48 protein-coding genes and 1 pseudogene (2 of these 49 running past the window's edge) are annotated in these 56,693 nt (G+C 75.4%); 22 read left to right on the forward strand and 27 right to left on the reverse strand.

What is annotated here, in order from left to right; genetic code table 11:
• A protein-coding gene (locus tag IEX99_RS13125) for a TRAP transporter large permease (protein ID WP_188900951.1) crosses the window boundary here: on the forward strand, window positions 1-713 show its 3' portion. Its footprint begins 562 nt before the window's first position; the window shows 713 of its 1,275 coding nt (coding positions 563-1,275); the start codon falls outside the window, past its left edge; it ends in the stop codon at window positions 711-713.
• A 252-nt stretch (window positions 714-965) separates the two neighbouring features.
• On the opposite strand, the gene IEX99_RS13130 is transcribed toward IEX99_RS13125, so the two are convergent.
• Genes IEX99_RS13130 through IEX99_RS13140 form a run of 3 tightly spaced genes read right to left on the reverse strand, consistent with a single transcriptional unit; the run spans window position 966 to window position 3,092 of the window.
• A complete protein-coding gene (locus IEX99_RS13130) occupies window positions 966-2,312 on the reverse strand; it encodes a sodium-dependent transporter (protein ID WP_188900953.1) in 1,347 nt (448 codons plus the stop codon).
• Between the two features lie 10 nt (window positions 2,313-2,322).
• Entirely contained in the window at window positions 2,323-2,907 is a 585-nt protein-coding gene (locus IEX99_RS13135; RefSeq protein ID WP_188900955.1) for a HupE/UreJ family protein, read from the reverse strand.
• A complete protein-coding gene (locus tag IEX99_RS13140) occupies window positions 2,907-3,092 on the reverse strand; it encodes a hypothetical protein (protein WP_188900957.1) in 186 nt (61 codons plus the stop codon). The genes IEX99_RS13135 and IEX99_RS13140 overlap by 1 nt, the downstream gene beginning before the upstream one ends.
• A 258-nt stretch (window positions 3,093-3,350) precedes the next feature.
• Here IEX99_RS13140 and IEX99_RS13145 point away from each other — a divergent pair, with 258 nt between their 5' ends.
• Window positions 3,351-3,752 carry a VOC family protein gene (locus tag IEX99_RS13145; RefSeq protein ID WP_188900959.1) on the forward strand — a complete coding sequence of 134 codons (402 nt, stop codon included), beginning with the start codon at window positions 3,351-3,353 and terminating at the stop codon, window positions 3,750-3,752.
• A 102-nt stretch (window positions 3,753-3,854) separates the two neighbouring features.
• Window positions 3,855-5,357, forward strand: a complete 1,503-nt coding sequence (locus IEX99_RS13150) for an ABC transporter substrate-binding protein (protein WP_188900961.1) — start codon at window positions 3,855-3,857, stop codon at window positions 5,355-5,357.
• 24 nt (window positions 5,358-5,381) lie between these two features.
• Here the strand turns inward: IEX99_RS13150 and IEX99_RS13155 are convergent, their stop codons facing one another.
• The 5 genes from IEX99_RS13155 to IEX99_RS13175 form a co-directional block, all read right to left on the reverse strand.
• On the reverse strand, window positions 5,382-6,245 hold the full coding sequence (locus IEX99_RS13155) for a TauD/TfdA dioxygenase family protein (RefSeq protein WP_188900963.1): 864 nt from the start codon (window positions 6,243-6,245) through the stop codon (window positions 5,382-5,384).
• 43 nt (window positions 6,246-6,288) lie between these two features.
• Window positions 6,289-8,049 carry an ABC transporter permease gene (locus IEX99_RS13160; RefSeq protein WP_188900965.1) on the reverse strand — a complete coding sequence of 587 codons (1,761 nt, stop codon included), beginning with the start codon at window positions 8,047-8,049 and terminating at the stop codon, window positions 6,289-6,291.
• 42 nt (window positions 8,050-8,091) lie between these two features.
• The gene (locus IEX99_RS13165; protein WP_188900967.1) at window positions 8,092-9,159 is read right to left on the reverse strand and encodes an ABC transporter substrate-binding protein; all 1,068 of its coding nucleotides are present in this window, start codon (window positions 9,157-9,159) and stop codon (window positions 8,092-8,094) included.
• 57 nt (window positions 9,160-9,216) lie between these two features.
• Window positions 9,217-10,512 carry an MFS transporter gene (locus tag IEX99_RS13170; protein WP_188900969.1) on the reverse strand — a complete coding sequence of 432 codons (1,296 nt, stop codon included), beginning with the start codon at window positions 10,510-10,512 and terminating at the stop codon, window positions 9,217-9,219.
• Window positions 10,513-11,519: 1,007 nt separating this feature from the next.
• Entirely contained in the window at window positions 11,520-12,440 is a 921-nt protein-coding gene (locus IEX99_RS13175) for a dienelactone hydrolase family protein (protein ID WP_229678007.1), read from the reverse strand.
• A 690-nt stretch (window positions 12,441-13,130) separates the two neighbouring features.
• Here IEX99_RS13175 and IEX99_RS13180 point away from each other — a divergent pair.
• A complete protein-coding gene (locus IEX99_RS13180) occupies window positions 13,131-14,375 on the forward strand; it encodes an ABC transporter substrate-binding protein (RefSeq protein ID WP_188900971.1) in 1,245 nt (414 codons plus the stop codon).
• Between the two features lie 91 nt (window positions 14,376-14,466).
• A complete protein-coding gene (locus tag IEX99_RS13185; RefSeq protein WP_188900974.1) occupies window positions 14,467-15,684 on the forward strand; it encodes a M20 aminoacylase family protein in 1,218 nt (405 codons plus the stop codon).
• Window positions 15,685-15,801: 117 nt separating this feature from the next.
• Here IEX99_RS13185 and IEX99_RS13190 read toward each other — a convergent pair whose 3' ends face one another.
• Window positions 15,802-16,569 carry a phosphocholine cytidylyltransferase family protein gene (locus tag IEX99_RS13190; protein WP_229678008.1) on the reverse strand — a complete coding sequence of 256 codons (768 nt, stop codon included), beginning with the start codon at window positions 16,567-16,569 and terminating at the stop codon, window positions 15,802-15,804.
• 103 nt (window positions 16,570-16,672) lie between these two features.
• Between IEX99_RS13190 and aepX the strand changes: the two genes are divergently transcribed.
• From aepX to IEX99_RS13210, 4 genes are read left to right on the forward strand one after another with little or no spacing between them, the layout of a single operon-like run.
• Complete coding sequence (gene aepX / locus IEX99_RS13195; protein ID WP_229678009.1) at window positions 16,673-18,337, forward strand: phosphoenolpyruvate mutase; 1,665 nt, start codon at window positions 16,673-16,675, stop codon at window positions 18,335-18,337.
• A 12-nt stretch (window positions 18,338-18,349) separates the two neighbouring features.
• A complete protein-coding gene (gene aepY, locus IEX99_RS13200) occupies window positions 18,350-19,531 on the forward strand; it encodes a phosphonopyruvate decarboxylase (RefSeq protein WP_188900980.1) in 1,182 nt (393 codons plus the stop codon).
• Complete coding sequence (locus IEX99_RS13205; protein ID WP_188900982.1) at window positions 19,528-20,547, forward strand: lysylphosphatidylglycerol synthase domain-containing protein; 1,020 nt, start codon at window positions 19,528-19,530, stop codon at window positions 20,545-20,547. Before aepY ends, IEX99_RS13205 begins: the two co-directional genes overlap by 4 nt.
• Window positions 20,544-21,647 (forward strand): 2-aminoethylphosphonate--pyruvate transaminase, encoded by a 1,104-nt coding sequence (locus tag IEX99_RS13210; protein ID WP_188900984.1) that lies wholly within the window; start codon window positions 20,544-20,546, stop codon window positions 21,645-21,647. The genes IEX99_RS13205 and IEX99_RS13210 overlap by 4 nt, the downstream gene beginning before the upstream one ends.
• Window positions 21,648-21,669: 22 nt before the next feature.
• Here the strand turns inward: IEX99_RS13210 and lon are convergent, their stop codons facing one another.
• Entirely contained in the window at window positions 21,670-24,069 is a 2,400-nt protein-coding gene (gene lon / locus IEX99_RS13215; RefSeq protein WP_229678010.1) for an endopeptidase La, read from the reverse strand.
• A gap of 15 nt (window positions 24,070-24,084) precedes the next feature.
• A complete protein-coding gene (locus IEX99_RS13220; RefSeq protein WP_188900988.1) occupies window positions 24,085-24,501 on the reverse strand; it encodes an Hsp20/alpha crystallin family protein in 417 nt (138 codons plus the stop codon).
• 955 nt (window positions 24,502-25,456) lie between these two features.
• Between IEX99_RS13220 and IEX99_RS13225 the strand changes: the two genes are divergently transcribed.
• Complete coding sequence (locus tag IEX99_RS13225; RefSeq protein WP_229678011.1) at window positions 25,457-26,782, forward strand: NAD(P)/FAD-dependent oxidoreductase; 1,326 nt, start codon at window positions 25,457-25,459, stop codon at window positions 26,780-26,782.
• Between the two features lie 206 nt (window positions 26,783-26,988).
• Here IEX99_RS13225 and IEX99_RS13230 read toward each other — a convergent pair whose 3' ends face one another.
• From IEX99_RS13230 to IEX99_RS13255, 6 genes are all read right to left on the reverse strand, one after another.
• Window positions 26,989-27,981 (reverse strand): branched-chain amino acid ABC transporter permease, encoded by a 993-nt coding sequence (locus IEX99_RS13230; RefSeq protein WP_229678012.1) that lies wholly within the window; start codon window positions 27,979-27,981, stop codon window positions 26,989-26,991.
• On the reverse strand, window positions 27,978-28,844 hold the full coding sequence (locus IEX99_RS13235; protein ID WP_188900990.1) for a branched-chain amino acid ABC transporter permease: 867 nt from the start codon (window positions 28,842-28,844) through the stop codon (window positions 27,978-27,980). Before IEX99_RS13235 ends, IEX99_RS13230 begins: the two co-directional genes overlap by 4 nt.
• Entirely contained in the window at window positions 28,841-29,575 is a 735-nt protein-coding gene (locus tag IEX99_RS13240) for an ABC transporter ATP-binding protein (RefSeq protein ID WP_188900992.1), read from the reverse strand. The genes IEX99_RS13235 and IEX99_RS13240 overlap by 4 nt, the downstream gene beginning before the upstream one ends.
• Entirely contained in the window at window positions 29,572-30,348 is a 777-nt protein-coding gene (locus IEX99_RS13245) for an ABC transporter ATP-binding protein (RefSeq protein ID WP_188900994.1), read from the reverse strand. Before IEX99_RS13245 ends, IEX99_RS13240 begins: the two co-directional genes overlap by 4 nt.
• Complete coding sequence (locus IEX99_RS13250; protein ID WP_188900996.1) at window positions 30,345-31,493, reverse strand: ABC transporter substrate-binding protein; 1,149 nt, start codon at window positions 31,491-31,493, stop codon at window positions 30,345-30,347. Before IEX99_RS13250 ends, IEX99_RS13245 begins: the two co-directional genes overlap by 4 nt.
• Window positions 31,494-31,593: 100 nt before the next feature.
• Window positions 31,594-32,676, reverse strand: coding sequence for an SDR family oxidoreductase (locus IEX99_RS13255; RefSeq protein ID WP_188900998.1), 1,083 nt, complete (start codon window positions 32,674-32,676; stop codon window positions 31,594-31,596).
• Between the two features lie 89 nt (window positions 32,677-32,765).
• Between IEX99_RS13255 and IEX99_RS13260 the strand changes: the two genes are divergently transcribed.
• From IEX99_RS13260 to mutL, 5 genes are all read left to right on the forward strand, one after another.
• On the forward strand, window positions 32,766-33,590 hold the full coding sequence (locus IEX99_RS13260; protein WP_188901000.1) for an amidohydrolase family protein: 825 nt from the start codon (window positions 32,766-32,768) through the stop codon (window positions 33,588-33,590).
• Between the two features lie 95 nt (window positions 33,591-33,685).
• Window positions 33,686-34,756, forward strand: coding sequence for an LLM class flavin-dependent oxidoreductase (locus IEX99_RS13265; RefSeq protein ID WP_188901002.1), 1,071 nt, complete (start codon window positions 33,686-33,688; stop codon window positions 34,754-34,756).
• A gap of 94 nt (window positions 34,757-34,850) precedes the next feature.
• Window positions 34,851-35,606 (forward strand): glucose 1-dehydrogenase, encoded by a 756-nt coding sequence (locus tag IEX99_RS13270; RefSeq protein WP_188901004.1) that lies wholly within the window; start codon window positions 34,851-34,853, stop codon window positions 35,604-35,606.
• 30 nt (window positions 35,607-35,636) lie between these two features.
• Window positions 35,637-36,155, forward strand: coding sequence for a flavodoxin family protein (locus IEX99_RS13275; protein ID WP_229678013.1), 519 nt, complete (start codon window positions 35,637-35,639; stop codon window positions 36,153-36,155).
• A gap of 68 nt (window positions 36,156-36,223) precedes the next feature.
• Window positions 36,224-38,059: a DNA mismatch repair endonuclease MutL gene (gene mutL, locus IEX99_RS13280; RefSeq protein ID WP_188901006.1), complete on the forward strand. Its 1,836-nt coding sequence runs from the start codon at window positions 36,224-36,226 to the stop codon at window positions 38,057-38,059.
• 121 nt (window positions 38,060-38,180) lie between these two features.
• Here the strand turns inward: mutL and rsmD are convergent, their stop codons facing one another.
• From rsmD to IEX99_RS13295, 3 genes are all read right to left on the reverse strand, one after another.
• Entirely contained in the window at window positions 38,181-38,744 is a 564-nt protein-coding gene (gene rsmD, locus IEX99_RS13285; RefSeq protein ID WP_188901008.1) for a 16S rRNA (guanine(966)-N(2))-methyltransferase RsmD, read from the reverse strand.
• Between the two features lie 113 nt (window positions 38,745-38,857).
• On the reverse strand, window positions 38,858-39,769 hold the full coding sequence (locus IEX99_RS13290) for a pseudouridine synthase (RefSeq protein ID WP_188901010.1): 912 nt from the start codon (window positions 39,767-39,769) through the stop codon (window positions 38,858-38,860).
• Window positions 39,766-40,485 (reverse strand): gamma-glutamyl-gamma-aminobutyrate hydrolase family protein, encoded by a 720-nt coding sequence (locus IEX99_RS13295; protein ID WP_188901012.1) that lies wholly within the window; start codon window positions 40,483-40,485, stop codon window positions 39,766-39,768. The genes IEX99_RS13290 and IEX99_RS13295 overlap by 4 nt, the downstream gene beginning before the upstream one ends.
• Before the next feature lie 47 nt (window positions 40,486-40,532).
• Here IEX99_RS13295 and IEX99_RS13300 point away from each other — a divergent pair, with 47 nt between their 5' ends.
• The 6 genes from IEX99_RS13300 to IEX99_RS13325 all read left to right on the forward strand — a co-directional run bounded on the left by IEX99_RS13300 (window position 40,533) and on the right by IEX99_RS13325 (window position 46,035).
• Entirely contained in the window at window positions 40,533-40,973 is a 441-nt protein-coding gene (locus IEX99_RS13300) for a nucleoside deaminase (protein ID WP_188901014.1), read from the forward strand.
• A gap of 66 nt (window positions 40,974-41,039) precedes the next feature.
• The gene (locus IEX99_RS13305; protein WP_188901016.1) at window positions 41,040-41,696 is read left to right on the forward strand and encodes a DUF4214 domain-containing protein; all 657 of its coding nucleotides are present in this window, start codon (window positions 41,040-41,042) and stop codon (window positions 41,694-41,696) included.
• Window positions 41,697-41,701: 5 nt separating this feature from the next.
• Entirely contained in the window at window positions 41,702-42,907 is a 1,206-nt protein-coding gene (locus IEX99_RS13310; protein ID WP_188901018.1) for a hypothetical protein, read from the forward strand.
• Window positions 42,908-42,945: 38 nt separating this feature from the next.
• The gene (locus IEX99_RS13315) at window positions 42,946-43,599 is read left to right on the forward strand and encodes a hypothetical protein (RefSeq protein WP_188901020.1); all 654 of its coding nucleotides are present in this window, start codon (window positions 42,946-42,948) and stop codon (window positions 43,597-43,599) included.
• A gap of 50 nt (window positions 43,600-43,649) precedes the next feature.
• A complete protein-coding gene (locus IEX99_RS13320) occupies window positions 43,650-44,924 on the forward strand; it encodes an alpha/beta fold hydrolase (RefSeq protein WP_229678014.1) in 1,275 nt (424 codons plus the stop codon).
• Window positions 44,925-44,931: 7 nt separating this feature from the next.
• Window positions 44,932-46,035 (forward strand): mandelate racemase/muconate lactonizing enzyme family protein, encoded by a 1,104-nt coding sequence (locus tag IEX99_RS13325; RefSeq protein WP_188901022.1) that lies wholly within the window; start codon window positions 44,932-44,934, stop codon window positions 46,033-46,035.
• 59 nt (window positions 46,036-46,094) lie between these two features.
• Here the strand turns inward: IEX99_RS13325 and IEX99_RS13330 are convergent.
• From IEX99_RS13330 to IEX99_RS13360, 7 genes and pseudogenes are all read right to left on the reverse strand, one after another.
• A pseudogene (locus tag IEX99_RS13330) lies at window positions 46,095-47,215 on the reverse strand (IS3 family transposase).
• A 357-nt stretch (window positions 47,216-47,572) separates the two neighbouring features.
• A complete protein-coding gene (locus IEX99_RS13335) occupies window positions 47,573-49,090 on the reverse strand; it encodes a DEAD/DEAH box helicase (protein ID WP_229678015.1) in 1,518 nt (505 codons plus the stop codon).
• 372 nt (window positions 49,091-49,462) lie between these two features.
• On the reverse strand, window positions 49,463-49,738 hold the full coding sequence (locus tag IEX99_RS13340; RefSeq protein ID WP_188901026.1) for an acylphosphatase: 276 nt from the start codon (window positions 49,736-49,738) through the stop codon (window positions 49,463-49,465).
• 55 nt (window positions 49,739-49,793) lie between these two features.
• Window positions 49,794-50,507: an ATP12 family chaperone protein gene (locus IEX99_RS13345; protein WP_188901028.1), complete on the reverse strand. Its 714-nt coding sequence runs from the start codon at window positions 50,505-50,507 to the stop codon at window positions 49,794-49,796.
• Between the two features lie 137 nt (window positions 50,508-50,644).
• Window positions 50,645-53,332: an AsmA family protein gene (locus IEX99_RS13350; RefSeq protein ID WP_188901030.1), complete on the reverse strand. Its 2,688-nt coding sequence runs from the start codon at window positions 53,330-53,332 to the stop codon at window positions 50,645-50,647.
• 79 nt (window positions 53,333-53,411) lie between these two features.
• The gene (locus tag IEX99_RS13355; RefSeq protein ID WP_373285198.1) at window positions 53,412-54,443 is read right to left on the reverse strand and encodes an RluA family pseudouridine synthase; all 1,032 of its coding nucleotides are present in this window, start codon (window positions 54,441-54,443) and stop codon (window positions 53,412-53,414) included.
• A gap of 810 nt (window positions 54,444-55,253) precedes the next feature.
• On the reverse strand, window positions 55,254-55,898 hold the full coding sequence (locus tag IEX99_RS13360; RefSeq protein WP_188901031.1) for a hypothetical protein: 645 nt from the start codon (window positions 55,896-55,898) through the stop codon (window positions 55,254-55,256).
• Between the two features lie 246 nt (window positions 55,899-56,144).
• Between IEX99_RS13360 and IEX99_RS13365 the strand changes: the two genes are divergently transcribed.
• Window positions 56,145-56,693, forward strand: the start of a protein-coding gene (locus IEX99_RS13365; protein WP_188901033.1) for a PAS domain S-box protein. Its footprint extends 2,412 nt past the window's final position; only the first 549 of its 2,961 coding nucleotides appear in the window; it begins with the start codon at window positions 56,145-56,147; the stop codon falls past the right edge of the window.

The following is a 56,693-nucleotide window of genomic DNA, read 5'->3' on the forward strand; positions in this document are numbered from 1 at the left end:
TGTTCTACGCCCGCCGCAAGGGCTACGGGCGGCAGGAAGGACTGCCGCTGGAGGAGAAGATCCGCCGCACCGTGCACGCGCTGCCGGCCCTCTCGGTGCCGGTGATCGTGCTCGGCGGCCTCTACGGCGGGCTGGTGACGGTGACCGAATCGGCGGCCCTCTCGGCCGTGGTGGCGATGCTGCTCTCGGTCTTCGTCTACCGCGGCGTCGCCGCGCGCGACTTCCTCGCCGTGCTCGCCGAGGCGATCCGCAATGCCGCGGCGATCATGATCATCATCGCGGTCGCGCTGGTGTTCGGCCACTGGGTGACCGAGACGGGCGTCGCGAGGCGGGCCGCCGAATTCGTCACCGAGCAGGGCATCACCTGGTGGCAGTTCCTCATCGTCGTCAACGTGGCGCTGCTGTTCCTCGGGATGTTCCTCGAGGTGTTCTCGGTGCTGCTGCTGACGATGCCGGTCGTCGTGCCGATGCTGGAGCCGCTCGGGATCAACCCCGTGCACTTCGGCGTCGTCATGGTGATGAACATGGAGCTGGCGCTGCTGACGCCGCCGGTGGGGCTCAACCTGTTCGTCATCGCGAGCATCGCCCGCGCGCCGCTCTCCGAGGTGGTGCGCGGCACGCTGCCGTTCCTGCTGCTGCAGCTCGGCCTGCTCGTCCTCATCACCTACGTGCCGATGCTGTCCCTTTGGCTGGTCAGCCTGTTCTACGGCTGAGCGGCCGGGGCGCGGCGACCGAGGGACGCCGGGGGCCCGCCGCGCGAGGGCCAGCGCGGCGCCCGCCCGGGGCTCAGCGCCGGGGCTCGATGACGGCGCTGGCGATGCGGTCGCCCGCGTCCCCGGCGGGCTGGCCGCGGCAGTCGTCGGGCCGGCGTGGACGACGAGGGCGGAGCCGTCGTCGTCGAACGGCGCGTCTCCCCCTCGGCGAGGGCCCGCGCGCCCGGGCCGCCGCCGCGCGACCACCGGCGGTCAGAGCAGCCCGAGGCCGCGCGCCATGGCCAGGCCGATCGCCACGGGCAGTCCGACCCGCAGGCTCCAGAGCCAGAGCGTCGCGCCGAGCCCGGGCGCGATCCCCGTCGCGCGCAGCGAATCCTCGCGCCGCCACTGCCAGCCGGCGGTCAGCGCGATCGCGATCCCGCTGAGCGGCAGCAGGATGTCGGAGGCGAGGAGGTCCAGACGATCGAGGAACGGCGCCGGGCCGGGCAGGTAGGGCACGAGCACGCCGAAGCCGAGCGCGGCAGGAAGGCCGAGGGCGAACATCGCCGCGGTCGCCACGGCCGCCGCCCACGGCCGCCGCCAACCGCAGCGGGCGATGAGGAGCGCGACCGGCACCTCGATCAACGACACCACCGAGGTGAGGGCGGCGATCATCAGAAGCAGGAAGAAGGCCACGGCGACCGCGCGCTCCGCCGGCATCGCGGCGAACACCTCCGGCAGCACGGCGAACACCAGCGTGGTGCCGTGCGCCGGATCGAACCCGTAGGTGAACACCGCCGGGAAGATCACCAGGCCGGCGACCAGCGAGACGCCCGTGTCGCCGATCACCACGGCGAGCGACAGGGGCACCAGGCGATGCCGCTCCGCGAGGTAGCCGCCGAAGGTGACCAGGATCCCCATCGCGAGGCCGATCGAAAAGAAGGCCTGCCCCACCGCGGCGAGCCAGGTCCGCGGCTGCAGCAGCGCCGACCAGTCCGGGCGGAACAGGAAGGACAGGGCACGGCCGGCCCCGTCGAGCGACAGGCCGTGCGACGCCAGCGCGACCAGCAGGAGGACGAACAGCGGCATCAGGACCTTGCTGGCCCGCTCGATGCCGCGGGCGACGCCGAGGGCGACGATGCCGCCGGCGATGGCGAGGGTCGCCGCCGGCCAGAACACCGCCTGCACCGGGTCGGCGAGGACCGCGCGGAACCACGTCGCGTAGTCCGCGGCCCCGGTCGCGAGGCCGCCCTGCGCGGCGTACCGCCAGAGATAATTGGCGACCCAGCCCGAGATGGTCGGATAGTAGCCGAGGATCGCGACACAGGCGGCCACGCCGAGCCAGCCGGTCCAGCGCCACGGTCTGCGGGGCGCGATGCGGGCGAAGGCGGCCACCGGGTCCGACGGGCTGCCGCGCCCGATGGCCACCTCGGCGATCAGCAGCGGCAGCCCGAACGCCAGGACGGCGACGAGGTAGGCCGCCACGAAGGCGCCGCCGCCGTTCTCCCCGGCGACGTAGGAGAAACGCCAGACATTGCCCAGCCCGACGGCCGAGCCGAGGGCGGCGAGGATGAACCCGCCGCCCGTCCGCCATTGTCCCGTCTCGCCCGCCGCGGCCATTGGCCCCGTCTCAGCCGAGGCCGACGCCAAGGGCGACGAAGAGGCAGGCCGCGCCGCCGGCCGCGCGCGCCAGCGTGAGGCCCGATCGGCGACCATGGGCGACCAGGACGAGCCCCAGCCCCAGGCCGTGCAGCAGCGCCGTGGCTGCCAGGAAGCCCACGCCGTAGCCGAGCGCGTCCCACTCCGGCGCCATCGCCGCGCCGTGCGCGTATCCGTGCAGCGCGCCGAAGAGCGCGGCGATCGCCAGTGCCGGTCCCGCGGGCGGGCGCACCGCCGCGGCCACGAGGCCGCCCGCGAGGATCACCGTCGCCAGGATGCCGGCCTCCGCCGCGGGCACGCCGATCCCCGCGCCGCCGGCCACGGCCCCCGCCGCCATCCCGGCGAGGAAGGCGGCCGGCAAGCGCAAGCGCAGCGCACCTCCCAGCAGCCCGGCCCAGAGGCCGACGGCGACCATCGTCGCCACATGGTCGGCGCCGCCGAGCGGGTGCAGGAAACCGGCCGCCAGGCCGGCCGCCTCGCCGGCGCCCGGGTGCGCCAGCGCCACGCCGGGCAGCAGCAGCGTTGCCGCCGACGCCGCCACGATCCGCGCGCGCATCAGCGCACCTCGCCGCCGGCCGCGGCGGTGCGGTCCGGGTGCGGAACGATGTCTGCAATTCCACTCACGCCACGATGCTCCTTCAGCTCGGCCGACGAGGACGGTCGCGTGCCGCGAATCCCGTGCGCCGCCGCCCGATCAGCACCCGCCGGCCGCGCCAGGTCAACCTCGGCGATCATCGGCACGCCGGCGCGGGCCGCATCGCGCGCCCCCTCGCACCCGCGTCTTCCGTCCGTGGAGGCATCGCCGGCGCGGCCGGCCACGAGCCGGGACGCCGACGGGACGTTCGGGAAGGGGCGCCGGAGCGGGCGCGATGCCGTTCCCCTGGCGGCCGTCCGGCGCGATCGCGGCGGACGGCGCCGGCGGCGATGGCCTATGCTCCGGGCGGCCGGGGTGCCGCGAGGACGAGGACGCGGCGGCCCGTGCCGGCGGAGGAGACGACGATGCGCGCTTACCGGTTCGACCACGTCCATCTGCGCACCCCCGACCCCGACGCGACCGCGCGCTTCTTCGAGACCATGTTCGGCGCCGAGGTGACGCGCGACGTCTATCCGCCGGGGACGCTCTACCCGGGGCAGCTCCGCGTCACCATGCGGCTCGGCGGCCAGACCGTGCTGCTCGCCCCGCCGCATCCGCAGGAGCCGACCGCGCCGGCGCCGCGCTTTCCCTACTTCGGCCTGGAGCATATCGGCCTCGCGGTGGACGACGTGGACGCCGCGGCGGAGGAGCTGAGGGCCAAGGGCGCCGAGGTCGCCATCGGCCCGCTGATGCGCAGCCCCGGCCTGCGCCTCGCCTTCATCCGCGGGCCGGAGGGCATCATGGTCGAGCTGGTGCAGCGCCGGTAGGCACCGCGCGGTGCGGCGGGCCTCCCGCCGAGGGGCGGGCGACGTGTTGTTCCGCGTCGCCCGACTGCGGCAGGATGGCGTCCCCCCGGGAGACGCCCAGCCATGCGCCGAAGCCTCGCCGCCCTGCTCGGCCTCGCCCTGTCCGCCGCGCCCGCCGCCGCACAGCACCTGCGCGTCGGCATCGCCTCGGACCCGGATGTGCTCGATCCGACGCTGTCGCGCACCGTCGCGGCGCGCCAGGTGTTCATGGCCATGTGCGACAAGCTCGTGGACATCGACGAGCAGGGCGGCATCGTGCCCCAGCTCGCCGCCGCCTGGGCCTGGGAGGAGGACGGCAGGGCGCTGCGCCTGACGCTGCGTCCGGGCGTCACGTTCCACGACGGCGTCCCGCTGGACGCCGAGGCCGCGACCGCCGGGCTGCGGCGCCACCTGACGGCGCAGGGCTCGACGCGGCGCGGCGAGATGGGCCCGGTGCGGGCGGTCGAAATCGCCGGCCCGATGGAGGTCCGCGTCCGGCTGGACGAGCCCTTCGCCCCGCTGCTCGCGGCCCTGGCGGACCGCGCCGGCATGCTGGTCTCGCCCCGCCAGGAGACGGTCCTCGGCGCCGACTTCCAGCGCGAGCCCGCCTGCGCCGGCCCGTTCCGCCTGACCCGCCGCGTCGCCCAGGACCGCATCGAGCTCGAGCGCTTCCCTGCCTACTGGGACGCCGGCGCGATCCATGTCGAGCGCGTGACCTACCGCCCGATCCCGGACGCCACGGTGCGCCTGTCGAACTTGCGTGCCGGCGCGCTCGACGTGATCGAGCGCATCAATCCCTCCGACGTCGGCACGGTGCGCGCCGACCGGCGCGTGCGGCTGCACACCGGGCCGAGCCTCGCCTCCTTCTACATCGCCGTGAACGTCGCGAACGGGCCGCGCGCCGACACCCCGCTCGGGCGCGACCCGCGGGTGCGGGAGGCGCTCGAGCGCGCGATCGACCGCGAGGCGCTGGTCCGGGTCGCCTTCGAGGGCCTGCACATCGCGGGCAACCAGTCCGTCCCGCCGGGCCACCCGTTCTACGCGGCCTCGGTCCCGGTCCCGGGCCGCGACGTCGCCCGCGCACGCGCCCTGTTGCGCGAGGCCGGGCACGAGCGGGTGCGCATCCAGATGCTGGTCCCGAACACCTCCGACTACGTGCAGGCGAGCGAGGTGATTCAGGCCATGGCCGCCGAGGCCGGAATCGACATCGAACTCGTCCTGCTCGAGACCGGGACGCTGCTGCGCCAGTGGACCTCCGGCGACTTCGAGGCGCTGATCATCCAGTGGAGCGGGCGGGTGGACCTCGACGCCAACATCTACAGCTTCAAGGCCTGCGGCCAGGCGCTGAACGGCGGCCGCTACTGCAGCCAGGCAGTAGACGCCGCGCTGCGCGAGGCGCGGACCAGCGTGGACCCGGCGCGGCGCGCCGCGGCCTATGACCGCGCGGCGCGGCTCTACCTCGCCGACCGTCCCTACATCTACCTCTGGCACCCGCGGCTGCTGATCGGGACGACGGCGCAGGTGGAGGGGCTGCGCATGGTGCCGGACGGGCTGATCCGGCTGCAGGGGCTGCGCGTGAAGTCCTGAGGCGGCGCCGCGGCGCCGTCGCGCTCAGTAGGGGCGCGAACCCCTGATCTGGGTGCGGTGCATCAGCCGGCGCAGCGAGGGATCGAAGGGGTCGCGGCGGTGCAGCACGCAGCGGTTGTCCCACAGCACCGCGTCGCCCTGCCGCCACTTCTGGACCCAGACGAAGCGCGGCCGGGTGCAGAAGGCCCAGAGCTCGTCGAGCAGCCGGTCGCTCTCCTCGGGCGGCAGTCCCACGACGTGGGCGTTGCGCCGCCGGCCGAGGAACAGCGCCTTCCGCCCAGTCTCGGGATGGGTGCGGACCATCGGGTGGACCGCGCCCGGGCGGTCCTCCGGTTCGTAGTGCTCCTCGTATCCCGCGCGCAGCTCGCCCGCACTGTTGCGCGTGGCGTCGTGCTTGCACTTGAGGCCGGCGAGGCGTGCGCGCATCGCCTCGGGCAGCGCATCGTGGGCGGCGACCATGTCGGCGAACCAGGTGTCGCCGTGCCCCTCCGGGACCTCGATGCCGTAGAGCAGGCTGCCGTCCGGCGGGATCTCGTTGTAGGACATGTCGCTGTGCCACTCGGCCTCGCCCGCGCCGAGGCCACCGATCGGCTGGCCGTCCACCACGATGTTGGAGATCACCGTCACCTCCGGCCGGTCCGGCTGGAAGGGCCGGCCGCTGCGCGTGATCGGCGCCATGTCCAGCTCGCCGAAGCGGCGGCTGAATTCCGCCAGGGCGTCGTCGTCGAGGTCCTGGCCGCGGAAGCGCAGCACCTTGTGCCCGAGCCAGGCGCGACGGATGACGGCGAAGGCGGCGTCGTCCACCCGGCGCAGGTCCACGCCGCGGACGTCGGCGCCGAGCGCGGCGCCGCTCGGCACGACCGTGATGCCGTCGGGTTCCGCGGTCATGCGCCCTTCTCCCTCTCTTCGCGAAGGCGGCCGGCCCGGCGGCTCACTCCCTCCGCAGCATGAAGTCGCGGCCGATCAGCCGCATGCCGATGCCGACGAAGGCCAGGGTGATGACGAGGAGGATGCCGCCGAGGGCGGACAGCACCTCGAAGTTCCCCTCCTCGCTCAGGTCGTAGAGCAGGACGGAGATCGTGCGCGTCTCCGGCCCCACCAGGAAGATGGCGGCGGAGAGCTCGCGGGTGGCGAGGATGAAGACCAGCAGCCAGCCGCCGAGCAGCGCCCTCTTGAGCAGCGGCGCCACCACCGCGCGGATCGCGGTCAGCCGGCCGCCGCCCAGGATCCGCACCGCCTCCTCCATCTCGGGATGGATCATCTGCATGCCGGCCGCGCCGTTGGCGTAGGCGATCGGCAGGAAGCGGGTGGTGAAGGCCAGGATCATCATCGTCATGGTGCCGTAGAGGAGCAGCGGCGGCCCGGCGTAGGCGGCGTAGAAGCCGATGGCCATGACGATGCCGGGGATGACGAAGGGGGCCATGCACAGGAAGGCCAGAACGGACCCGAAGGGGACCACGCCGCGCTTGACGATGTAGGCGATGGCGAGCGCCACGATCATCGCGAGCGTCGCGGAGGCGGCCGAGAAGACGAAGGTGTTGACGATCGCGCCCCAGGCGGCGTCGTGGCCGAACAGGAGGTAGGCGTAGTTGCCGAGCGTCAGGTTGCCCAGGGAGAAGCCGCGCCCCCAGGCCTTGGCGAAGGAGGCCTGGACGAGCGCGATCATCGGCGCCGCGACCGAGATCAGGCAGACGAAGCCGCACCAGCCGAGCAAGACCCAGCGCCAGGGGCCGAGCGGGATGAGGCGGCGCTCGCCGCCCTTGCCGGTCTGCGAGACGTAGCCCTTGCGGCCCAGCATCAGCTTCTGGACGAGGATCAGGAACGCGGTGATCAGCAGCAGCGGCATGGCGTAGGCGGCCGCGACCTCCGCGCGCACCGGCGCCTCGAAGAACTGCCAGAGCTGGGTGGTGACGACGTTGATCCGCGCCGGGATGCCGATGATCGCCGGCGTGCCGAACAGCGCGATGGTCTCGAGGAAGACCAGGATGACGCCGGCCAGGATGGCCGGCCAGACCAGCGGCAGGGTCACGCGCAGCGTCGTCAGCCAGGTGCCGGCGCCGAGGATGTTCGCCGCGTCCTCCATCTCCGAGGAGACGAGGTCGAGGCCGGACTTCGCGAATATGAAGATGAAGGGGTAGGCGTTCAGCGCGATGACGAAGGCGAGGCCCCAGAAGGTGTAGACGTTGACGATGCTGCCCTCGCTGCCGGTGAGCGTCGTCCAGGCCTGGTTGATCCAGCCCGAGTTCGGCCCGGCCAGCAGGATCCAGCCGATCGCGCCGAGATAGGGCGGGATGATGAAGGCGGCGAGCACGGTCAGCCAGGCGAAGCCGCGCCCGGGCATGTCGGTGCGCGAGCAGGCCCAGGCCATCGGCAGGGCGAGCGCCGCGCTGATCAGCGCGCTGACCGTGCCGAGAGCGAGCGAGTTCAGCAGCGCGTCCACGTAGCGCTGCCGCCCGTAGGCCGCGGCGTAGTTCGACAGGGTGAAGGCGCCGGTGCGCTCCGACCGCACGCTGCTGAGGAAGAGCTCCGCCACCGGCCAGACCACGAGGAACGCCAGCACGCCGATCAGCGCCACCCACAGGAGCGTCGCCGGCTCCACGTAGCGGATCCGGCGCAGCAGGGCATTCGCGGGCGTCTCGCCCCCGCGCGCGGCGGCTGCCTTGGGGGCCGCGGCGGCGGTGCTGCTGCTCATGCTCCGGCTCCTCCCCGTCGGTCCGCCCGGGCGGGCGGGGCGCTACACGCCGAAGGTCTCGCGCCAGAGCTCCTTCACCTCCGGGATCCCCTGCTCGATCTCCTCGGTGGTGGGGCGGATGAGCTTCACCTCGGCGAGGTTGCGCGCGCCGGGGAAGAGCGGCACGTCGCTCCGCACGATCTCGCTGAAGTTCTGGACCTGGACCTCGCTGGCGCGCCTGCCCATCAGGAATTCCACGAACAGCCGCGCCGCGTTCGGGTTGCGCGTGCCCTTCATGATCGCCGAGGGCGAGATCATCAGCAGCGTCCCGTCCTCGGGGTAGATGACGCCGAGCGGATTGCCGCGCGAGGCGCTGCGCAGCGTGGTCGCGCCCGGCCCCGCGCCGACCCAGCGCTCGCCGGAGTTCAGCATGGTGACGGTGTCGTTGATCGAGCGCCCGATCTGCGGCTTGTTCCGCTCCAGCCTGCGGAAGTAGTCCCAGCCGTAGAGCTTGCGCATCAGGACCACCCAGGTCCCGACGTAGCCGGAGAACCCCGGATGGCCGACCGTGACGCGGTTCTGCCACTTCGGGTCCAGGAGGTCGGTCCACTTCTGCGGACCTTCCTCGGGCTTCACCCTGTCGGTGTTGTAGTTGATCAGCACCGTGCCGATGGAGGTGGTGTGGTAGAAGCCGTCCGGATCGATGCCGCGCAGCGATTCGATGATCTCCGAGGTCCTCTCCGGCACGTACTTCTCGAGCCGCTCGTCCGCCTTCAGCCGGACGTAGTGGCCGACGTCGGTCGAGCTGAACACGTCGCAGTTCTGCACCCGCGCGCGCATGTCCTGCGTCAGGCGCTGGTACGCCACCTGCGCCGTCGTGCGCACGACCCGCGCCTGGACGCCGGGATAGGTCTCGTCGAAGGCGCGGCCGAGGGCCTCCGCCGTCTCGCTGTTGTAGTGCGCGACGTACCAGGTGACCTGCTCGTTGCGCGAGCGCGCGGCCTCGTACAGGGCGCGCTCGTGCCGGGTCATCTCGGGGGGCGTCTGGGCGCGCAGCAGCCCGGGAGCCGCCAGCCCCAGCCCCGCCAGGGCTCCGAACGCACGCCTGCCGAGGGGACGACCGCCGTTCATTGCTTCCTCCCTGCCGAGTGCGACCCGGCCGAGATTGCCGTCGCCGGGTTCCGGGTGTCAATCAAAGCGCGGTGCGCGTCCGCCGCGGGCTTCGCCTCGCGCCGCGGCACGCGCCCGCGCCGGAGACGCGTGCGCGTCGTTGATGAGCAGGTGCAGGACCGCGGCCACCACGCCGACCGCCGCGGTGAGCACCCAGACCGGGGTGTAGGATCCGGTCGCCTCCAGCAGATAGCCGCCGAGCGCCGCGCCCAGGAAGGATCCGATCTGGTGGCTCAGGAAGCACAGGCCAAACTGCGTGCCGAGATGGCGCGCGCCGAGCATGCGGTCGATCAGCGCGCTGGTCAGCGGCACGGTGCCGAGCCAGATCACCCCCATCCCCGCGGCGAAGAGGAGCACCACGGCGGGGCTCGGCGGCAGCGCGATCAGCGCGACGATCAGGCCCGCGCGCGCGAGGTAGAGCCACGCCAGGACGCGCTGCGGCCGCCAGCGCGATCCGGCCAGGCCGCACAGCCAGCTTCCGGCGACGTTGGCGACGCTGATCAGCGCGAGCGCGGCTGCCCCGACCGCGGCCGGAATGCCGCAGCGGACGACGTGCTCCGGGAGGTGGATGCCGATGAAGGCGAGCTGGAAGCCGCAGGCGAAGAAACCGAGCGTCAGCATTCGGAAGCCGGCGTGGCGCGACGCCGCCCCCAGCACCGCGGACAGCGCCGGAGGCGCCGGCGCCGGGCCGCGGACCGAAGCGGCCGCGCCACTGCGGCGACCGCCGGCGCGGAGCGCCAGGCCGAACGGCGCGCTGGCCAGCACCAGCGCGGCGAGCACCAGCAGCCCCGTCCCCGCCCCGCTCCGATCGAGGGAGGCCTGCGCCAGCGGGACGACCGCCACCGCGCCCGCGGCGCCGACGGCGCCGGCCAGTCCCATCACCGCGGAGCGCCGCCCCGGCGGGACCGCGCGCCCGGCCGCGGGGATCACCGTGCCGAAGCTGGTGCAGGCGAGGCCCAGGCCGACCAGCACGCCGAGGCCGAGCAGCGCCGCGGCGGGGCCCGGGGCGAGGACCACGGCGAGCAGGCCGGCCGCGTAGAGGGCGGCGCCGACCGCCGTCACGAGCGGCGCGCCGAACCGGTCCGCGGCGGCGCCGGCGAAGGGCTGCGCGAGGCCCCAGGACAGATTGTGCAGCGCGAAGGCGAAGGCGGCGAGCGACAGGGAAAGACCGGGAAGCGCCGCGAGCGGACCGAGGAACAGGCCGAAGCTCTGTCGCGCGCCCATGGACGCGGCCATCACGACGGCACCGAGCGCGACGGCGAGCAGCACGCGCGCAGGGACCGGCGGAGGGGGAGTGGCGGCCTCGCTGCCCATGCGGGTCTCCGGGGCATCGGGTCTGCGGTCCCACGGGTGTGGCCGCACGCTCGGAGGCGCTCAACCGAAAGGCCCTCAGCGCGCGTGAATCCCGCTCACAGGCGGCGAGGCCGCGATCCTCGCCCTGCCCGCTCTCCGGGTGCGCCTCGTGCGCCGCCTTGCAGCCGCTTCCTGAGCGCGCTGCGCGGTCTTCGCGCGATCTGGCTCCCGTCGCGGCCGGCGCGCCAGCGGCCTGTCGGGGCCCGCCGGGTGTGAGAACGGCGAACCTGGCGGCCGCGACCGGGCCTTCCTGCCGCCGCCGGATGCGAAGGAATGGCTTCCGGCGGACGGGGTGGCGCATTGCGCGGTGGCGGCGACGGAGCGGGTCGCGCCGGATGCCTTCATGGCGCGGCCGATCCGGGCGGCCGCTGTCGCTGTTGATCTGCGTCTGGGCCGATCTTCTCCTCGCGGCGCATCGAGCGGGCGACGCGCCGCGACATCGGCGTTCGTCGCGTCGCGGCGAGCCCGCGCCTTGCCCACGACGCCACCGCGGCCTTCCGCCGGGCCAGCGGCGCCGCCTTCGAGGCGGCCTTCCCGCGGGTGCCGCCGCCGGCGCGCGGTAGCAGGCTACCCATGCCGGGAACGGTCCCGATCGACGGCGCCAGGCTCGACGCCAGCGCCTCCAGAGCCGATCGCGGACGGCCGGAACAGCCGGGAGCGTGAATCGGCTCGGCCAACGACGGGCGGGAGCCGTTGCGGCGAGTTCAGCTGAGCGAAAACGGCTCCAGGATCCGCCCGGTCCGCGGCGACCGGGCGAAGGCGTTGCGCGGAGATCGCGGCCCTGAAGCGGCGCTGGCGGACCCGCCGCGCGTCATCGGACACCTGTTCGCCGAACTTCGTCGCGCCGATCCGCTGCCCGCATCGCAGGCGCACATTCGGCCGCCGCCCGACTGCAGGTGGCCCGGGTCGTGCTGGCGCCGGAGTCGTCTTGATCGGCGCGCGCCGCCCCGTAGCAAGAGTTGGGCGGCTCACCCCTGGCGCGGGCGGAAGACCATGTCGAGGAACCGCCCGAGGTCGCGGTTCGAACGCGTCCGGACCGCCTCGTCGGCGCCCATCATGTAGGGCCGATCCTCGACGCAGGCGGCGAGGATGAGGCGCCGCAGGAACGGCCCCGTCATCGGCAGCCCGGTCCGCAGGTCCCACACCCGTCCGTCCGCGCCGACGCTCAGCCGGCAGGCGCCGAGGAGACGTCCGATGCGCAGCGGCGGCGTCCCGCCGTCCCATTGGTGCAGCGCCTCGGGGTAGGCGATCACGGTGGCCGCCGACCCGCCGCGCCGCAGGTCCTCGGCGAACGCGGCGCAGCGGTCGGGGTCGATCAGCTCGTCCCCGGTGCCGTAGAGCATGAGCACCGGCGCGCCGGTCGTGCGCGCCTCCTCGAAGCGCGCGAGGCACGGGCCGTAGAAGGCGACGTGGCCGGCGAAGCGCTGGCCCTCCGGCGCCAGCCGCTCCGCGACCGTCGCCCAGACCCCGTACATCGCCGCCATGGCGCCGTAGGAGAAGCCGACAAGGACGACGCGGTCGGGGTCGATCTCGGGGTGCCGCCGGGGCAGGTGGCGCAGCGCCGCGTAGGCGTCGGCGAGCGCCATCGTCTCGGTGATCTCGATCAGGCGCTCGGTGAAGCCGAGGGCCCGGTCGCGGCGGGCGGCGAAGACGTCGAGGACGACCGCCGCCGCGCCCATCGCCGCGAGCTGGCGCGCATAGGTGATCTCGCGCGCGTACCGTATCCCGCCGGCACCGTGCAGCATGACGACGGCGGGGATGGAGCGCGGCGGCGCCGGCCTGGCCTCGTCGGACCGCGGCATGTAGAGCCGGCCGAGCGCGGTCGTCGGCTCGGCCCGTGCCGCGTCGGCGGGGACGAAGGGGCTGCTGCTCGGGAAGGCGACGTCCACGCCGGCGATGCCGGCGACCTCGGCCGGCGCGGGCCACGGGTCGCGCAGATGCCAGCCTTCCTGTGCCGGGGATGGCGCCGCGAGGCCGGCAGCCGAGACGAAGGCCAGGGCCGCGCGGCGCAGCCACCGCCAGGGACCGCGGCGGCAGCGGCAGGGCGGCGCCCGGCGCCGCGACGCGCCTGACGGGCCGCCGCCGGATTCGACGGACGCGATGGCCGCGCCTCCCGCCTCGTACGCCGGGTGCGGTGCCGGCCGCGCATCGCCGCCCGGGCCCGCGCGCCGGCCGGAACCTGCCGGCGGCATGGCCGGGCCGAGATGCGCGCCGGCCCCCGATCCACGCCGTGCGCGGCGCCCGCGGTGCCGGCGCCGCCGTGCGGCAGCCGATGCTGCCGGCGCCGGTCGCCAGCGATGCACGGGACGTGAAGCCATGACTCGCGCGGGTGCCTTGCGCCGTGGGCATCGCACGGTGGACCCGCCGATGGCAACCGCGATCGGTACGCGGCCAGGGCGGGGCGCCCGCAAATCGCCTCGATCCCCGGCTCGCAAGGGGCGGGATGCGTCGCCGCGGCGATCGCCCCGAAGGCGGCACCTGGACATGCGCGCCGGCCTTGCGCACGGTTGATCCGCCGTGCGCAGCGGGCATCCTGCGCAGGCCATCCGACAACGAACCGACGACGGAGGAGGAGACACATGCGACGGTCCTTGGTGTTCGCGTCTGCCCTGGCCCTCGGCCTCGGCATCCTGGCGGGGCAGGCCGGGGCGCAGCAGCGCCCTGCGCAGCGCGACGCCGTTCGCATCGGCATCCTGAGCGACATGTCGGGCAGCTTCGCCGACGTGGCGGGACCGGGCTCGGTCGTGGCCGCGCAGCTGGCGGCGGAGGATTTCGGCGGCCGCGCGGCGGGGCTGCCGGTGCAGATCGTCTCCGGCGACCACCAGAACCGCGCCGACGTCGGTTCCGCCCTCGCGCGCCGGTGGGTGGACGTGGATGGCGTGGACGCCATCGTGGACCTGCCGAACTCCGCGGTCGCGCTCGCGGTCGGTGACGTGGTCCGCAACGCCAACCGGACCATGCTGGTGACCGCCGCCGTGACCACCCGGCTCACCGGCGACGCCTGCTCGCCCAACACGGTCCACTACTCGCTCGACAACTGGTCGATGGCGAACGTGCCGAGCCGCGCGCTGGTGCGGGAGGGCGGCTCGACCTGGTTCTACATCACCGCCGACTACGTCTTCGGCCACGATCTGGAGCAGCAGTCGGCCAACGCGGTGCGGCGGGCCGGGGGCCGGGTCCTCGGCTCGGTGCGGCACCCGCTGGGGACGGCGGACTTCTCCTCCGTGCTGCTGCAGGCCCAGGCCTCGCGCGCCGAGGTGGTCGCGCTGGCCAATTCGCAGGCCGACTTCATCAACGCCATGAAGCAGGCGGGCGAGTTCGGCCTCACCCGGCGCGGCCAGCGCGTGCTCGGCCTCGCGGTCTACGTGTCGGACATCGTCTCCCTCGGGCTCGAGGCGACGCAGGGGGCGATCGTCACCGGCAACTGGTACTGGGACATGAACGACGGCACGCGCGACTTCGCCCGGCGCTTTGCCGCGCGGCACAACGGCCGGATGCCGACCGCGCTGCAGGCCAACGTCTACGCCGCGGTGCTGCATTTCCTGAAGGCCGTGGACGCGGTGGGCGGCTCGACCGACGGGCGGGCGGTGGTCGCGCGGATGAAGGAGATGCCCACCGACGACCGGCTGTTCGGCCGCGGCTCGATCCGCGCCGACGGGCGGCGCATGAGCCCGGTCTACGTCTTCCAGGTGAAGGCGCCCGGCGAGTCGAGCGGCCCCTACGACGTCTACCGCCTGGTCCGCGAGGTGCCGATCGAGGAGGCCTACCGTCCGATCGAGGAGGGCGGCTGCCCGCTGGTGGCGGGCGGCCGCAGGGGCGGCTAGGAAACCGCCGACCATCGCCTCGTCGCCCAGGCGCACGCCCGGTGCGGTGGGCGCGGACCGGTTCCGGACCGAACGGAGGGAGCCCCGACCGATGAAGCGACGCGGCGCGATCACGGCCGGGATCGAGCGCCACCTGCCCGAGCTGGTCGCGCTGCGGCGCGACATCCACGCCCACCCCGAACTCGGCAACGAGGAGACGCGCACCGCCGCGCTGGTCGCCGACCGGCTGCGCCGCTGGGGCATCGAGACCACCGAGCGCGTCGGCGGGACCGGCGTCGTCGGCACGCTGAGGGGGCGACGGCCGGGGCAGGGCGCGATCGCGCTGCGCGCGGACATGGACGCCCTCGCGCTGACCGAGCAGACCGGTCTTCCCTACGCCTCCGCCAACCCCGGCCGCATGCACGCCTGCGGCCATGACGGCCACACCGCCATGCTGCTCGGCGCCGCGCGGGTGCTGGCCGAGGATCCCGACTTCGCCGGCACCGTGCACTTCATCTTCCAGCCCGCCGAGGAGGGCCGCGGCGGCGCGAAGGCGATGCTCGACGACGGCCTGTTCGACCGCTTCCCCTGCGATGCGGTGTACGGCCTGCACAACATGCCGGGCCTCCCGGTCGGCCGGTTCGCGGCGCGCAAGGGGCCGATGATGGCGGCCTCCGGCCGGTGGACGGTGACCTTCCGCGGCACCGGCGGTCACGGCGGCAATTCGCCGCACAGCGCGACCGACCTCGCCGTCGCGCAGGCGATCTTCGTGCAGGCGCTGCAGGGCGTCGTCAGCCGGGACGTGCCGGCGCTGGAGTCGGTGGTGATCAGCGTCGGCCACATCGGCGGGGGCTCGATCGAGGCGCTGAACGTGATGCCCGCCGAGCTGGTGGTGGGCGGCACGATGCGCGCCTTCAACGCGCCGATGCAGGCGCTGGTGGAGCGGCGCATCCGCGAACTCGCCGAGCTGTCGGCCGCCACGCAGGGGGCGAGCGCGGAGACGCGGCTCTGGTGGAACGCGGTGCCGCTGGTCAACCACGGCCCGCAGACCGAGGCCGCCCTCGCCGCAGCGCGCCGCGTCGCCGGCGCCGACCGGGTGGACGCGGAGACGGCGCCCGTCACCGGCGGCGAGGACTTCGCCTACATGCTGCAGGCCAGGCCCGGCGCCTTCGTGTTCCTCGGCAACGGCACGGCCGGCGAGCGCGGCGGCGCGTGCCACGACCTGCACTCGCCGCTCTACGACTTCAACGACGCGGCGCTCCCGCACGGCGTCGCCTACTGGGTGGCGCTGGTGCGGCAGGAGCTGGGGGGCGGATCGTCCGACGCCTGACGCGCGCCGGTCCGGACCGCCCGGCCGGGGGTCCGGTCGGCCGGCGCATCGCCCCCGGCGACAGGGCGCCGCGGCCACTTCACGCTCCCGGCTGTCCCCGGCCGTCCGCGATCTGCCCTAGGAAGGCTCGTCCTCCAGGCGCGGCAGGACCTCGGCGCGGGCGCGGGCGACGTCCGCCGCGAAGTCGATCTCGATCCAGGGCAGGCCGGTGACATCGGCGGCGCCGAACCGGTGCGGCGCCGCGAGGATCAGGTCGCGGATCGCCTCCTCGTACTCCAGCGCCGTGCGCCCCGCCTCGACATGGGCGGCGCAGCGGTCGGCGAGGGCGGCGGCCATCGCGCCGGAGAAGCGGAAGAAGCCGACCGACTCGCCGTGCCAGTCGTGCGCGTGCTCGGGCCGCTTGCGGAAGTCCACGATCCGGTCGCCGCGGAAGCAGACCTTGACCGGCTCCTCGCCCGGCTCGATGTCGCGGTCCACGAGCAGGACGTTCTCGCCGGGCGCCGCCAGGAGCCGCGCGATCATCCGCCGGTCGTAGAGGACATCGCCGTCCATCAGCAGCAGCGGGCCGCCGCCCGCGCGCAGGCGGTCCGCCTGCGCCCAGAGCGAGACCAGGCTGCCCTCCCGGTAGCGGGGATTGTGGACGAAGCGGACGCGCTCGCCCTCGCCGAGGCGCGCGACCTCGGCCTCGATCCGCTCCCGTCCGTGCCCGACGGTGATGCTGACCTCCTCGACCCCGCAGGCCCGCAGCGCCGCCAGGTGGCGCTCGAGGAGCGTCCGGCCGCCGAACTCGAGCAGGACCTTCGGCCGGCCATCGGCGGCGCCGAGCCGCCGCCCGACCCCGGCCGCCAGGATGATCGCGGAGGCGGTCGGCCCATGCTGCGACAAGGAACGGCTCCTCCCCGGGGATGACACTGCGGCGAAATCCCGATTACGGTGGCCTTCGGCCCACGCGCCGACCATGTCCGCGTCTACACCGGGAGGCTGCATTTTGGGAGACGTCGTTCCGTCCGGCCTGCGGGGCTTCGAGTCCGCCCTCCGCCCCCCCGCGACGCGCTTCGCGGCGCTGCGGCGCGAGATCGCCTCGCCCTCGCTCTCCTTCCTGATGGAGGCCCATGACGGCCTCTCGGCGAAGATCGTCGAGGAGGCGGGCTTCCGCGGGATCTGGGCGTCGGGCCTCACCATGTCGGCCGCGCTCGGCCTGCGCGACAGCAACGAGGCGTCGTGGACGCAGGTGCTCGACGTCCTCGAATACATGGCCGACGCCACGACCCTGCCGATCCTGGTGGACGGCGACACCGGCCACGGCAATTTCAACAACGTCCGCCGCTTCGTGCGCAAGCTGTGCGAGCGCGGCCTCGCCGGCGTCTGCCTCGAGGACAAGCTGTTCCCCAAGACCAACTCCTTCATCGGCGAGGGGCAGCCGCTCGCCGACATCGAGGAGTTCTGCGGCCGCATCAAGGCGGGCAAGGACAGCCAGCTCGACGACGACTTCGTCCTCGTCGCCCGCGTCGAGGCGCTGGTCTCCGGTCTCGGCATGGAGGAGGCGCTGCGCCGGGCGGAGGCCTACCACCGCGCCGGGGCGGACGCGATCCTGATCCACTCCAAGCAGTCCACCGCCGACGAGATCTTCGCCTTCGCCCGGCACTGGGCCAATCGCGCGCCGCTGGTGATCGTGCCGACCATGTACTACGCCACGCCGACCGCGCTGTTCCGCGAGGCGGGCATCTCGACCGTGATCTGGGCCAACCACCTGCTGCGCGCGGCGATCGTCGCCATGCGCGAGACGGCGGCCCGCATCCGCCGGGACGAGTCCCTGCTGCGGGTCGAGGGCCAGGTGGCGTCGGTGAAGGACATCTTCCGCCTGGTCGGCAACGCGGAGCTCGAGCAGGCCGAGAAGCGCTACCTGCCGGCCAGGCCGACGGCGGCGGCGATCGTGCTCGCGGCCTCGGGGGGCGATCCCGGCGGCTCGGGCGCCGGCCGGCCGAAATGCATGGTGGACATCCGCGGGCGGTCGCTGCTCGCGACCCTCGTCGGCACGCTGCGGGAGAGCGGCATCCGCGACATCGCCGTGGTGCGCGGCTACGGCAGGGAGGCGGTGCGGCTCGGCGGCGTGCGGATGGTGGACAACGACCGCCATGCCGAGACCGGCGAGGCCTGGTCCCTCGCCTGCGCGCGCGAGGCGATCCGGGGCGAGACGGTCCTCGCCTATGGCGACGTGCTGTTCCGCCGGTATGTCCTCGATTCCCTCCTGGCCAGCGGCGCCGATGCGGTCCTCGCGGTGGACGCCTCGGGCGGCGCGCGGCGGGGCCCCTCGCCGAGCCTCCCCGATCTGGTGGTCGCCGACCGCCGCTTCTCGGGGCACTTCCTGGACGACGCCCCGGCGCATCTCCGCCGCGTGGCGAACGACATCCCGCCGGAGGAGGCCTGCGGCGAGTGGATGGGCCTCGCCCGCTTCAGCGCCCGCGGCGCCGGGTGGCTGCGCGAGGAGATCGCCGCGCTCGAGGCCGAAGGGCTGCTCGAGACCGCCGACCTGCCGCTCCTCCTGACCCGCCTCGCCGCGCGCCATCCGGTCCAGGTCCTCTACTTCACCGGCCCCTGCTGGCTCGACGTGGACACCCTCGGCGACCTCGCCGAGGCCCGCAACTTCGGCTAGCCTGCGCGCCCCATGATCGCAGCGAGCGACTTCTTCGCCGAGGCCGCCCGCGCCGGCTTCGACTTCTACACCGGCGTGCCGTGCAGCTTCCTCACGCCGCTGATCAACGGCGCGCTCTCCGCGCCCGGCCTCGCCTATGTCGGCGCCGCGAGCGAGGGCGAGGCCGTCGCCATCGCCGCGGGGGCGTGGCTCGCCGGGCGCCAGACGGTCGTGATGTGCCAGAACTCCGGCCTCGGCAACGCGGTCAACCCGCTCACCTCGCTGAACGAGCCCTTCCGCATCCCGACCCTGCTGATCGTCACCTGGCGCGGCGAGCCCGGCATCCCCGACGAGCCGCAGCACGCGCTGATGGGACGCATCACGCAGGACCTGCTCGCGGTCATCGGCGTGCCGCACGCGCCCTTCCCCGCCGCGCGCGAGGCCCTCGCCCCCGCCTTCGCCGAGGCGACGGAGCGGATGCGGAGCACCGGCCTCCCCTTCGCCTTCGTCATGCGCAAGGGCGACGTGGCGGAGGAGGAGCTGCGCCCGGCCGACCGCCCGCTGCCGGCGCCGGGCCGCCGCGCCGACTTCCCCGCCGGCGCCGCCGGGCGGCCCGCGCGCGCGGCGGCGCTGGAGCGCTTCCTGCGGCTCGTCCCGGAGAACGGCGCGGTGATCGCGACGACGGGCAAATGCGGGCGGGAGCTCTTCACCCTCGCCGACCGGCCGCAGCACCTCTACCAGGTCGGCTCGATGGGCGGGGCGAGCGGCATGGCGCTCGGCGTCGCGCTGAACACCCGCGCGCCGGTCTTCGTCCTCGACGGGGACGGCGCGGCGCTGATGAAGCTCGGCACCTTCGCCACCATCGGCGCCTGCGCCCCGCGCAACCTCGTCCACATCCTGCTCGACAACGGCGTGCACGATTCGACCGGCGGCCAGCCGACCGTCTCGGCCTCGGTGGACTTCGCCGCCGTCGCGCTCGCCTGCGGCTACGCCTACGCCGCCGCCTGCGCCGGTCTCGACGGGTTCGAGGCCGCCTTGCGCGAGGCGATGGCCCGGCCCGGACCGGCGCTGATCCATCTGCGCATCGCGCCCGGCTCGATGGCGAAGCTCGGGCGCCCGACCGTGCCGCCGCCGGAGGTGGCGCGGCGCTTCCGGGCGTTCCTGGCCGGCGTCGCCGCGGCCGCGGCGGGACGGGACGCGGCGGCGGCCGCGTGACCCGCTGGTCGGCCCTCGTCACCCTCCTGGTGGGGCTCGCGGTCGCCGCCTACCTCGTCGGCGCGAACGAGCCGGACGAGATCCTCCGCCTTCTCGGCGCCGTTGGCTGGTGGGGGATGCTCGCCGTCCTCGCCCTGCGGCTGCCGCAGATCCTGTTCGCCGCCCTGGGCTGGGCGCCGCTGATCGACGCGCCCGGGCGCCCCGGATGGGGCGCGCTCGTCCGGATGCGGTGGATCCGCGACGCGGTGAACGCGCTGCTGCCGGTGGCGCAGGTCGGCGGGGACGTCGTGCGCGCCCAGCTCCTCGTCCGCTGCGGCGGGACCCGCACCGTCCCGGCGACCGCCAGCGTCGCCGTGGACCTGGCGACCGAGCTGGCCGCGCTGTTCGCGTTCGCCGCGATCGGGCTCGCGGTGCTGCTGCATCTGCCGCATAGGGGCGACGCCACCGGCTGGCTGGTCGCCGCGACGGCTCTGTGCGGCGCCATGGCGTTCGGCTTCCTCGCGGCGCAGCGCCGGGGCCTGTTCCGCCTGGTGGAGCGCCTGCTGCCGAGGATGACCGTCGGATCGGCCCGCGCGGGGCGCGCCGCGGCCGGGATGGCGGGGCTGCACGAGGCGGTCCTCCGCCTCCACCGCGCGCCGCGCCGGCTCTGGTCGAGCGGGGCCGCGCACCTCGCCTCCTGGCTCCTCGGCACGCTGGAGACCTGGGCGGCGCTGCGCCTCCTCGGCATCGAGGTCGGCCTGGCCGAGGCGCTGGTGATCGAGAGCCTCGGCCAGTTGGCGCGCAGCCTGGGATTCATGATACCCGGCGCCCTCGGCGTGCAGGAGGGCGGCTTCGTCCTCGCCTGCGGCCTGTTCGGCATCCCGCCGGAGCAGGCCCTGGCCTTCGCGCTGATCCGCCGGATCCGCGACATCGCGCTCGGCCTGCCGGGCCTGGTCGCCTGGCGGTGGGGGGCGATGGCGGAGGCGCGCGCCGCCGCTGCGGCTGCCGGGACCGCACGGAGGACCCCGCCGCGATGAACGGCGACCCCATCCTGCTCACCCCCGGGCCGCTCACCACCCGCCTCGCGACGCGCCAGGCGATGCTGCGCGACTGGGGCTCCCGCGACCCCGCCTTCGTCGCGCTCACGGCCGAGCTGCGCGCGCGCCTGCTGGCCGTCGCGCAGGGCGAGGCCACGCATGCCTGCGTGCCGCTGCAGGGTTCCGGCACCTTCGTCGTCGAGGCGGCGATCGCCACCCTGGTCCGCCCCGCCGACAAGCTGCTGGTGCTGGCCAACGGCGCCTATGGCGAGCGCATCGCGGCGATCGCCGGGCGCCTCGGCCGCCCGGCGCAGGTCCTGCGCTGGCCCGAGGACCGCCCGGTCGAGGCGGATCGCGTCGCCGAAGCGCTGCGCGCCGACCCGGCCCTGACCCACGTCGCCCTGGTGCACTGCGAGACGACGACCGGCCTGCTCAACCCGCTCGCCGAGGTCGCGCAGGCGGTCGCCGGCGCCGGACGGCACCTCCTCCTCGACGCGATGAGCAGCTTCGGCGCGATCGGGATAGACCTCCGCTCCGTCCCGGTGACGGCGGTCATGGCGTCCGCGAACAAGTGCCTGGAGGGCGTGCCCGGCCTCGGCTTCGCCCTCGTCGCGCGGGAGGCCCTGGGGCGCGCCGCCGGCGTCAGCCCCTCGCTCAGCCTCGACCTGCACGAGCAGTGGCTCGGCTTCGAGAAGGACGGCCAGTGGCGCTTCACCCCGCCGGTGCAGGTGGTGGCGGCGCTGGTCGAGGCGCTGCGGCAGCTCGAGGCGGAGGGCGGGCCCGCCGCGCGGCTCGCGCGCTATCGCGAGAACTTCCGCACCCTGCTCTCCGGCATGCGCCGCCTCGGCTTCGAGCTGTACCTGGACGAGGCGGTGCAGGCCCCGATCATCGCGACCTTCCGCATGCCGCGGGGCCGCCCGCTGCGCTTCGCGTCCTTCTACGACGCGCTCGCGGCCCGCGGCTTCCTCATCTACCCGGGCAAGCTGACCCGGGCCGAGACCTTCCGGATCGGCTGCATCGGCGCCCTCGACCGCCGGGACTTCGAGCGGCTGCTCGGCGCGATCGAGGCGACGCTCGCGGCGTCCGGGCCCGCCGCCTGAGGCGCGTCGCCGAGCCGGCGGCCTATTCGTCCGGCCGTGCGGAGCGAGGCGCCTCCAGCGCGGCCGCGATGGCGTCCTCCGCGCGTTCCAGCCAGACGAACTCCAGCCGCTTGCGCGCGTCCTCCGGGATCTCCTCGAGGTCCTTGCGGTTGCGCGCGGGCATCAGCACGCGGGCGATGCCGGCGCGCACCGCCGCCGTCGCCTTCTCCTTGATGCCGCCCACCGGCAGCACGAGTCCGCGCAGGCTGATCTCGCCCGTCATCGCCGTGTCGCTGCGTACCGTGCGTTCGGTGAGCAGCGAGACCAGGGCGACGAACATCGCCACCCCCGCGCTCGGCCCGTCCTTCGGCACCGCGCCGGCGGGGACGTGGATGTGGATGTCGCTCTTCTCGAACACGCCGGGATCGATGCCGAGCGAGGCGGCGCGGTTCTTGACCAGGCTCAGCGCCGCCTGCGCGCTCTCGCGCATCACGTCGCCGAGCTGGCCGGTCAGGATCAGCTTGCCGCTGCCCGGCGTGCGCGTCGCCTCGATGAACAGGATGTCGCCGCCCACCGGCGTCCAGGCGAGGCCGGTGGCCACGCCGGGGATCGAGGTGCGCATCGCCACCTCGTTCTCGAAGCGCGGCGGGCCGAGGATGGCGGCGAGGTCGGGCTCGTCTATGCGCACGCGCTCCGCCGCCCCCTCGGCGATGCGCACCGCGGCGTGGCGCAGCGCGCGGCCGATCTCGCGCTCCAGGTTCCGCACCCCGGCCTCGCGCGTGTAGTGGCGGATGACGGCGCGCAGCGCCTCGTCGGTGATCTCCGCCTGCTCGGGCCTCAGGCCGTTCGCCTCGAGCTGGCGGCGCACCAGGTAGCGCCGCGCGATCTGCAGCTTCTCCTCCTCCGTGTAGCCGCTGAGCTCGATCACCTCCATGCGGTCGCGCAGCGGCCCGGGGATGGTGTCGAGCATGTTCGCGGTGGTGATGAACACCACGCGCGAGAGGTCGAAGGGGACGCCGAGGTAGTTGTCGCGGAAGGTCTGGTTCTGCTCCGGGTCGAGCACCTCGAGCAGCGCCGCCGCCGGGTCGCCGTGCAGGCCGCGGCCGAGCTTGTCGATCTCGTCGAGCATCAGCACGCAGTCCCGCGCGCCGGCCTTGCGGATCGCCTGGATGATGTTGCCGGGCAGCGCGCCGATGTAGGTGCGCCGGTGGCCGCGGATCTCCGCCTCGTCGTGCACGCCGCCGAGCGAGACGCGGGCGAATTTCCGCCCCATCGCGCGGGCGATGGACTGGCCGAGCGAGGTCTTGCCCACGCCCGGCGGCCCGACGAAGCAGAGGATCGGCGCCTTGCCCTCGGGCGCGAGCTTGCGCACGGCGAGGTACTCGACGATGCGCCGCTTGATCTTCTCCAGCCCGAAATGGTCCTCGTCGAGGATGCGGCGCGCCTCGGCGATGTCGATCGGCTTCTCCTCCGGCAGCCGCCAGGGCAGCTCGATCAGCCAGTCGAGGTAGGTGCGCACCATGCCGGCCTCGGGCGAGGTCTCCGGCATGCGCTCCAGCCGCCGCAGTTCCTTGCGCGCGACCTTCTCGACCTCCTCCGGCATCCCCGCCTTGGCGATCGCCTCGTCCAGTTCCTTGATCTCGGCGGCCTTGCCGTCCTCCTCGCCGAGCTGGCGCTGGATCGCGGCCATCTGCTCGCGCAGCAGCACCTCGCGCTGGCGCGCATCGAGGCTCGCGCGGGTCTCGCGGCCGATCTCGGCGGTCAGGCGCAGCACCTCCAGGCGCCGGGACAGGGCGCGGGAGACGCGGTCGAGCCGCGCCTGAAGGTCGAGCGTCTCCAGGATCTCCTGCTTCTCCTCCGGCCGGATGTCGAGATAGGCGGCGACGAGGTCGGCGAGCGGTCCGGGATCGCCGATCGCCTGCACCGCCTTGACCAGCTCCTCCGGCGCCTGAGGCAGGAGCTGCAGCGCCTCCAGCGCCTGGTTGCGGAGGTGCAGCATGCGCGCCTCGATCTCCGGCGTGCGGGGACCCTCGGGCTCCTCGATGCGGTGGACGCCGGCGGCGATGAAGGGCCGCTCCGCGATCCAGTCGAGCACGCGGAAGCGCTGCACCCCCTGGCAGACGAGCTGGTGCGAGCCGTCCGGCGCGGTGACCCAGCGCAGGATGTTGGCCACCGTCCCGGTGCGGTGCAGGTCGGCGGCCGTCGGCTCCGCCGTCTGCGGGTCGCGCTGCATCACCACGCCGACCTGCTGGCCTTCGCGGATGGCGTGCTGGACGGCGGCGACCGAGGACGGCCGACCCACCACGAGCGGCATGACCGCGCCGGGGAACAGCACGGTCTCGCGCAGGGGCAGGATCGGCAGCGCGTCGGGCGGCAGGCTCGGTCCTCCGCTCCCGCCGGGGGCGGGACCGAGATCGGGGGCGGGACGGCGGCGGTCTTCCATCGGCATTGTTCCGGTTCAGGTGGTCTTCTCGAGCCTGACCAGCAAGCAGCCATGCGCGAGCGAGTGCCGCACCGTCGTGTTGTAGCGCCCCGGCGGCAGAGGGATGCGGCGCTCGAACCGTCCCTGCGGGAGCTCGAGGCGGTGGATGGCGGCGGCGCGCAGCTCGGACGGCAACTGGCGCACGCCCGCCACGCGGAGGACGCCGTCCTCGATCGCCGCCTCCACCGCCGCCGGGTCCACGCCGGGCAGCGCGACGACGATCAGCACCTCGCGCTCCGTCTCGAGCACGTCGGCGGGCGGCTGCCAGGCCGGCAGCCGCGCGGCGGCGGGGCCGCGCAGCGGTTCGAAGAAGCGGCGGTGCAGGCGCTCCGCGCGCGCGAGGGCCTCGCACGCCTCGGCCCACATCCAGTTGCCGATGTCGTCCCTGCGCATGGCAGAACTCCTTGCAGACCGCGCCAGCCGATGCGGCCGGCAACAGAATGCCCGCCCGATCGGTTCGTTCCTACCCGGCCCGACCGCAATGGGCCAGGACGTGGCGGGCGGCCCGCCGTGCGCGAGGGGGCGTCGAGGGCGTCGGCGCGCGCTTTCCCTCCTGTCCCTCCGCCGGGCGGGTCGCGGACCTGTGCGGCGGCGCACGGGCCCTTCCACGACGGCGTGCTCGCCGGCGCCGAACGCGGCGCGCCGGGGGCGGCCGGCGGGGCAGCCGGAGAAGCCGCCGCCGGACACGGCTTTGGCGATGCCCGCGCCTGCGCCGCGCTTGACCGGGATCCTCGCCCCCTGCGCGATGCGGAAGCGCTCCGCCGCTTCCGCGCGCCGCATCGCCCGGCCATCCTCGGCGGCCCGCTGCGGTCGGGCAAGGCCCAGGCGCGCAAGCGCCGCCGGGTGGCGCAGGGGCTTGGCGCGCCTGCGGGTCACGGCCCGCCCGGGCCGCGGCAAGAATGCGGGGGCGTCTGCCTCGCCGCGCCCTCGCGGGCAGGGAGAGCGACGGCAGTGCCGGCATCGGAGCGCCCCGGCCGCGCGCCCGGGCCGATCGGGCGCCGCATCGTTCCTCCCCCTCCGGGGGCGGGCCGCCGGCCTTGCGGGAACGGAGGCGCCCGCGCGGCATTCGCATCCGGCCACGAGGAGGAGGACCGACCACCGCCATGGGCATCGCCACTCCGCCCCGCGCTCGCGATGCCGCGAGACCAACGCGTCCCTGCAGCGGCCCCTGCGGATCGCCCCCGGCCGCCAGGCGGCCGACAGTGACAGTGGCCCCCGGCGCGATCCCGGCGCAACCGGGCCTGCGGCGCCGTCGGCGGGCGCCCCTCGCCAGGGCGCGGCGCGAGGCGTCCCCGCCCGGTGCCGGCCCGGCGCGCATCGCGGCGCGCCGGGGACGGGACCCGCGGCGGTGAGCCCGCCCTTGCGCGTGGTGATCGTCGGGGCCGGATTCGGCGGGCTCGAGGCCGCCCGGACCCTGGCGCGCGCCCGGCGGGCGGCGGTCGAGGTCACGCTGGTGGACCGGCAGAACCACCATCTGTTCCAGCCGCTGCTCTACCAGGTCGCCACCGCCGCACTGTCGCCGGGCGACATCGCCTGGCCGGTGCGCAGCATCTTCCGCCGGCGGCGCAACGTGACCGTGATCATGGCCGAGGTCACCGGCGTGGACGCCAAGGCGCGGCAGGTGCGCACGCGCGAGGGCCTGGTCATTCCCTATGACGCGCTGGTGCTCGCCACCGGCACCACGCACTCCTACTTCGGTCACGACGGGTGGGCAAAGGTCGCGCCGGGCCTCAAGACGATCGAGGAGGCGACGGAGATCCGCCGCCGCCTCCTGCTCGCCTTCGAGCGTGCCGAGATCGCCGCCGACCCGATCGAGCAGCGGCGGCTGCTCACCTTCGTCGTGGTCGGTGGCGGCCCGACGGGGGTCGAGATGGCCGGCGCGATGGTCGAGCTGGCGCGCCACACGCTGAGGCGCGAGTTCCGCCGCATCGACCCTGCCGCCATGACGCGCGTCGTGCTGATCGAGGCCGGGCCGCGCCTGTTGCCCGCCTTTCCCGAGGCGCTTTCGGACTACGCGCACCGCGCGCTCGTGCGGATGGGCGCGCAGGTGCTGACCGGCACGCGCGTGACCGGCTGCGACGCCGGCGGCGTGCGGTGCGGTGACCGGCGCATCGCGGCCGGTACGATCGTCTGGGCGGCGGGCATCGAGGCGACCGCGGCAGGCGCCTGGGTCGAGGCGGAGCGCGACCGCGCCGGGCGCGTCAAGGTTGCGCCCGACCTCTCGGTTCCCGGCCATCCGGAGATCTTCGCGATCGGCGACCTCGCCGCGGCGACCGACGCGGAGGGCAGGCCGGTGCCGGGCATCGCGCCGGCGGCGAAGCAGATGGGGCGATACGTCGGCCGGCTGCTCGCCGCGCGGGCGCGCGCCCGTGGCGCGGCGGCCGGCGCGCCGCGCGTCCGGGCATCCGCCTTCGCCTACCGCCACCAGGGCGATCTCGCCACCATCGGCCGCCGCTCCGCCGTGGTGGCGCTCGGGAAGGTCCGCCTCACGGGCCTGATCGGCTGGTGGTTCTGGGGCATCGCTCACATCTGGTACCTGATCGGGTTCCGCAGCCGGGTCGTCGTCTCCTTCGAGTGGCTATGGAGCTACCTGACCTTCCAGCGCGGGGCCCGCCTCATCACCCGGCCCGCGCCGCCCTCGCGCCAGGCGCCGCCCGCGCCGGAGCGGGGCTGATCCGTCCGGCCTCCAGCCGGCAAAGGCGATCCGGAGCGCGAGAATGGCGAGCCCGAGGGCGAGCAGCGCGGCGCCGCCGAGGCGCAGGCCGAGCGCCATCCCGCCACGTCACGGGCATGCGGCGCCGGCTCGGCCCGCACGCGCTCGGCACGGCGCGCGGTGGCGACCGCCCCGGCAACGCCAGCGATCGCCGCCGCGCCGGGGAATCAGGACGCCCGCGCCATCACGGCGCGCCAGAGCCCGACCAGCCCCCCGGGGAAGAAGGCGAGCACCACGATCAGCGCGCCGCCGAGCACGATCGCGTCCACGTCGCCCCCGAAGGAGAGGAACCGCTCCTGCCCGAGGATCAGCGCCGTGCCGAGCAGCGGGCCGAACAGCAGCCGGCGCCCGATGATCACCACCGCCGTCAGCATCAGCACCAGGAAGTAGGTCTCGAACAGGTCCGGCCCGACATAGGCGCGCTGGTAGGCGTAGAGCCACCCGGCCGCGCCGGTGACCGGCGCCGACAGCACCAGCACGGCGAGCCGCACCCGGCCCACATCCACGCCCGACATGGTGGCGAGGCGCGGATTGAGGTGCGACATCACCGCGAGCGTGCCGAGGCGCGACCGGCGGAACCGCGCGACCAGCCAGAGCGTCGCGAGCAGCAGCGCGAAGGCGACCGGCCAGAGCTCGGCGTCGTTGCCCGCCGCGAACCGCAGCGGCCCGACCGAGAGGTCGAGCGGCGGCACGCCGACGATGCCGTCCGAGCCGCCGAGGAACTCCCAGTTGTGCGCGATCGCCGCGGCGACCACGGCGGCGGCGTAGGTGACGAGGGAGAAGACGAACTCCCGCAGCCGCAGCGTGATCAGGCCGAGGAAGGCGGCGATCAGCGCCGCGGCGGCCAGCGCGCCGAGCAGCGTCGCCCAGCCGCCCCAGCCGGCGCGCGTCGCGAGCATCGAGGCGGCGTAGGCGCCGGCGGCGAAGAAGACGGTGTGGGCGAGGCTGACCTCGCCGAGGTCGGAGAGCACGAGGTCGAGCCCGTAGGCCATCACGGCGAAGATCGCCAGCACCACGCAGGCGCTCAGCACCCGCCCGCCGAGCAGCGCCGGCCCCAGGTAGAGCGCCGCCGCCGCCGCGGCCAGCGCCAGCGCGCGCCAGCCCGCCGCCCTGCGCGACGCCTCGGCGCGGGCGTCCAGGGAGCGCAGCGCGCCGCTCACCGCCCGCCTCCGCGCGTGGCGAGGCCGCCGGGCCGCAGCACCAGCACCGCGGTCAGCACCGCGAAGCTCGCCGCCGTGGTGTAGGCGGGCGATACGAAGCCGCCGAACAGCGCGTTGAACAGGCCGAGCCCGAGCCCCGCGAGGTAGCTGCCCGTCACCGAGCCGATGCCGCCGAGCACGACGACGACGAAGGTGACGATCACCTCCTCGAAGCCGATCGCGGTGAGGATCGGCGTGCGCGGCGCGACCAGCGCGGCGGCGAGCGCCACCGCCGCCCCCTCGAAGGCGAACACGCCGAGATAGACCCGCCGCACGTCGATCCCCGCCAGCTCCGCGAGCTTCGGGTCCTCCGCCACCATGCGCGCGGTGCGCCCGACCCGGCCGCCCTCCACGACCAGCCGCAGCAGGGCGAAGACGACGATGGCGACGGCGACGATCAGCAGGTCCTGCGCCGTCACCCAGGCGCCGGCGATCTCGAGGTCGATCAGGCTCGGCGGCGTCTCCAGCACCTGCGGCTGGGCGCCGAAGACCAGCGCCGCCGCGCCGCGCAGCACGTGGCCGAAGCCGAGCGTGATGATCATGATCGAGACCAGGTTCTGCTCCAGCGTCAGCCGCATCATCACCGCCTGCACGGCGAGGCCGACGGCGATGCCGCCGCCGATCGCGACCAGGATCGCCGCCGGGTAGGGCAGGCCGAGCCGCGCGAAGGCCCACCAGGTGACGAAGGCGCCGAGCATGTACATCTGCCCGTGGCCGAAATTGACCAGCCGCGCGACGCCGAGCAGCACGGTCCAGCCGATCGCGATCAGCGCGTAGGCGTGGCCGAGGATGACGCCGTTGACGATCTGCTGCAGCAGGTTCACGCCGCGCCCTCCCCGAGATAGGCCTGGATGATGCGCGGATCGTCGCGCATCGCCGCGACCGGCCCCTCGGCGAGGACGCGGCCGCGCTCGATCAGCACCAGCCGGTCCACCACCTCGATCGCGGCGCGCACGTTCTGCTCGACCAGCAGCACCGAGAGGCCGCGCTCGTCCACCAGGCGGCGCACCGTCTCCAGCACGCTGACGACGAGGCGGGGGGCGAGGCCGATCGAGGGCTCGTCCAGCACCAGCGCGCGCGGGCCGAGACGCAGCGCGCGGGCGATGGCGAGCATCTGCCGCTCGCCCCCCGAGAGCTGGCCGCCGGTGTGGTGCAGGCGCTCGCGCAGCCGGGGGAAGAGGGCGAAGACCTCGTCCTCGGTGTAGGCGCGACCGGTCGCGCGGTCGGCGGAGGCGGCGAGGTTCTCGGTCACCGTCAGGCGGGCGAAGACGGCGCCGCCCTCCGGCACCAGCAGCAGGCCGCGGCGCACGCGCTCGTGCGTCGGCAGGGCGGAGATGTCCTCGCCGTCGAGCCGCACGCGGCCGGAGACGCGCGGGCGGCCGCGCGACCAGCCGAGCAGGGCGTTCACCAGCGTGGACTTGCCGGCGCCGTTCGCGCCCACCACGCCGACCAGCTCGCCGGCGCCGAGCGCGAGCCGCGGCAGGTCGAGCGCCTGGTTGCCGCCGTAGGCGACGCGAAGCGATTCGGCCTCCAGGACCGGCGCGGCGGCGCTCATGCGGCGCGCCCCAGATAGGCCTCCAGCACGCGCGGGTCGGCCTGCACCTCGCGCGGCGTGCCGGCGGCGAGCATCCGCCCCTGGTCGAGCACGACGATGCGGTCGGCGATCGCCATGATCAGGTCCATGTGGTGCTCGATCACCACCAGCGCCGCCCCCGAGGCCTTCAGCGCGGCGAGCAGGTCGCGCAGCCGCACCATGTCCTCCCCGCCGAGCCCGGCCGCCGGCTCGTCGAGCATCAGCACCTTCGCGCCCGTGCCCCAGGCGAGGGCGATCGAGAGCATGCGCTGCGTGCCGTAGGGCAGGTTCGGCGGCCGGCGCCGGTGCATCGCGCGCGGGATGCCGAAGCGTTCCAGGATGGCGGCCGCCTCCGCCTCGATCGCCCGCCGCCGCGCCGCCTCGCGCCAGGGCGCGAGGAGGCTCGCGGCGAGGCCCGTCCCGCGGTCGAGCGCGAGCACCGCGGTCATGTTCTCCAGCACGGTGAGGTCGGCGAAGAAGGCGTTCTGCTGGAAGGCGCGCCGGAGGCCGAGCGGGGCGAGCCCGTGCGGCGGCACCGCCGTCACGTCGCGGCCCGCGAGCCAGACGCGCCCGCTGCGGCGGACCATGTTCGTCGCAGCGTCGTAGCAGCTGCTCTTGCCCGCGCCGTTCGGGCCGATGATGCCGAGGATCTCGCCGGAGCGGACCTCCCAGCTCACCCCCTCCAGCGCCACCAGCGCGCCGTAGCGGACGCCGAGATCCTCGACGCGCAGCGCCGCCGGCTCCCCCGCCGTCACTGCCCCTGCCGCACGACGATCTTCTGGTCCTGCACCGTGAACAGCGCGTGGCGCGACTGCAGCTGCCCGTCCGGCGCGAAGGTCGCGGTGCCGAGGATGGTGTCGGGGAAGCTGCCGCCGCGGATGCGCCGCGCCACCGTCTCGCGCTCCAGGCTCCGCGTCTCGTTCGCCGCCATCGCCCAGACCTGCAGCGCCGCGGCGCCGAGCGCCATGTACTTGTCCGGCGTGTAGTTGTGCATCTCCTGCACCTTGCGCACGAAGCGCCGGTTCGCGGGGTTGGAGGCGAAGGGCTCGACGTCGGGGAAGTAGATGTCGGCGCTGACCACGCCGTTCGCCGCCTCGCCCGCCACCTGGATGACGCTCGGCGCGATGGTGCCGACGGCGCAGATCAGCTCGCCGCGGATGCGCAGCTGCCGCGCCTGGCGGATCAGCGCCGGCATGCCGAGGCTCTCGCTGGCGTTGATCGCGACCACCGCGTCGGGGTTGGCGTTGCGCACGTTGGTCAGCGCCACGCGGAAGTCGGCCTGGGTGAAGGGGAAGCGCTCCTCCGCCACCTTCTGGTAGTCGTGGCCGGCGGCCTTCAGCTCGCCCTCGATCGAGGCCTGCGCGCCGTTGCCGTAGGCGTCGTTCTGGGTGAGGAAGGCGACGCGGCGGAAGCCGGAGCGCGCGATGTGCTGCGCGATCACCCGCCCGTCCTGGCTGTTCGAGGAATTCAGGCGGATCGCCAGCGGGTTGCCGGCGCCGGAGAGGATCTGGTCGGCCTTGGAGATCGCGGTGATGTCGAGGATGCCGGCGCGCGCGATCACCGGCTGCATGGCGAGCGTGACCGGGCTGTTCCAGCCCTCGATGATCACCGCCACGCGCTCCGCGATCAGCTCGTTGGCGCGGCTGACGCCGACCGCGGGGGTGGATTCGTCGTCGCGCTTGAGCACGGTGATCTGGCGCCCGAGCACCCCGCCCGCCTCGTTGACCAGCGCCGCCATCGAATCGATCGCCTGGACGACGTGCTGGCCCTGCGGCCCGGCGCCGCCGCTCAGGGGGAAGATGGCGCCGACCTTGATCGGCTCCTGCTGCGCGCGGGCGACCGCGGGCGCCGCGAGGGCGGCGAGGGCGAGGGTCGTGGCGTGCCTGCGGGTGATGGTCATGGCGGTCGGTCCTCCCGTCCCTGCCGGCGTCTTGCGCGCGGGGCCGTTGCCGGCATGCTCAACCGCGGCGCACGGCGGTGTCAACGCGCCTCCGCGCGCCTCAGGGCGGCAGGATGCGCCGGCGCTGCAGCGCGCGCAGCCACCATTCGAGCATCTCCGCGCTGTCCACGCAGTCCCCGAAGCCGGCCTGGCGGATCTTGACGGTGCTGAGGATGGAGGCGGTCTGCCCGGGCCGGCTGAAGGCGAAGTCGGCGAACTGCCAGGAGGTGCCGATCATCGCGTCCAGCTCCGGCGCGGCCAGCCCGTATCGTTCCACGATGCGCCGCCACACCGGCGCCTTGTCCGCCATGACGGCGACGAGCGACATCGGGTGCGGCGCGCCGATCTCCATCCCGAACACGCGGGCGAGCACGGGGAACAGGCTCTGCCAGTCGAACACGTCGCCGTTGGTGACGTTGAAGATCTCGTTCGCCGCCGCCGGCGACGCGCCCGCCCAGGCGATGGCGCGGGCGAGCAGGCGCGCATCGGTCGCCTCGGTGAGGCGGGTGCCGCTGCCGGGCCAGACCAGCGGCAGGCCCAGCTCGCGGCTGATCGCGGCGTAGGCGCCCATGGCGGCGAGCAGGTTCATGGCGCTGCCCGCGGCGTAGCCGATCACCGCCTGCGGGCGCAGCACGGTCCAGCTCCAGCCCGCGCCGGCGGCCTGGCGGGCGCGGATGAAGTCCTCCTGCGCCCAGTAGAAGTTCGGGTGGATGTGGCGCGGCGCGCTCTCCTTGCCGGGGATCGGCATCTGGCCGAGATGCACGCCGTAGGCCTTGGTGCCCTGCAGCAGCGCGACGTGGCGCAGCCCGGGGTTGCCGGGCTCCACCGCGTCCATCAGGTGGGCGAGCATCGCCGCGTTGGTGGCGATCTGGTCGCTCTCCAGCCAGCCCTTGCCGAGCTCCGGCTTCTCGTGGAGGGCGCAGTAGACGATGTGCGTCACGTCGCGCAGCCCGCCGAGCCTCGCCCGGCAATCGGCCGCGTCGCGCAGGTCGGCGGAGACGAAGCGGGCGCGGGTGGGGAAGTCCGGGGCGCGGCGCGAGAGCGCGACGATCTCCCAGCCCGGCAGCGCCTCGTAGTGCTCGAGCACGGCGCGGCCGACGATGCCGAGCGCGCCCGCGATCAGAACCCTGCCCGCCGTCGCCACCGCGTCTCCTCCCCTTCCGCCCCGGCCGACGCTACCGTTCGCCGCCGGCCGCGGGCAAGGCGCCCGTCGCCGCCCTGGAGGAGGCGCCGATGAGGATCGTGGACGCGCAGGTGCACATCTGGGGGAGCGGCACGCCGAGCGGCGAGCACCGCAAGGTGTCCGTCTTCACCGCCGAGGCGCTGCTCGCCGAGATGGACGCGGCCGGCGTGGACGCGGCGGTGATCCACCCGCCGGTGAGCTGGGACCCCGATTCGAACGCCCTCGCCGAGGACGCCGCGCGCCGCTGGCCGGACCGCTTCGCGGTGCTCGGCCAGGTGCCGCTCGACCGGCCGGAGGAGAGCCGGACGCTGCTCGAGACCTGGCGCGAGCGCCCCGGCCAGAAGGGCCTGCGCTACCCGCTGGTGCGCCCGGAGCAGCAGACCTGGCACGAGGACGGCACCATGGACTGGCTCTGGCCCACGGCCGAGCGCCTCGGCCTGCCGGTCGCGAGCATGGCCTGGCGCTTCCTGCCCCTGTTCGGCGCCATCGCCGAGCGCCACCCGAAGCTGCGCCTGATCATCGACCATTGCGGCCTGGTGCGGAGCGCGAAGGACGAGGCCGCCTTCGCCAGTCTCGACGCGCTGCTCCCGCTCGCGCGGCTGCCCAACATCGCGGTCAAGGCGACCGGCGCGCCCGCCTATTCCTCGCAGCCCTACCCCTTCCGCAACATCCACGACGGGCTGCGCCGCATCTACGACGCCTTCGGGCCGCATCGCTTCTTCTGGGGCACCGACATCACCCGCATGCCGTGCGGCTACCGCCAGTGCGTGACGATGTTCACCGAGGAGCTGCCCTGGCTCTCCGGCCGCGAGCTGGAGCTGGTGATGGGCCGCGCCCTCTGCGAGTGGATCGGCTGGACGCTTCCCTTCGACTGACCGGCGCGGGAGGGCGCCGTCGCCCTCGGCTTCCGCCGCGCCCGCCGCGGCCGCTAGAGTGCCGGCGACCCTGGCCGCCACGATGGAGGCATCCCATGGAGTTCGGCATCGCGATCCCGACCGACGCGGAAAGCTGGAAGCTCGCCCGGCGCGCCGAGGAGCTGGGCTTCGCCGCCGCCTGGTTCTACGACACGCAGATGCTCTCCGCCGACTGCTTCGTCGCGATGGGCGCGGCGGCGGTGAAGACGGCGCGCATCCGCCTCGGCACCGGCGTGCTGATCCCCTCCAACCGCATCGCGCCGGTCACGGCCAACGCCTTCGCCACGCTCAACAAGCTCGCGCCGGGGCGCATCGACATGGGCCTCGGCACCGGCTTCACCGGCCGCCGCGCCATGGGCCTCGGCGCGATGCGGCTCGCCGAGTTCGAGGAGTACCTCCGCGTCATGCTCGCCCTGCTGCGCGGCGAGACGGTGGAGACGGAGATCGAGGGCAGGCGCCGCAAGATCCGCTTCCTCAACCCCGAGCTCGGCCTGTTCGACACGACGACGCCGATGCGCCTGCACATCGCGGCCGCCGGGCCGAAGGCGCGGGCGCTGACGGCGCGGCTCGGCGCCGGCTGGATCAACTTCTTCTCCGACGTCCCCGGCGCCGTCGCCATGCTGCGCGAGATGCAGGCGGCCTGGGCGGCGGCGGGCCGGGCGCGGGAGGCGCTGGCCTCCACCGCCTTCGTCCTCGGCTGCGTGCTGGAGGAAGGCGAGCCTTGTGATTCGCCGCGCGCCGTCGCCCAGGCCGGGCCGCGCGCGGCGGTGCTGCTGCACCGCGCGGCGGACGAGGCGCTCTCCGGCCTGCCGAACATCACCCCGGTGCCGGAGTCCTGCCGCGCCGCCGTGGAGGGCTACGTCGCCGTGGCCCGCACCTTCGAGCCGAAGGACGCGCCCTGGCTGCAGAACCACCGCGGCCACCTGATGTTCGTCCGGCCCGAGGAGCGCCCCTTCATCACCGCCGAGCTGATCCGCCGCAGCAGCTTCACCGCGACCGAGGCGGAGCTGAAGCGGCGGATCGGCGACCTGCGCGACGCCGGCTACACCCAGTTCACGGTGCAGATCGTGCCGGGGCAGGAGCAGGCGATCGAGGATTGGGGCCGGATCAGGCGCGCCTTCGGCTGAACCGGGCGCGGGCGGCGACCGGCGCGCGCCCGGTTGCCGCCCGGCGCCGCCTGCGCGAGTCTGGCGCGCGGCGCATCACGGCAGGAGGAACGCCATGGGACGACTGGACGGCAAGGTGGCCCTCATCACCGGCGCGGCCTCGGGGATGGGGGCCTCGATGGCGCGGATCTTCGCGCGCGAGGGCGCGAAGGTGGCGGTCTGCGACCTGCTGGAGGAGGAAGGCCGCGCCGTCGCCGCCGACATCGCGGCCGCCGGCGGCACGGCGCGCTTCCTCCGGCTCGACGTCACCGAGGAGGCGCAGTGGGAGGCGACGCTCGCCGCGGTGCTCGGCGCGTGGGGCCGGCTCGACGTGCTGGTGAACAACGCCGGCATCTCCGGCAGCGCCACCAACGACCTCTACGACACGGCGCTGTGGGACCGCATCATGGCGGTGAACGCGCGCGGCGCCTTCCTCGGCGTCAAGCACGGCGTGGCGGCGATGCGGCGCACGGGCGGCGGCTCGATCATCAACATCTCCTCGATCTCCGGCGTGGTCGGGCAGGAGCGCATCCACTGCGCCTACAACGCCTCCAAGGCCGCGGTGCGGCTGCTGACCAAGGCGGTGGCGGTGCAGGAGGGGCCGGCCGGCATCCGCGTCAACAGCATCCATCCGGGCGTGATGCCGCCGATGCGCACCTCCGGCGCCACCGCCGACCCCGTGTTCCGCGCGAAGATGATGCAGCACGTGCCGATGGGCCGGCCCGGCCGGGTGGAGGAGGTGGCCCATGCGGCGCTGTTCCTCGCCTCGGACGAGTCCTCCTACATGACCGGCAGCGAGCTGCATGTGGACGGCGGCTATCTCGCCTCCTGACGCCCCGCCGGCGGAGGGGCGGCGGCCGCCGTGAGCGGGCCGGCCGCCCCCGCGCCGCCGAAGACGCTGCTGATCGTCTTCCACTCCCTCACCGGGGGGACGCGGCAGATGGCGGAGGCGGCGGCGCGCGGCGCCGCCGGCGAGGCCGGCGTCCGCGTCCGCCTGCTGCCGGCGCGCGAGGCCGGCGCCGCGGAGGTGCTCGCGGCCGACGGCTACCTCTTCGCCACGCCGGAGAACCTCGCCGCGATCGCCGGCGTGATGAAGGACTTCTTCGACCGCACCTACTACGCGGCGCTCGGCCGCATCGCCGGCCGGCCCTACGCCACGCTGGTCTGCGCCGGCAGCGACGGCACCAATGCCGCGCGCCAGATCGCGCGCATCGCCACCGGCTGGCGCCTGCGCGCCGTGGCCGAGCCGCTGATCGTGATCACCCGCGCGCAGACGCCGGAGGCGATCCTCGCCCCCAAGACGATCGGCCCCGAGGACCTCGCGCGCTGCGAGGAGCGCGGCGCGGCGCTGGCGGCCGGGCTGGCGATGGGCATCTTCTGAGCGGCCGCGGCCGACGGCGCCCCGGTCAACGCCCTCTGCGTCGGCCGCGCGTGTAGAATGCCCCGCCCATGCCCGCGATTCGCCTCCTGCCCGAGACCACCGCCAACCGCATCGCCGCCGGCGAGGTGGTGGAGCGGCCGGCCGCCGCGGTGAAGGAGCTGGTCGAGAACGCGCTCGACGCCGGCGCGACGCGCATCCAGGTGACGCTGGAGGAGGGCGGCATCGCCCGCATCCTGGTCGAGGACGACGGCTGCGGCATGGACGCCGCCGACCTCGCCCTCTGCGTCGAGCGCCACGCCACCTCGAAGCTGCCGGAGGAGGCGGCGCTGTTCCGCATCGCCACCCTGGGCTTCCGCGGCGAGGCGCTGCCTTCGATCGGCGCCGTGGCGCGGCTCTCCCTCACCTCGCGCCCGCGCGGCGCGGCGGAGGCGCACCGGATCACGGTCGAGGCCGGGCGGGCCTCCCCGGTCGGCCCCGCCGCCGGCCCGCCGGGCACGCGCGTCGAGGTGCGCGACCTGTTCTTCGCCACCCCGGCGCGGCGCCGGTTCCTGCGCGCCCCGCGCACGGAGGCCGAGCACGCGATCGAGGCGGTGCGTCGCCTCGCCCTGGCCTGGCCCGAGGTGGCGTTCCGCGTCGTCTCCGACGGGCGCGAGGCGCTGGCGCTCGCCTCCGCCGCGGACCGGACCGCCCGGGTGCGCGACCTGCTGGGCGCGGAGTTCGCCGCCGCCGCGGTGCCGGTGCGCGGCGCGTGGATGGACCTGGCGCTCGAGGGACTCGCCGCGCTGCCTGCCTATACGCGCGCCACCGCCGCGGAGCAGCACCTGGTGGTCAACCGCCGGCCGGTGCGCGATCCGCTGCTGCGCACGGCGCTGCGCGTCGCCTATCGCGGCCTGGTCGCCGCCGGGCGGCACCCGGTCGCGGCGCTGTTCCTCGACCTGCCGCCGGAGGCGGTGGACGTGAACGTCCACCCGATGAAGACCGAGCTCCGCTTCCGCGAGGCGGAGCGGGTGCGCGGCGCGCTGATCGCCGCGCTGCGCCGCGCGCTGGAGGTCGGCGCGGGCGCGGCGGTGCGCGGCGCGGCCCTTCCGCCGCCCTCGGCCGCGGCCGCGGATGCCGACGCGCGGGCCGCGGCCTCGGCGGACTTCGCCCTCGCCGCGCCCGCGCGCCCGGCCCCCGCCGGGTTCGCCGAAGCCCCGGCGCTGCCGCTCGGCTTCGGCGGGGCGGGGACGGACCGGCATGGCGGCGCCGCGGCCGGCCTCCCGCCGCGCGCGGACGGCGCCGCCGCGGGCCCGGCCGCCGCGCCGGCCGGGGATCGGCCGCTCGGCCGCCCGCTCGCGCAGATCCTGGAGACCTACATCCTCGCCGAGGCGCCGGACGGGGCGCTGATCCTCGTGGACCAGCACGCCGCGCACGAGCGCCTGACGCACGAGGCGCTGCGCGCGCAGCTTCTCGCCGGGGGCGTGCGCAGCCAGCCCCTGCTGCTGCCCGCCGTCGTCGCCCTGCCGCCCGCCGATGTCGCGCGGCTCCTCGCGGAGGCCGGGACGCTGGCGCGGCTCGGGCTGGAGGTCGAGCCCTTCGGCCCCGGCGCGGTGCTGGTGCGCGCCCTGCCGGCGCTGCTCGGCACGCCCGACCCGGCGCCGCTGCTGCGCGACCTGGCCGACGAGCTGGCCGAGACCGACGCCGCGGGCGAGGCCCCGGCGCTCGCCGGGCGGCTCGACGCCGCCATCGCCCGGCTTGCCTGCCACGGCTCGGTGCGCGCGGGGCGGCGGCTCACCGAGGCGGAGATGGCGGCGCTGCTGCGCGCGATGGAGGCGACGCCGCGCGCCGCGACCTGCAGCCACGGCCGGCCGACCGTGCTGCGCCTCGGCCGCGGCGAGTTCGAGCGGCTGTTCGGGCGGCGGTAGAGCGGATCGCGGCCGGCCGGGAGCAGCCGGAAGCGTGGATCCGCTCGGCGGACAGCGAGCGAGCGCCGTTGCCGCGGGCACGGCCGGGCGAAAACGGCTCCAGCCTTCGGCGCCCTCGATCCTATCCGGCGGCGCGGAAGATCCGCAGCCGCGCCGCCCCATGCACGCGCTCCGCCAGCAGCGCGTATCCCTCCGGCATCTCGACCTCCTCGCCGCGCCCCGTCTCCGCGCAGACCACCGCCCCCGGCGCGATCCATCCCGCCGCGCCGAGCGCCGCCAGCGCCCGCGGCACCAGCCCCTCGCCGTAGGGCGGATCGAGGAACACCAGCCCGCAGGGCGCCGGGGCGCGCGGCGGGCGGGTCGCGTCGGCCGCGAGCACCGTGGCGCGCGCCTCCTCGCGGCAGGCGGCGATGTTGGCGCGCAGCGCGGCGAGCGCGGCGCGGTCGGTCTCGAGGAAGGTCGCCTGCGCGGCGCCGCGCGAGAGCGCCTCCAGCCCCGCGGCGCCGGTGCCGGCGAAGGCGTCGAGCACGCGCGCGCCCTCGATCACCCCGCGCCCGCCCCAGGGCGCGTGCCAGAGCATGTCGAACAGCGCCTGGCGCACGCGGTCGGCGGTCGGCCGGGTCCCGGCGCCGGGCGGCGCGAGGAGGCGGCGGCCGCGATGGCGCCCGGCGATGATGCGCGGCATCGCCCACCGCCTTAGAGCAGATCGCGGACGGCTGGAAACAGCCGGGAGCGTGAATCTGCTCGGCAAACAAGAGCGAGAACCGTTGCAGCGAGCACAGCCGAGCGAAAACGGCTCTAGCCGCGCCCGGGCCGCCGCCCGCCGCCGCGGGGGCGCCGGTCCCGTCCCGCATGGCGCGCGCGCGGCGGGCGCCGGGGAGGCAGCGCGGCGGCAGGCGGCGCGGGCGGCGCCTCCGGCGCGGCGGGCGGCGGGCGCCGCGCCGCGATCGGCGCCACCTCCGGCCCGAGCTGCTCGCGCAGCACCTTCGGGCTGACCTCCTCCACCGCCCCCCGCGGCAGCGCGCCGAGCTGGAACGGCCCGTAGGCGACGCGGATCAGCCGCGTCACCTGGAGGCCGAGATGCTCCAGCACCCGGCGGATCTCGCGGTTCTTGCCCTCGCGCAGCGACACGGTGAGCCAGGAGATCAGGCCGCGGCGCGAATCCACCTCCGCCTCGATCGGCCCGTAGGCGACGCCGTCGATGGTGACGCCCCGCGCCAGCGCCGCGAGGTCGCGCTCGTCGAGCCTGCCATAGACCCGCACCCGGTAGCGCCGCAGCCAGCCCTGCGCCGGCAGTTCGAGCCGCCGCGCCAGGGCGCCGTCGTTCGTCAGCAGCAGCAGCCCCTCGCTCGTCAGGTCGAGCCGGCCGACCGAGACGAGGCGCGGCAGGCCGGGCGGCAGGCGCTCGAACACGGTCGGGCGGCCCTGCGGGTCGCGATGCGTGGTCACCAGGCCCGGCGGCTTGTGGTAGCGGAACAGCCGCGTGCGCCCCGGCGCGGCGACGGGGCGGCCGTCCACCGCGACGGCATCGCCGGGGCGGACGAAGGTCGCGGGCGTCTCGACGCGGCGGCGGTTGAGCGTGACCCGGCCCTCGGCGATCAGCCGCTCGGCGTCGCGCCGGCTGGCGACGCCGGCGCGGGCGAGCCACTTGGCGATGCGCTCGCCGCGCGCGGTCTCCGTCCCGCCCTTGTCCTCCTCGTCCCCGCTCACCGGCGGCAGGCTTCGACGAAGGCGCGGAAGATCAGCGGATCGGCGGGGTCCACGGCGTATTCCGGGTGCCACTGCACGCCGAGGGCGAAGCGGTAGCCCGGATGCTCGACCCCCTCCACCACCCCGTCCGGCGCGACCGCGTTCACCACCGCCCCGTCGCCGGGCCGCTCCACCGCCTGGTGGTGCGCGCTGTTCACCGCCATGCGCGTCCGGCCGACGATGCGCCCGAGCAGGCTCTCCGCCCGGATCGCGACCTCGTGCCCCGGCTCGGTGCGCGGGTTGGGCTGCTCGTGCGCCAGCGCGCCGGGGACGGCGTCCGGGATGTGCTGGATCAGCGTGCCGCCGAAGGCGACGGCGAGGAGCTGCTCGCCGCCGCAGATGCCGAGCACGGGCAGGTCGCGCGCCAGCGCGCCGCGGGTGGCGGCCAGCTCGAAATCGGTGCGGCCGGGCTTGAGCGTGACGGTCGGATGCGCCGGGCCGCCGCCGTAGAGCGCGGGGTCCACGTCGAAGGCGCCGCCGGTGACGAGGAGGCCGTCCAGCTCGTCCAGATAGGCTTCCGCAAGCTCGGCATGGTGCGGAAGCGCGACGGGCAGGGCGCCGTGCTCGACGAGCGCGCCGAAGTAGTTCTGCCGCAGCGCGTACCACGGGAGCCTGGAGTAGCCGCCGGGCGGCTCCGAATCGAGGGTGACGCCGATGACGGGGCGGGTGCGGGGCATGGCCGCGTTGCTAGCGTTCGAGGCCGCGCCGGGGCAAGCTTCCCGCGATGACCCCGATGGAGATCGCGCTGGAGGAGGCCCGCGCCGCCGCCGCGCGGGGCGAGGTGCCGGTCGGCGCCGTGGTCACGGACGCCGCCGGCCGCGTGCTTGCCCGCGCCGGCAACCGGGTGGAGGAGCTCGCCGACGCCTCCGCCCATGCCGAGCTGCTCGCCCTGCGCGCCGCCGCTGCCGCGCGCGGCGAGCCGCGCCTGCCCGACTGCACCCTGACCGTGACCCTCGAGCCCTGCCCGATGTGCGCCCAGGCGGCGTCGTTCTTCCGCGTCCGGCGCCTGGTCTTCGGCGCCTACGACCCGAAGGGCGGCGGGGTGGAGCACGGCGCGCGGATCTTCGCCGCCCCCTCCTGCCACCACGTGCCGGAGGTGGTCGGCGGGGTGCGCGAGACCGAATGCGCCGCGCTGCTGCGCGGCTTCTTCGCCGTCCGGCGCTGAGCCGGCCCGGCCGGTCCGCCCGATCGGCTCGCCCGCCGGTTGACCGCGCCCGGGTTTTTCCCCTGTATGCCGTCCGGTTCAGGCCAGGGGGCGGGCGACGACGGCATGCGGGTGATCCAGGGCGAGGATCTGCTCGCCGGCAGCGACCACGAATTCCTCGTCACGCTCTACACCAGCGTGCTGAACCGCTGGCCCGACGAGGAAGGCTACCGGCACTATCTCGGCCGCATCGAGGGCAACGCCGCGGAGCGCCGTGCCGTCGTCGAGGAGGTCGCGACCTCGGAGGAGGCGCGCCGCGTCGGCGTGAGCGTCCGCTTCGGCGACGACCCGCCCCTGGGGCCCGCCCCGGCCGTCGAGCCGCCGCCGGCCGCCGTCTCTGCCGAGGCCGTGTCCCCCACGCCCCCCGTTCCGCCGCCGGCCGGGCTCGCGCAGGAGATCGCGGCCCTGCGCCGCGAGATGGACCTTCTGCGCGTGGCGACCGCAACGGCCACCTCCATCCGCGCCGAGGCAGCCCCGGAGGGACGGCTCGAGCGCGTCGAGGCCGCGCTCGAGGCGCTGCGCGCCGATGTCGAGGCGCTGCACCGCTATGCCGCGGGCGCCCTCAAGCGCCAGCTCGCCGACTACGTCAACGACCTGCTGAGCGTCGAGCGCGCGCATCTCGAGAACCGGCTCCGCCTGGTCGAGAAGCGCCTGCTCGAGGACGGCAACCAGGGCGCGCGCTGACCCCGGTGCCGCAGCCGCCCGAGCGCATCGTCCTGGTCGCGCCCGTCGCCTCGCGCCGCTCGCGCGCGGCCGCCGTGCTGCGCGCGCTGCTGCCGGCGCTGACCCGCGGCGGGATGCGCGTCGTGCTGGTGGTCGAGGACGCCGCCTCGGCGGCCGCCGTGCCGGCGGCCGCGGGCGCCGCCGAGGTCACGGCGATGACCGTCGCCGAGTGGCGCCGCGCGCCCCTGCTCGCGGCGCTGCCGCACCTGTTCGAGCTGGCCGACCATCCGGACCACGCCTTCGTCCGGCGCGCCGCGCTGGAGCGGCCCGGCGGCGGACTGGTGCTGCACGACCTGTCGCTGCACCGCCTGGTCGCGGGCATGACGCTCGGCGCCGGCGCGGCGCGCGGCTACGAGGCGGCGATGGCCGAGGCCTACGGGCTGCCGGGACGGCGCCTGGCGCGGCTTCGACAGGAGGGGTTCCACTCGCCCGCCCAGGCGGCGCGGCTGCCGCTGCACCACGCGCTGCTCGACGGCGCGCGGCACGTGGTCGTGCACCACCGCGGGGCCGTCGCCTGGCTGCGCGGCGGCGCCGGCGAGCCGCCGCCGGCAAGCGTCGCGCCCTGCTGCGCGCCACCGCCGCCGGCCACGGCGCCGGACCGCGGCGCGGCGCGGGCGCGGCTCGGGCTGCGGACCGGGGAGGAGCCGGTGCTGCTGGCGCCGGAGGGCGCCGGCGCGGCGGCGCTGCGCGTGCTCGCCGCGCTGCGCGCGCAGGGCGGGCCCGGCGCGGCGGCGGTGCTGCTGCTGCGCGGCGAGGACGCCCGGGACGAGGCGCTCGCCGCAGCCGCAGGCCAGATGGGGGTGGCGGATCGGGTGCGCGCCCGCCTGTCGGCGGAGGAGGACGAGGCGACGGCCCTGCGCGCCGCCGATCTGTTCCTCGATCTGCGCCCGCCCGAGGCGGCGACGGCCGGCCCCCTCGCAGCGGCCTTCGCGGCCGGGCTGCCGGCGCTCGCCTGGGACCTCGGGCCCGCCGGGGAATGCCCGGAAGAGGCGGTGGCGCGCCTGCCCTTCACCGCCGACCCGGCAGCGCCCGCGCGCGCCGCCGCCGGATTGCTGGCCGACGCGCCGCGGCGCGCCCTTCTCGGACGCTGGGCCCAGACCCTCATGCAGACGGACTGGACGCCGGAGCGCGCCGCCATGGTCTATCGCGCGGTCCTCGCCTCGCTAAGCTGAGATCCCGCCCGCGAGGGCGGACCGGAGCGAGGGACGCGATGGCGGCCGGCATGCTGCGCTACGACGAGCTGCGCACCGCCCCGAATGCGGGAGAACCGGCGGCCGACCGGCAGAACGGCGCGGCCGCGGCCGCGCTGCGCGGGCGGGGCGGCGCCCTGTTCGGTGTCTGGCTTCCGCTGGTCGGGCTGAGCATCAACACGGTGGTCGTCGCCTCCGTCTGGGACGGCGATCCGCCGGCGTCGCCCGGCGCCGGCCTGCTGGAGACCGATGCCGCGGTGATCGGGCAGCGCAGCCGCGCGTTCGCGCCGCTGGCGCGCGGCGTGGTGCCGCCCTCGCCGGCGCGCGGCGGCATCCACACCCATCGCTGGTTCGTGCTGCGCGAGGCCGATGTGGAGCGGCTCGTCGCGCTGACCCTGCCCGCATGGGAGGCGCTGGAGGCGGACTCCGCCGCCCGCATCGAGGGGCTGTGGCGCTGCCGCGAGACCGAACCGGAGGGCGTGGCGACGCTGCTGATGCTGGTCTGGTACCCGAGCCTCGCGGAGTGGGAGGCGACGCGCTTCTGGCGCCCGAAGCCCGCCGGCGCGGCGCAGCCGAACCGCGACGCCTGGGCCGGGGCGTTCCGCCAGCGGCGCGACCTGCTGCTGGACTCCTGGGTGACCGTCCACCGCCTGGTGCCGCCGGCGCCGGCTTGAGCGCCGCCGCCGCCCGGCCTACGCAGAACGGGAGAGGGAGGAGACGCCGCATGGACCACGCCTGGCCCCTGGAGGATCCCGGCTTCGTCGCCGCCTGGCGGGCCGCCTGCGAGGCGGACCCGGTGCTGGCCCACTGGCGGATCGGCGCGGCGCTGCGCTTCGCGGTCGCGAGCGGGAGCGCGGAAACGACCTTCGCCTTCGGCGAGGCGCCGCCCGGCCCGCCCGCCTTCACGCTCCGCGCGCCGCCCTCCGTCTGGGCGAAGTTCCTCGCCCCCGTCCCGCCGCGCCACCACCACAACCTCTTCGCGATGCGTGCGCGCGTGCCGGAATTCGCCGTCGAGGGCGACGAGCTGGCCCTCGCCCAGCACTGCCACATCGCCCGGCGCACGCTGGAGGTCGGGCGCTGGCTGGTGCTGCACGGCACGCAGGCCAACGCGCCCGTGCCGGCCTTCCCGCGCCCCTCGCTGCCGGAGGGCGAACCCGCCGCGATCGCCGGCGCCTACCTGCCGATCCGCGTGGACGGCACCGCCTACCGCGTCTATCGCGAGCAGGCCGGCGAGGGCCCGCGCGACCTGCTCTGCCTGCACACGGCCGGCGCCGACGGGCGGCAGTTCCACCGCCTGATGGCGGACCGGCGCCTGACGCGGCACTGGCGCCTGACCGCCTTCGACCTGCCCTGGCACGGCAAGAGCCCGCCGCCCGCGGCCGCGCCGCCCGGAAGCTGGCGCCTGACCACCGACCGCTACGTCGCGATCATCATGGAGGTGGTGCGCGCCGCCGGCCTCGTCCGCCCGGTCGTGCTCGGCGCCTCGATGTCGGGCGAGATCTGCCTCGAACTCGCGCTGCGCCATCCGGAGGCGTTCTCCGCCATCATCGCCTGCGAGGCGACGGACAACATCCAGGGCCGGCAGACCCCCTGGGCGAACCATCCGCGCGTCAACCAGTCGGTCTTCGTCCCCGAATGGGTGTTCGGCCTGATGGCGCCGCAGAGCCCGGCGGAATGCGCCGCGGAGATCTGGTGGCACTACAGCCAGGGCGGCCACGCCACCTTCGCGCGCGACATCGAGTTCTACTCCGGCGAGTGGGACGCGCGCGAGCGCGTGCACCGCATAGACACCGCCCGCTGCCCGCTGTTCATGCTCACCGGCGAGTACGACTATTCCTGCACCGTCGAGGCCTCGGCGGCGACGGCGGCGAAGATCAGGGGCGCGCGCTTCACGGCGATGCCCGGGATCGGCCACTTCCCCTTCGCCGAGAACCCGCCGCTCTTCGCCGAGCACCTGCTGCCGATCCTGGACGAGATCCGCGCCACCGCGAGGGAGTGACACGGCCATGGCCGCCAACGACATGACGATCCGCGACCTGCGGACGACGCTGCTGCGCCTGCCCTGGCCGGACGACCCGTGGCTCGCGGGCCACGCGCTCGGGCCGACGCGCGACCTCGCGGTGGTGGAGGTGGAGACCGCCGGCGGCATCGTCGGCATGGGCTATCTGCACCCGCTCGGCGCGCCGCCGGTGCTGCGCACCCTCGGCGCCTGCCTCGAGGAGGTGGTGAAGCCGCTGGCCCTCGGCCGCGACGCGACGGAGATCGAAGGCATCTGGCGCGACCTCTGGCGCTCTACCCTGCCCAAGGGGCGGGGCGGGATCGTCATGATGGCGGCCTCGGCGCTCGACATCGCGCTGTGGGACGCGGTGGGGAAGAAGGCCGGGCTGCCGCTGCACCGCCTCTGGGGCCATGTGCGGTCGCAGATCCCGATCTACGGCAGCGGCTGCTTCCGCGGCGCCGGCGGCGACGGCATGATCGCCAAGGCGAAGCACTACGTCGGCCAGGGGTTCAAGGCGATCAAGATGCAGGTCGCGCATGTGCACGACCTCAAGACGGACCTCGCCAACGTCCGCCGCATGCGCGAGGCGCTCGGCCCCGACGTCGAGATCATGATCGACGTCAACATGGGCTGGACCGCCGACGTCGCCATCCAGATGGGCCGCAAGTTCGAGGCCTACGACATCTACTGGCTGGAGGAGCCGGTGGTGGCCGACGACTTCGCCGGCTACCTGCGCGTCGCCGAGGCCCTCGACATGCGCGTGGTGGGCGGGGAGACGCACTTCTCCCGCCACGACCTCAAGCCCTTCTTCGAGAACCCGCGCCTGCCGATCCTGCAGCCCGACCCGATGCGCGGCGGCCTGACCGAGCTGCGCAAGATCGCCGCGGTCGCCGACACCTGGGGCATGACCATCGCGCCGCACCTGTTCCCGGAGCTGAACGTGCACCTGCTCGCCTCGATCCCGAACGCGAGCTGGGCGGAGCACATGGGGCTGCTCGACGACCTCTGGGTGCATCCGCCGGAGATCCGCGACGGCATGATCACCGCGCCGGAGCGGCCCGGGCACGGCCTCGCCTTCAAGGCGGAGGTGCTGCGCGACTTCCGGCTCTGACAGCCTGCCGGGTTTGCGGCCGAACCACCCCGGTTTTGCGGGAGGCTGTTTTGCTAGAATCAGGCCGCCAAGGCGGCGGGCTCGAGTTGCTCGTGGTATCGGACCTCGGCTTCGGCCGGCGGCATGTCGCCGGTCGGCGCGAGGCGGCAACGGCGGTTGTGCCAGTCCACCCAATCGAGAGTGGCGTATTCGCCCGCGTCCAGCGAGCGCCACGGGCGACGACGGTGGATCGCCTCCGTCCTGACCAGGCCGATGACGGTTTCGGCGAGCGCGTTGTCGCAGGATTCCCCGACGCTGCCGACGGAAGGCTCGATTCCAGCCCTGAGCAGGCGGTCCGTGTACCGAATGCAGACGTATTGAGACCCCCTGCCGCTATGGTGGGTCAGGCAACCCTTCATCGGCCTGCGCTCGTGCAGCGCCTGCTCCAGAGCATCGAGAACGGAAGCGGCATGGGCCGTGCGCGACACTCGCCAGCCGACGAGGCAGCGCGCGAAGACATCAATGGCGAAGGCGTGCCGACGAAGCCCTGCCGGGTCGCCACATGGGTGAAGTCCGACGCCCGCAGCACGTTCGGCTGTGGCGCCCGGAACTGCCGGTTCGCCTTGTCTGCCGGGCGGGGCATGCCCTCGTCAGCGACGGTGGTCCTCGTCTCCTTGCCCCGAACGGCGCCACCTGGGCCCATTCGCCGCACCAGACGGCCCATCGTGCGGCGGGCGACTGCGATGCCCTCGTGGCCGAGCTGCAGCCATACCTTGCGGACGCCGTAGACCCTGAAGTTGTCCCGATGCGCACGCCGGACCTCTTCCATGAGGACGACATCTCGCCGTGCGCGCGGCAACGCGATCAAGGCTCCTGCCGGCGGTCGAGCTCCGCCACCGCAAAATCGCCGACGCCCTGCGCAGGATTTCGGTGGCCTGGCGAAGCTCGCGAGCCTCGCGTTCCAGGGCTTTGATCCGACCACGCTCCTCGCTCGTCACGCCCGGCCGCCGGCCCGCATCGCGCTCGGCTTGCCGCACCCATTTGCGCGACATCTCGTCCGTGCAGCCGATCTTGCCCGCAATCGGGCCGATCGCCGCCATTGCAAGGCGTGATCACCGCCGTGCTCCAGCGCCAGCCGTACCGCCCGCCGCCGGACCTCGGGCGGAAATCGGTTCGACGTCTTTCTTCCTCGTGGCCCCATCCTCTCAATCCGTGGGGCCTCCGACAAATCCGGGCCGGTTCAGTGAAGGCGCGCGGCGCGGTGCCGCTGCCGGCAGGCTGGACAGGGGGAACTCGCGCTCGCTGCCGGCGCGCCGCGCGCCGACCAGCCAGGCCCATTTCCCCGGCATGCGTCGGCCAACCACCGCCAGTCCGCCGCGGCGTCCGGTCGGCGATGGATGGGCACGCGCTGCGGGCGCGCGGCGCCGTGCCGGGGCGCGGGCCGGACGCGCTCGGGCAAGGGCCGTTTACGCGCGGCTGCGCTTGCCGCAACGGCTCTCGTCCGTTGTCCGTCGGCCGCTTCGCGCTCTCGGCTGCTACGCGCCGACCGCGATCTGCCCTAACGCACGGCGGCCCGCCGCCGGCGGTCCTCGCCGCCCCCGCGCCAGAGGCGCGGATCGGGGTCGGGGAGGCCGTCGCGGAAATCGGCGTCGCGCCAGCGCCGGTCCTTGCGGTCCTCTCCCGCCGGCACGAGGGAGGCGGCGGGGCGCGGCGCCGCCCGGCCGTCCGGACGCGACGGGGCGGCGTGGCCGTGCCCGTTCCCGTTGGCGCTCCGCGGCGGCCGGGCGGTCCGCTGCGGCGGGCGATCCCGGCTCCGGTCGCCGGAGCGCATGGCGGCCGGGGCGCCGCCTGGCTGACGGCGCCCGTGGCCGACGCCCTCCGCCGCGCCCCGCTGCGGCCGGCCCTGCCGCGACGCGGGCGGCGGCGCGGCCGTCGCCGTGTCCGCGCCCTTCCCCTGCTGCCGGTCCTCGGCGGGCAGGCGCAGGCGGATCAGCTTCTCCACCGCCTGCAGCTTCTCCCGCTCCTCCGGCGCGCAGAGCGCGATCGCGACGCCGGAGGCGCCGGCGCGCGCGGTGCGGCCGATGCGGTGGACGTAGCTCTCCGGCGTGTCGGGCAGGTCGAACTGCACCACATGCGTCACGCCGTCCACGTCGATGCCGCGCGCGGCGATGTCGGTCGCGACCAGCACCGGCGCGCGGCCGGCGCGGAACTCGGCGAGCGCCCGCTCGCGCTGGCCCTGGCTCTTGTTGCCGTGGATCGCGTGGGCGGCGATGCCGTCCTGGCCGAGCTGCTTCGCCACCCGGTCGGCGCCGTGCTTGGTGCGGGCGAAGACCAGGGTGCGGCCGACGCCCTCGCCGCGCAGCAGCTCGGCGAGCAGCGTCCGCTTGCGCGCCGCCTCGACGAACAGCACGCGCTGGGCGATGCGCTCCACCGTGGTGGCCGCCGGCGTCACCTCGACCCTGGCGGGCTCGCGCAGGATGTCGGCGGCGAGCCGCTCGATCTCGCGCGGCATGGTGGCGGAGAAGAACAGCGTCTGCCGGTCCCTCGGCAGGGCCGGGACGACGCGCCGGACGTCGGGCAGGAAGCCCTGGTCGAGCATGCGGTCGGCCTCGTCGAGGACGAAGACGCGCACCGCGTCGAGCCGCAGCGTGCGGCCGTTCAGGTGGTCGAGCAGCCGTCCCGGCGTGCCGACGACGATGTCCACGCCGCGCTCGAGCGCGCGCACCTGCGGCCGGTGCGGCACGCCGCCGAAGACGGTGGCGACGGAGAGGCCGAGGTGCCTGCCGTAGACCTTGATGTTGTCGGCGATCTGGCTGGCGAGCTCGCGCGTCGGGCTGAGCACCAGGGCATGGCAGCCGGCGCGCGGCGGGCGGCCGGGCGTGGCGGCGAGCCGGTGCAGCATCGGCAGCGCGAAGGCCGCGGTCTTGCCGGTGCCGGTCTGCGCGATGCCGAGCAGGTCGCGCCCGTCGAGCGCGAGCGGGATCGCCTGCGCCTGGATCGGGGTGGGAGCGGTGTAGCCGGCCTCCTCCAGCGCGCGCAGCAGCGGCGCCGAGAGGCCGAGAGTGGAGAAGGACATGAGAGAGGATGCGCACTTTCGCGGACGCGCCGCGCGTCGCGCGCGGGGCGTCATGGGGTTGCGGGCAGAACACCCCGCGTGCCTGGAGCTGTTCCGGAAGGCTGGACGCTGCCGCTTCCCGGTCCGGTGCAGCCCGCGGGGGGCGACCGATCACGCAACCGGGCGGCGCGTGGCGCGCGGTCCGTCCGACGCGCCGACGGATCACCATATGCGGGCGGGGCGCGGCGAATGCAACCGCGCCGCGCGCGGGTCTGTCCCGCGCGGCGTGGGCGCCAGAGCCGTTTTCGCTCGGCCGTGCGCGCCGCAACGGCTCTCGCCCGTCGTTCGCCGGGCCGCTCGACGTTCCCGGCCCTTGCAGCCGTCCGCGCCCTGCTACGCCGTCGGCCGCCGCACGAAGCCGGGCTCGTCCGGGGGATCGGCGAACTCCTCGACGATCCGGTCCACCCGCGCGAGGCGCGGCCCGGCGCGGCAGGCGGTGAGCAGCGCCTGGACCGCGGCCTCGTCCCCCGCCACCAGCGCCTCCACCGCGCCGTCGAGCGTGTTGCGCACCCAGCCCTGCACGCCGAGCCGCGTCGCCTCGCGCACCATCCAGTCGCGGAACCCGACGCCCTGCACCCGGCCCTCGATGCGGATGCGCCGTCCCCTCACGGCCTGCGGGCTCCGCCCGGACCGACGGCCGCCGCGGCCGCGCCGCTCGGCGCGCTCATGCGTCGGGCTCCGCGAGGTCGATCAGCCGCCGCGCCAGCACCACGTCCGCGGCGATCCGCTCCCGCCGCGCGGCGGCTTCGGCGTCCACGCCCCAGAAGGACTCCTGGAAGGTCTCGTCGAGCGTGGCGAGGCGGAACGCCTCCGCCGCATCGAGCCGCCGCAGCGCCAGCGCCAGGCCGAGCACCAGGCTGCCCAGCGCCGGCACCGCGATGCCGAGCGCGGCGAGTGCGAGCGGCGTGCGCGCCGCCACCGCGCCGTGCAGCGCGGTGAGCGCCGACGGGTCCTGCGCCACCGGCATCACGCCGCAGGTCACCCGCAGCGGCGCGTCGAGGTGCAGCGCCGCCCAGTCGAGCAGCGGCTGCCACTCCGTCGCCTGGCGCTCGGCCAGGCGCCGGTCGTCGGCGCGGTAGCAGAGCAGGTCCGTCTCCGCGTACTTCGCGAGCGCGGCGACGGTGGGCGCGGGGTCGGGCGCGATCCGTTCCAGGGCGGTGCCGACGAGGCGGGTGAGGGGCAGGGCCTCCGGCCGCATCTCCCCGCCCTGCCGGTTGCCGGCGGCGTCCCATTCGGCGGCGAGGGCGTCGGCGAGCGGGCGCTGCGCGACGCGGATCGGCGCGCCCCCGGGCAGGCGCACCGGCCGGCCGTCGAGCAGCACGGTGTATCCCCCCTCGGGCAAGGGTCCCACGGTGGCGCTGGTCCAGAATCGCTTCATCGTCACTCCCGGCCCGCGCGCCGCCACCGGGCGGGGCGGCCGCGCGGCGCCTCATCGTTCGATCCGCCCGGCGCATGCGCGGTGCGGGCGTGGCCCGTCATGTCGGACTTCGCGTGCGCGCCTGCCATCCCCGGAGATCACCGCCGGAGCAACCCCCGCAGCAGATCCTGCACCGGCGCGCCGCCCGGGAGGCCGGGGATCTGGGGCGGCGTCGCGGGGGCCGGCGCGGGCGGCCGGGGAGTGGCGGCCCCTGCCGCGTCGTCCCGCGCCGCCGCCGGCGGCTGCGGTCCGGGCTTGCCGCCCCGCGCGACGGCGAGCTGGGAGGCGCAGTCCGGCAGCGTCGCCGGCCCCTGGGGACCCGCGCCGGCCGCGCCAAGGGCGCCGGCCAGCGCCCGCAGCGTGCGATCGGGCGTGGCCTGCAGCGACAGGAAGGCCTCGAGCCCGCCCGCCACCGCGCCGGCCGGATCCACGCCGAAGCGCGGGTTGGCGAGCGTGCCGCCGACATTGACGGGCGCGCGCAGCGCGATGCCGGCCGCGCGGATGTCCGCCAGCAGGCGCAATGCCAGCGACTCGTCGCCGAGGTTCACGGCGCCGCCGCCGCCGAGCCGGCCGATCGTCGTCTCGAGCAGCATCGCCTGGCTGCGCAGCACGCCCTCCTCCTCGGTCACGAGGCGCAGCGCGAGGCAGGGCACCGCGATGCGCTGCGGCAGCGCCGGCAGGGGCATGTTGTTCCGGCGTAGCGGCGCCAGCACCGGCTCGAGCAGTCCCGACTCCATCTCGCCCTGCACCGCCGCGATGCCAAGGCTGCCCTGCAGGCTTGCCGCCAGGGCGCGGGTGTCCCGCCCGCGGCCGCGCAGGTCGGCCTCGACCCAGAGCCGGCCGGCGCCGCGCGGCGGCTGCCCGGCGGAAGCGAGCAGCCCGGCGAGGTCGAGGTCCGGCGCCTCGGCGGCGAGGGTGACCGCCGGCGGGTCCTGACGCCCGTCCACGCCGAGGGTCAGGGCGAGCGGGCCGCCCGCCGGCCGGCCAGCGGCCGCGGGCGTGGCGCCGGCGCGCAGCACGGCGCGCCCTCGCCCCGCCTCCAGCGCGAGGCGCGCCTCGACCTGGCGCCAGACGGCGCCGTGCGCGTCCGAGAGCGCGGCGACGGTCCAGCCGAGATCGGCATCGAACATCCCGAGCGCGGCGACCGGCAACGGGATCTCCGGAATCGCCGGCTGCCGCGCCGCGGCATCGCCGGGCGCCGCCGGCGCCGATGCCGCTGCTCCGGGCGCGGCGGGCGGAGGGAGGAGCGCGCCGAGCCGCACCTCGCGCGAACTCAGCCTGCCGGTCAGCGAATCGCGCATGCCGATGGCGTAGGTGACCTCCCCCGCCAGGTCGCCGGCCGAGGAGTCGAGGCGCAGTTCCCGCAGCACGGCGCCGCCGGCGAAGCCGGCGCCGCGCTCGGCCAGCCGTGCCGACAGCGCGAGGTCACGGAGCGGCGGCAGGGCGGCGGCCTGCGGCCCGCCCGCACCGAGCAGCGGGGCGAGCGCGCGGAGATCCGGGACGCGCCCCGCCACCGCGAGGTCCACGCCCGTCATCCGCCGGGGATCGGCGATCGTGCCCCGCACCGTGCCGGTCGCGGTGCCGGCGCCGAGCGCGATCTCGACGGGGAAGGGGGCGCCGCCCCGCAGCAGGGCGTCCGGCGCGCCGAGCGTGCCCTCCATCCGCAGCGGCAGCCCGCCGAGCGTCGCCTCCGCCACCGCCCGCATGGGCTGGTCGGGCGCCGCGACGGCGAGGTCGAGGCGGTCCAGCATCAGCCCCTCGCGCAGCGCGCCGAGGTCGCTGCGCCCGGCGCGCAGCCGGAGGTCGGCGAAGGCGACCGGCCATGCGGCGCCGGGCTCCGGCTGCGCGAACGTGCCGCTCGCCGCCACCCGGTTCAGCGGCGGCAGGGGCACGTCGGGCAGCAGGGGCGCGAGGCGGGCGAGCTCCGCCACCTCGGCCTCCACGCGGAGGCGCCATCCTCCGGGCTGCGCCCGGCCGGCGAGCGCGCCCTCGGCGGACAGGCGCAGCAGCCCCTCGGCGTCCAGCGAGACCCGCAGCGGCCAGGGGCGGTCGCGGCCGGCGAGATCGGCGAGAGGGCCGGTCTCGGCGCGCAGCGCGAAGGGCACGCCCGCGTGGCGCAGGGTGCCCTCCAGCCGGACCGGCCCGTCCGCCGGTGCCGTGGCCTCGAGGCGGGAAATTTCCAGCACCTGCGCCGTCCCTTCGACGCCGGCGGGGCGCCAGGTCACGCGCCCGTTCTCGACGGTCAGCGCGTCCACGACCAGGCCGAGCCGGTCCTCGGCCGCACGCGCCGCCTCGGCGGGACCGGTCGCGGCGTCGGCCGTCCGCGGCCGGTCAGGCGCCGTCGGGGGGGTGAAGAGCCAGTTCGGCCGCCCCTCCGGGTCGGTCTCGAGGACCAGGTCGGGCTCGAGCAGGACTAGCCGCCGGACCTGGACCTCGCCCGCGAGCAGCGGCAGCACCGCGAGGCGCATCTCCAGCCGGCGCAGGGTGAGCATCTCCGGCCGGCTGGTCCCCGGGGGATTGGCGAGCGCCACCTGCTCGAGCGTGATGGCCGGGGCCAGTCCGAGCTCGACCGAGACCGGCCCGGCCAGGGTCAGGGCGCGGCCGGTGGCCGATTCCAACGCGGCGGCGACGCGCGGCTTCCAGGCCTCGGGGTCGAAGGTGGCAAGGAAGATGCCGAGCGCCACGACGGGCAGCAGCAGCAGCACGGCGAGCGCGAGGAGCGACCAGCGCAGCAGGCGGCTCCGGCGGCGGGCTCGGGGGGGGACGGGTGCGGGCGGGGCGGGCATGGGGCGGGTTCCTCGCCGGGACGACGCGCGGTCGGATGGAGCGGGGAGACGCGGGGAGGGCCGGGCTCGCGACCGGCCGTCAGCGGGGCGTGCGGCGCGGCGGCGGCGCGCGCGGACGGTCGAAGCCGAGGAAGGCGAAGGTCTGCTCCATGTGGGGGGGCAGCGGCGCCGCGACCTCCAGCATGCCGCCCTCGGGATGCGGCAGGCGCAGCGCGCGGGCGTGGAGGTGCAGGAGCGGCGGCAGCCCCTCGATCTGTGCCGCGGCGCCGCCGTACTTGCCGTCGCCCAGGATCGGGGTACCGAGGCCGCGGGCGCAGTGCACGCGCAGCTGGTGGGTACGGCCGGTGAGCGGCCTGAGCTCCAGCCACGCTGCGCGGCGCTGCGCCGCGTCGAGGACGCGATAGTCGGTGATCGCGCGGGTGCCGCCCTCGGCGGGGGTGGTGCGCTCGCCACGGGGGCCGGGCTGCTTGGCGAGCGGCAGGTCGATCCGGCCGGACTCCGGCGAGGGGCGGCCGACGACCACGGCCCAGTAGGTCTTCTCCGCGTCGCGCCCGCGGAACGCGGCGGCGAGCTTCGACGCCGCAGCCGCGCCGCGGGCGAGCAGCAGCACGCCCGAGGTGTCGCGGTCGAGCCGGTGCACGAGCCGCGGGCGCTCCGCGTGGCCGAAGCGCAGCGCGCCGAGCATGGCGTCGAGGTGGCGCGTCAGGCCGGGACCGCCCTGCACCGCGAGGCCGTAGGGCTTGTTCAGCGCGATCACGCTGTCGTCGCGGTAGAGGACCATCCGCTCCAGCAGGCGGGCGTCCTCGGGCGAGACCGGGCGTGGCGCGCCGCGCTGCGCCTCCGTCGGCGGCCCCTCCGGCAGCGGGGGGATGCGGATCTGCTGGCCTGGGCGCAGGCGTGTGCTCGCCTCCGCGCGCCTGCCGTCCACGCGGACCTGGCCGGTGCGCAGCATCTTCTGCAGCGCGCCCTGGGTGAGCCGCGGGAAATGCCGGCGGAACCAGCGGTCGAGCCGGATGTCCGCCTCCTCGGGCGCGACGCTGCGGTGCCGGATCGTGGCGGCGGTCGAGGCGGTGGTGGCGGTGCTCATCGGATCGGCGGGGCGGCTGTCCATGTGGCGGTGGCCGCCGCGCCATACCAGCCCGTCCGCCCGCGGGGGAGCGCCGCTGGGCCGGCTCAGGCGTCCGCGCCCGCGGCGGCGGGGGCGCTCATCCGCACGACACGGCTGGCGCGGTCGGCGGGGAAGCCGCCGCGGCGAGCGTGCTTGGGTACCGGCTCCTCGCTGGCGGGGCTGTCCCCGCAATAGACTTGGTCGCCCGTGACGGAGCTCTCGAGCCGCCGGACTCGGGGCCCATGGCGCATGGCACGTCGCACGGGCCGCGCGCCGCGCCCTGGATCTCGCTCTCGGGCGGCGGGCCGACGCCCGGCCTCTCCCGCTCGATGATCCTCTCCCGCTCGATGATGGATCCGGCATGGCCGTTCCTCCGCCCGCTTCTTCGCCCCTGCGCAGGCCCCGATGCCGGCCGCGCATCCGGCGCCGCGACGGTCCGAACGGATGTCCGGCAGCGGGCCGGAACCCTGCCGGTGATGTCGGGAGCAGGCGGCACGCCGCTGCGTCGCGCCACCGGGAGGGGCCGGGTGGGGCCTTGCCTCACTGATGCGGCCCCGGGGGGCCTCTCCCGGCGTGCCGCCCGTGCGTGCCGCTACGCCGAGGCCCGGGCGACTGCCCCGGCGGTCGTCGCGGCTTCCTGCGGAGGTGGAGTCACCGCTCCCTCCATGCCTGAACGGCACGCCCGGCGGGCGGGACGCCCCGCCCCACGGACGCTCCATTCAAGAAGGGGGCACCGGGCCCGTGTCAAGGGCGGCGCGCGCACCAACGCGTGCGCCCGGGCTGTCGGTCCGGTCCGCGTCGCGGCCGGTCCGGCTAGAGCCTCGGATTGAGCACGAGGCGGCGCTGGCCGAGTTCGGCCTGATCGAAGCTGACGATCTGGCCGGCGCGGTTGCGCACCTCGCAGAAGTCCGGACGGTAGTCGAGCACCGGCATCACGGTCTGGACGTGCAGCCGCTCATAGGCGGTCGGCATGCGGTCGAGCACGACGCGAACGGCGGAGGCGCGAGCCGCGTTCACGCCGGTGGTGAACATGGCGTAACGGATCGGGAAGGTCACCTCGGCCCCGCGCCCGTCGGTGAGGTTGTGGTGGATGACGGCGCGCATGTTGTCGTGCGAGTTGGAGGCGCGGAACATCAGCGCGTAGGCGTCGTGCCCGGCCGGGCTGTTGAGCGCGGCCATGGTGAACTGGAAGACGTCGAGGGTGCGGACGAAGGCGGTGAGGAAGATCGCCTCGTGCTGGCGGCGTCGGGCGGCCGCGTCGTCCGGGTGGAGATCGGCGTACTCCTCGCGCGCGGCGAGCTCGTCGGCGTAGCGCTGGCGCAGCTCCTCGTTGCTCAGCCGCTCGTGGCGGGTGAGCGGGTGGCCCACCTGGCCGCCGCTCCGCGGATAGGTCGAGGCGCGGCCCTCGGAGGCGCGCACGATGCGCTCAACCTGCTCGAGCGTGAAGGGGGGTGGCATGGGCCGGCCGCCTCGGTCGGTCTGGTGCGGAACGGCGCCATTCTGTCGCGGAGCGGCGGCGCGCGGCAACCGGCACGGGTCGCCACGGCGACGGCGCTCCATCCGCACCGCGGCGCCCTCCGCGAGACGTGTCCGCGCGCAATGCGCGCGTCGCTTGCGGGAGCGGCCGCCCGCCCCCCAGATGCCGCCCGCCCCCTGGACCGGGCGCAACCCGTTGGCATCGGCGCCGTTCCCCATTGACATGGGATGAGCTCGCTGCGGATCCGCAAGGTTCTGGCGCCGACGCTGGCGCCGCCCCGCTCTGTCCGGGAGAAGGGCGGTGACGGCACCGGGCCGGCCACCCCTCTGGCGCGTCGTCTCCTCCTGCTCGTCGCCGCGGTGGCCCTCCCGCTCCTCGGCCTCGCGGCCTGGACGGTCTGGAGCGCGCAGGAGGGCATCCGCGCGCGCGCCGAACGGGCGCTCCTCGACCGGGTCCGCACCGTCGCGCTGGCGTTCGAGCGCGACTTCGACCGTGCCTGGACCCTTCTCGACGCGCTCGCCAGGTCGGGGGCGCTCGCGCGCGGCGACCTCGACGGCTTCGAGCGGGAGATGCGCGCGGCCTCGGCCGTGTTCGACGGGGTGCCGGTCACCCTCGTCGCGGCCGACGGCACGATCGCCCTCAGCACGCTCTGGCCGCTCGGCGGGCGCCGGTTCGGGATCCGCGCCTCGGACGCCGCCCGGCGGGCGATGGCGGAGGGCCGCGCGGAGGTGACCGACCTGTTCCAGGCGCCCGTCAGCGGACTGCCGAGCGTCGGC

This window comes from Caldovatus sediminis (assembly GCF_014644455.1).
Lineage (GTDB): Bacteria > Pseudomonadota > Alphaproteobacteria > Acetobacterales > Acetobacteraceae > Caldovatus > Caldovatus sediminis.

Excerpts from the sequence above, each read along its gene's own strand:
- IEX99_RS13130 (WP_188900953.1), bottom strand. The coding sequence starts at position 2,312 with ATGGCCGCGGCGGGCGAGACGGGACAATGGCGGACGGGCGGCGGGTTC.
- IEX99_RS13135 (WP_188900955.1), bottom strand. The coding sequence starts at position 2,907 with ATGCGCGCGCGGATCGTGGCGGCGTCGGCGGCAACGCTGCTGCTGCCC.
- IEX99_RS13145 (WP_188900959.1), top strand. The coding sequence starts at position 3,351 with ATGCGCGCTTACCGGTTCGACCACGTCCATCTGCGCACCCCCGACCCC.
- IEX99_RS13150 (WP_188900961.1), top strand. The coding sequence starts at position 3,855 with ATGCGCCGAAGCCTCGCCGCCCTGCTCGGCCTCGCCCTGTCCGCCGCG.
- IEX99_RS13155 (WP_188900963.1), bottom strand. The coding sequence starts at position 6,245 with ATGACCGCGGAACCCGACGGCATCACGGTCGTGCCGAGCGGCGCCGCG.
- IEX99_RS13160 (WP_188900965.1), bottom strand. The coding sequence starts at position 8,049 with ATGAGCAGCAGCACCGCCGCCGCGGCCCCCAAGGCAGCCGCCGCGCGC.
- IEX99_RS13165 (WP_188900967.1), bottom strand. The coding sequence starts at position 9,159 with ATGAACGGCGGTCGTCCCCTCGGCAGGCGTGCGTTCGGAGCCCTGGCG.
- IEX99_RS13170 (WP_188900969.1), bottom strand. The coding sequence starts at position 10,512 with ATGGGCAGCGAGGCCGCCACTCCCCCTCCGCCGGTCCCTGCGCGCGTG.
- IEX99_RS13180 (WP_188900971.1), top strand. The coding sequence starts at position 13,131 with ATGCGACGGTCCTTGGTGTTCGCGTCTGCCCTGGCCCTCGGCCTCGGC.
- IEX99_RS13185 (WP_188900974.1), top strand. The coding sequence starts at position 14,467 with ATGAAGCGACGCGGCGCGATCACGGCCGGGATCGAGCGCCACCTGCCC.
- aepY (WP_188900980.1), top strand. The coding sequence starts at position 18,350 with ATGATCGCAGCGAGCGACTTCTTCGCCGAGGCCGCCCGCGCCGGCTTC.
- IEX99_RS13210 (WP_188900984.1), top strand. The coding sequence starts at position 20,544 with ATGAACGGCGACCCCATCCTGCTCACCCCCGGGCCGCTCACCACCCGC.
- lon (WP_229678010.1), bottom strand. The coding sequence starts at position 24,069 with ATGGAAGACCGCCGCCGTCCCGCCCCCGATCTCGGTCCCGCCCCCGGC.
- IEX99_RS13220 (WP_188900988.1), bottom strand. The coding sequence starts at position 24,501 with ATGCGCAGGGACGACATCGGCAACTGGATGTGGGCCGAGGCGTGCGAG.
- IEX99_RS13240 (WP_188900992.1), bottom strand. The coding sequence starts at position 29,575 with ATGAGCGCCGCCGCGCCGGTCCTGGAGGCCGAATCGCTTCGCGTCGCC.
- IEX99_RS13250 (WP_188900996.1), bottom strand. The coding sequence starts at position 31,493 with ATGACCATCACCCGCAGGCACGCCACGACCCTCGCCCTCGCCGCCCTC.
- IEX99_RS13260 (WP_188901000.1), top strand. The coding sequence starts at position 32,766 with ATGAGGATCGTGGACGCGCAGGTGCACATCTGGGGGAGCGGCACGCCG.
- IEX99_RS13265 (WP_188901002.1), top strand. The coding sequence starts at position 33,686 with ATGGAGTTCGGCATCGCGATCCCGACCGACGCGGAAAGCTGGAAGCTC.
- IEX99_RS13270 (WP_188901004.1), top strand. The coding sequence starts at position 34,851 with ATGGGACGACTGGACGGCAAGGTGGCCCTCATCACCGGCGCGGCCTCG.
- mutL (WP_188901006.1), top strand. The coding sequence starts at position 36,224 with ATGCCCGCGATTCGCCTCCTGCCCGAGACCACCGCCAACCGCATCGCC.
- rsmD (WP_188901008.1), bottom strand. The coding sequence starts at position 38,744 with ATGCCGCGCATCATCGCCGGGCGCCATCGCGGCCGCCGCCTCCTCGCG.
- IEX99_RS13295 (WP_188901012.1), bottom strand. The coding sequence starts at position 40,485 with ATGCCCCGCACCCGCCCCGTCATCGGCGTCACCCTCGATTCGGAGCCG.
- IEX99_RS13300 (WP_188901014.1), top strand. The coding sequence starts at position 40,533 with ATGACCCCGATGGAGATCGCGCTGGAGGAGGCCCGCGCCGCCGCCGCG.
- IEX99_RS13305 (WP_188901016.1), top strand. The coding sequence starts at position 41,040 with ATGCCGTCCGGTTCAGGCCAGGGGGCGGGCGACGACGGCATGCGGGTG.
- IEX99_RS13315 (WP_188901020.1), top strand. The coding sequence starts at position 42,946 with ATGGCGGCCGGCATGCTGCGCTACGACGAGCTGCGCACCGCCCCGAAT.
- IEX99_RS13320 (WP_229678014.1), top strand. The coding sequence starts at position 43,650 with ATGGACCACGCCTGGCCCCTGGAGGATCCCGGCTTCGTCGCCGCCTGG.
- IEX99_RS13325 (WP_188901022.1), top strand. The coding sequence starts at position 44,932 with ATGGCCGCCAACGACATGACGATCCGCGACCTGCGGACGACGCTGCTG.
- IEX99_RS13335 (WP_229678015.1), bottom strand. The coding sequence starts at position 49,090 with ATGTCCTTCTCCACTCTCGGCCTCTCGGCGCCGCTGCTGCGCGCGCTG.
- IEX99_RS13345 (WP_188901028.1), bottom strand. The coding sequence starts at position 50,507 with ATGAAGCGATTCTGGACCAGCGCCACCGTGGGACCCTTGCCCGAGGGG.
- IEX99_RS13350 (WP_188901030.1), bottom strand. The coding sequence starts at position 53,332 with ATGCCCGCCCCGCCCGCACCCGTCCCCCCCCGAGCCCGCCGCCGGAGC.
- IEX99_RS13355 (WP_373285198.1), bottom strand. The coding sequence starts at position 54,443 with ATGGACAGCCGCCCCGCCGATCCGATGAGCACCGCCACCACCGCCTCG.
- IEX99_RS13360 (WP_188901031.1), bottom strand. The coding sequence starts at position 55,898 with ATGCCACCCCCCTTCACGCTCGAGCAGGTTGAGCGCATCGTGCGCGCC.